Here is a 57,671-nt window from a genome sequence, read left to right as displayed (position 1 = left end):
ACGGCTCGCCGTCCCACACCTCGCCCAACAATACGGCGTCCGGATGTTTCGCCTTCACCGCTTTGCGCAAATCTTCCCAGAACCAGCGTTCGACCCCACGGGCATAATCGGCGCGCAGGCCGTCCACGCCTAAATCGAGCCAAAACTCCGCTGCGCCGATCAGGTAGGCGTTCACCTCGCGATTGCTGTGATTCCACTCCGGCAAGTCGGCGACGCCGTAGAACGAATCGTACGAGAGATTGTTGGCGTCCTTGAACAGAAACCATCGGGTGTAGGGCGATCGGGGGTTGCCGTAAGCATCCTGAAAGAACGGATGACCCTTCGAGGCGTGGTTGGCGACGAAGTCCACGATCAGATGCATGCCGCGTCGCTTGATCTCGCCGACCAGCGCTTTGAAATCGTCGAGCGTGCCGAACTGGGGGTTGACCGCCCTGTAGTCGGTAACGTCGTAGCCGTGATAGGTGCGTGAGGGATAGTGCGGGTTCAACCAGATCGTGTTGACGCCCAGCGACTGGATGTAGTCGAGCTTTTGCTGCAGTCCCCGCAGATCGCCAACGCCATCGCCATCGGCATCGTAGAAGCTGCGCACGAAGACCTGATACAGCGTCGCGTCGTTAAACCAAGCCGGCGATGCAATCACCGGCCGGCGATCGGGGGTGGGCGTCGGCCGAGCCGCGCGGGGCGTGGCGGTCGGCGCGTCGGTCACCCGCGGTGTGAGCGTCGCTGCAGGCGCGGGCGCCGTCGGTGACGCAACAGGGACGGCGGGCGGCGCCGCGCAGGCACATAGCGCCGTTGTGCACAGCACAAAAGCAATCCGGATTCGTCCTCCGGGTCTCATGTCATGCTCTCCTCAACGCAAAGATGGCTGGTCGCAGCCCGCCCAAGTTTACGCGGAACGTCAAATCGCGCAGCCACGGCGATGGCGTTTGCGCGAGCGCGCTTTCCATTAAGCGCACTTCGGCCGTGATGAAAACGCAGCGCGCTCCGGGTTTGGCCACGCGCGCGGCCTCGCGCAGCAGCGCTGGGTAGAGCGCCATGTTGTCATCGTGCGATCCGACGCGATGGCCGAAAGGAAGATCGGCGGTGATTGCATCCACGCTGGCGTCCGGCAAAGGCAAGCAGCGCATATCCCATTCGCGCAATTCGAACGGATGGCGCTCGCCTTTCGCGCCCGCTTGGTAAGCCGCGATGTTTGCCTGCGCGCAAGTCAGGGCGTGCGGGTCGGTATCGCAGCCGATCAGCCGACGCGCCGGGCCGGCCGCCGCGCGCTCGATCAGCAATGTGCCCGAGCCGCATCCCAAGTTGAGATAGACGTCGTCCGGCGTCGGCCGGGTTAACCACGCCATCGCATGCGCAACGGTTGCTTGCAGCGAGCCGGGGATGTTGCAGACGCGCCAGGCGCGCGTGGCCAGCGGCTTGGGCGAGAGGCGCACAAGCACGTCCCAGCCGGACGCCGATCGGCTGCTGGCTGTGGCCTCTTGGGGGGCCTCGCCGCCTTGAGCGTCAGGAAAGGGGCCGCGGCTGGGCCGGATGCGAATTAACAGGTCGCCTTCCTCGTGCGCCTCGCGCAGGCCGGTGTGCTGTGCGATGGCCGACTTCAGGCGAGTCATCACTGTCGAGCCGGCGCCGGCTGCGCCGAGCATGAAGGTGCGGTATGCGCCGTGTGGCGCCAGGCCAAGCGCGGCGTCCACCTGCGTAAACAGGGCGCGCAGATGTTGATCGCCAAGCAGCGCCTTGGGTCGCGCTACCGCGTAGCGCCGCAGCAGGTATACCGACAGCGCCATGTGCAGGCCGAGCAACGGGCGCAGAGCGCGCGCAGAGAACTGGATCACCCGCGGCTGCACCACATGCGCGTGGCGCACGCCGAGCGCTGCAAGCTCCTGGCTGACGAACGGCTCTAGCCCGGCGATGACGTCGGCCTCGCAGCAGTGTGGCCCCACGACGTCACTGTATCACGCCGCTCGGTGGCGTATCGCCGACTTGCGCGCCGCGCGCCGTCGCGCCCCACGAGCCGGTGACTGGTCTTCCGGCGCAACGCGCACGGGCAGGCCGGCGTAGAACTGGCGCAAGGTGGGCAGATAGGGGCTGATTTCATAGCCTTGCCACCGATTGTGGTCGCTGGCTTGGAATATGGCGCCGCCGATGATCGGCGACGGATACGACTTGCCGTCCACCACCAGCGGCGCGCTTTGTAGCCGGATGTATTTGTCGCACCAGTCGCGGAACTTCTCCTGGCTATAGGCGTGCGCCCTAAAGCCGCCCACGCTGCTTTGGTCGAGACCGCACTCGGAGCAGTAAATGGCGCGCACGGTGGGATCGAAGCCGCAGCGGGTGAAGAGGAATTCCCAACGCCGCTCGAACCATTTCCACTCGTCCGGTTGATTGATGTGCTGCGGGTGGGGCGAATAGAGATGCATGTCGAAGGCAATCAAGCCGTTGTTGTAGGCCGGGGCGTAGAGTTCGCGGATAATCTGGCAAGTCTCCGGGTTGGTGAAATCGGGACATCCCATCGAGAAGGTGCCGGCGGCGTAGGTGGCGCCGCTGCCCTGCTTGATGCGTCGCGCCACTTCGAGGTCAATCTGCGCGCGCCGGCGCAGGTCGTTGCCGTCCTGGCCGAGCTGATCCGCCTCGTTCAAGCCGATATAGATCAGATGCTTATCGGTTGCGCCGCCTAGGCCGTTGATGATCTGTTCGACGCTGGGCACCACGCCATGCTCGAAGAACCGACGCACCATGACCACAGCATCGGGATGAGCGCGCTTGAGCTGGCTGGCGCCGGCGAAGTTGTCCATGCACAGAAAGAACTTGCAGCCTCGGCGAGCCTCCTCGAACGCCACTTCGCTGTTGGTCATGGCATGAATGCCGAGCTTGAACGTCGTGTGCGTCGGATGGTCAGGCTCGGGCAGCGGTTCGCTCTCGAACTCCAACCAGGTCGTGGACACGAAGACGCTGACGGGCTGATCGCTCTGGTTCGGGCCGAAGCGCAGGTCTACGCCGCTGACCTGCAACGGCACCGCAGCCCAGCCATCCTTCACCGATAGCACGTCAACGACGGCGCCCTGCGGCAGCAACCCAATCACCGTGCCTTCCAGGCTGGGCTTCAGGCGCACGTTCAGTAGACTGGCAGTGACGGTCGCTTTCATAGTGATCTCCCTGGTTTAACGGCCGGCGTTTCAGCCCGCCGGCATGATACACCCACGCCCGCCAGCCGCAAAATTTGCGCCGCGCGCCCACATCTTCACGCCGAAGGCGGTCGGCCCGCGTTAGTTGGAAATAAACCGCTTGCTCCCGCCGCCGGCTACTCCAAGGGCAGAGGCATAAAACCAACTCCCGCCGTCCGCAACCGGAACAGCGGGAGTTTAAACATCTGCAGCTCAAGCGGGCAACGGGACTCGAACCCGTGATCTTCTGCTTGGAAGGCAGACGCTGTGCCAACTCAGCTATACCCGCTTGGCTTAAATTATACCGCTCGGCGGCCTCGTGATGCTTTCGGCCGACTCGGCGTAAGCAAAGAACGCGGCGACCGGCCGACGTTTAGGGCGTCAACGTCAACGTCTCCCGCGCGTTGCGTTCCACAACCTGGCGCGACCAGGGCAGCGGGAGATTCTCGCCTTTCAACCAGAGCGGGATCATGTCGTCGTAATGGGGATGATAGGCATGGCCGCTCTGGCCGGTGGTGTGAATTCCCAGCGACCGATCCCAGTTGCTCACGTCGTAGATCGCCCGCCAAGAAGGCCCGGAGCGCACGGTGAAGTGCTGTGGGTCGCCGCTGACGGCGTTAACCAATCCCATGCTCCCCGGCGCGGCAAACGGGCCACGGTTGAAGATGCCCTCGATGAGCGCAATGCCGCTCCGACCCAGTGTCTGATTAGCGAACGTGACGCGGTGTAAGTCCCCCCAACGCCAGCGCGCGCGATCGCGTCCTAGCCGCGCTTCCAAAATGCGAACGGCGCGCGCCAGGGCGCGCGCGACAACTTGCTCGCGCGTCTCGCGTTCGGGCGTGGTCACGTCATCCCACCAGGCTGCATCAGGATCGGCCAGGATGTTGCGCAGGGCGATCTGCGCGTGTGTGCCGTCGGCGAGCACATCACCCGCAAGCGATTCACCCACGTCGTCGGCGAATACGGCGCGCGACAGCTCGCGCCAGAACACCTCGAAGACCGCGCAGCCGGTGGACTCGACGTTGCACGCGCGATCCCATTGCGCCATCATAGATCGCGCTTCGGATGGCCCTGCGTCAAGCGCGAGCGTCATGCCCTCGAGCGCCGCCAGCACTTCATCGGCGAATAGCGAATAGGCGTCGAAGTGCATGGCGCGCATGTCTTCCACGCTGAGCTTGTCCTTGGCCAGGATCATCTGCTCGATGCGCTTGGCGCGGTAGCCGTAATCCCAATCGCGGGCGATCCAGTAGGGGTAGTGACGCGCATCCACGATGGCATTGTTCGCGGTGACAATGTAGCCCTCCGAGGGGTTGAAGACCGACGGAAGTTCATCGAAGGGGATGCTGCCGACCCATTCGTGCTCGCCGGTCCAGCCAGGGACGGGCGCGCGGCCATCGCCTTTGCGGCGAACCGGGATGTTGCCCGGCAGTTGGTAGCCGATGTTGCCGTCCACGTCGGCGTAGACGAAGTTCTGCGCCGGCGTGTCCCAATAGCGCAACGCCTGGCGGAATTGCGCCCAGTTCTGAGCGCGGTTGATCAACAACACGGCCTTGAACAATTGCCCCGGCCTCAGGGCAGCCCACTGCAGGGCCAGCAGCTCGCGCCCTTTGAGTTCGTCCAGCACGTCGTTGAGGATGGGGCCGTGGCGCGTTTCGCGCACCCGCAGCACCACCGGCTCGGCCTGACCGGAGACGACGATGCGTTCTTCGCGGATGCGCGCCGGCTCGAACTTGCCCTGGAACTCGAACTCGTCCGGGTTGTCGGGGTTGGGGCGCTCGATGAAGAGGTCTTGCGTATCCGGCTCGGCGTTGGTGACGCCCCAGGCGATACGCGCGTTGTGGCCGAGCACGACCCCCGGCACGCCGGGGAAGGTGACGCCGACCACGTCATATGGGCAGGCATCGTTCACCACGCGGCAGTGCAGCCCGTTGATGTACCAGATCGAGGGCATTTGGATGCCGAGATGCGGATCGTTGGCCAGCAGCGGACGGCCGGTCGTGGTGCGCGCGCCGGCCACTACCCAGTTATTGCTGCCGATGCCAGGGTCGTGTGCTAGGCCGATGGCGCGCTGAACCGCTTTGTGGATGCGATACAGCTCGTCGGCCGCGCTCGATGGGCGTGCGCCGGCGGCGGGGAAAGGCGGCGTCGCGTCTTGTGACGCACCGCGCGCAGATCGGACGATCACCGGCATATCCTCGGGGTAGGACGGGATGACCGCTTCGGCTAAGGCCTCGCCGCCGCGCTCGATCAGCCTCAGGCGCGCTAGTTCCTGATCCATGTTGCCGCCCAGGTTGTAGCTCATCGCCTTCCCCCAAGTGACGGTGTTCACCGGCGTCCACGGCTCCGGCGACCAGCGACGGCCGATCAGGCCCAGCACACTGAATTCGGCGCCAAGCCGATCGGCGTTGGGCAGGATGTAAGCATTCACGCCATCGGCGTAACTCTGGAGCACGCGCCGCACATCTGGATCGAGCATCTGCACTTCTGCCTCGGCGACGCGGTACCAGCCGAGCGTGCGGATGAATTTGTCCTGCTCCAGCGCGCCTGCGCCGAACAGCTCGGCCAAACGGCCCTGGCCGATGCGCCGCCAGAACTCCATCTGAAAGAAGCGATCCTGCGCATGCACGAAGCCTTGCGCGCGGAAGAGGTCGTCGGGCGTATCGGCGTAGATGTGCGGCACACCCCATGCGTCGCGGATCACCTCGACGTTGCTCGTCAGTCCGGGCAAGCGTAGGCTGCCGGAAGTTTGCGGGAAGGGTCGGCGAGTCGTGTAGAAGAAGCTCGCAGCGCCGATCCCACTCGCGATAAGGACGAGGGCGAGCAGCGCCGCGAGCGCTTTACCAAGCAGTTTCATGGTTCTGATGCAGGGAATTCGATTGGCGCTCTAACCGGTGGATACCGGTGAATAATATTGTAAATGCGCGCGCCAGAAGCTGCCCTGTGGCGCTTGGCCCCAGGTCGTGATAGCCGCGCAGGTGTGCAATGGGCCTTTTATCGGCGCCGAATGCAATGGCTAGAATATCGGCATGGACTACCTGACGTTCCCCGACATCCTGCGTCGCGCGGCGTGGCGCACCCCCGACCAAACTTTCGTGCATTGGAGTGATCGCCGGCGGAGCATCACGTATGCCGAAGGAGAGCGCTTGAGCGATCACGTCGCCGGCGGGCTGGCCGATTTAGGCGTGCGTAAGGGCGATCGCGTCGCCATCATTGCCCACAACGGCCTCGACTACGTGCTGGCCATGTTCGGCATCTGGAAGTTGGGCGCGATTTCGGCGCATATCAGCGTGCTCCAGATGAAAAACCTGGCCTGGTTTTTGAATGATGCCGAGCCGCGCGTGGTGATCTACACCGGCGATCTGCACGCGCAAGTGATGGCCGCGCTGCCGGCGGCGCCCGAGATCGAACATGCCGTCTGCTTCGACGGCGCGCGCGAAGGCGCGCATGACTGGGGCGCGCTGCTCGCCGCTCAACACAAGCCGCCGGCCGTCGCCGTCTCCTCGATGGACGCGGCGCACCTGTCTTACACCTCCGGCTCGTCGGGGACGCCTAAGGGCGCGGTGCTGGCCCATGGCTACACCGCGCGCGCCACGCACTGCATCGCCGAGCGCCTGCAACTTTCGCGCCACGATGTCTCGCTGGGGCCGACGTCGCTGGCCAGCTCGTATCACCTGGTGGCGAACCTGTTGCCGGCGATGCACCGCTGCGCCCAGGTCGGCGTGCGCAAGCAATGGCAAGCCGAGGAAGTGCTGCGCGAGATCGCCGAGCGGCGCGTCACCTATCTGGCTGCCAATCCGCTGTTGCTCAGCGACTTGCTGGACGCCATCCGCCGCAGCGGATCGAAGCCGGAAACGCTGCGCTTCGTGCTGTGTGGCGGCGCATCGGCGCCCGTGGCGCTGAAGCGCGCCTATCGCGATGAGCTGGGCGTGCCGCTGATCGAGGCCTACGGCCAATCCGAGCTGGGCGGATTCGTCGCCATGGGTTACCCGCGCCTGGAGGACGACGCGCATATCGGCGCGATCGGCCCAGAGTTGCCCGATCGCGAAGTGCGCATCGCCGACGCGCATGACGCGCCTGTGCCGTGCGGGGAGCCGGGCGAAGTACTGATCCGCGGGGGCGTGATGCTGGGCTATCATAACCTGCCGGAAAAGACCGCCGAGGCGTTGCGCAACGGCTGGCTACATACCGGCGACGTCGGCGTGATGGACGCCGACGGCTATGTGACGCTCCTGGGCCGCGTGAGCGAGCGCATCATAATGAACGGTCAGGCGATCTTCCCCCGCCCGCTGGAGGAGGCGCTGTTGCGTCATCCGGCCGTGCGCTATGCCTGCGTCATCGGTCGTCCGGATCCGCAGGCCGGCCAGGTGCCCAAGGCGATTGTCGAGTGCTTCGCCGGCGCAAACGTGACCGCCGATGCCTTGTTGGCGCACTGTAGCGCGTTGCTCGGCGAGCGCAGCACGCTGCGCGAGGTGGAGATCATCGCCCAGATGCCCATGACGCCCACGGGCAAGATCGCGCGCGCCGAGCTGCAGGCGCGGGAGAATGCGCGCCGAAGTTAACGGCGCGTCAGGCTATACTCCCCGTTTGCACTATGAGCGTCGAGCCGATCACTGCCAAAGCAACATCCGATTTCATCCGCACCGCGGTGCGAGAAGACCTGGCGTCCGGCCGCTTCGCCTACGTGCGCACGCGCTTCCCGCCGGAGCCGAACGGCTATCTGCACATCGGCCATGCGAAGGCGATGGCCGTGGACTTCGAGATCGCCCGCGAATTCGGCGGCGCGTGCAACCTGCGCTTCGACGACACCAATCCGACCAAAGAAGAGCAGGAGTATGTGGATGCCATCATCGAGGATGTGCGCTGGCTGGGTTACCAATGGGATCGTTTGTGCTTCGCCAGCGACTACTTCGAGCAACTGTACGAGTACGCCGTTAAGCTGATCAAGAAGGGCAAGGCATACGTTTGCGACCTTTCGCCGGACGAGATTCGTGAGTACCGTGGCACGCTGACCCAGCCGGGCCGCGAAAGCCCCTGGCGCAACCGGAGCGTGGAAGAGAACCTCGACCTGTTCGCCCGCATGCGCGCCGGCGAGTTCCCCGAAGGCAGCCGCACGCTGCGCGCCAAGATTGACATGGCCTCCGGCAACCTCAACATGCGCGACCCGGTGCTGTATCGCATCATCCATGCCCGCCACTATCGCACGGGGAATCGGTGGTGCATCTACCCGACGTACGACTTCGCCCACGGCCAAAGCGACAGCATCGAAGGCATCACCCACTCGCTGTGCTCGCTGGAGTATGAAGATCATCGCCCGCTCTACGATTGGTTCCTGCGCGAGCTGGAGATCTTCGCGCCACGACAGATCGAGTTCGCCCGGCTGAACCTGAGCTATACCGTGCTGAGCAAGCGCAAGCTGCTGCAGTTGGTGAAGGAGGGCTACGTGCGCGGCTGGGATGACCCGCGCATGCCCACGTTGCGCGGCCTGCGCCGGCGCGGCTACACGCCTTCGGCCATCCGCGACTTCTGCGCCCGCATCGGCGTCGCCAAAGCCGATAGTGTGGTGGATATCGCCATGCTGGAGCACAGCTTGCGCGATGAGCTGAACAAGACCGCCCTGCGCGTGATGGCCGTGCTGCGCCCCCTGCGCGTGGTGATCGAGAACTACCCCGCCGAGCAGACCGAAATGTTGGAGGCGATCAACAATCCTGAGGATCCCTCCGCCGGCACACGGCAAGTGCCTTTTGGTCGCGTGCTCTACATCGAGCAAGATGACTTCATGGAGAACCCGCCGCCAAAGTTCTACCGGCTCGCGCCCGGCCGCGAGGTGCGTCTGCGCTATGGCTACTTCATCAAGTGCGAGGGCGTCGTGAAAGACGCCGCCGGCAACGTGGTGGAGTTGCGCTGCACCTACGACCCGGCGACGCGCGGCGGCAATGCCCCCGACGGGCGCAAGGTGAAGGCGACCATCCACTGGGTGAGCGCGGCCCACGCCCTGCCCATCGAAGCGCGGCTATACGACCATCTGTTCACTCGCCCAGACCCCGATAACATCAACGCCGAAGAAGGCGAAAACTTCTTGTCTTATCTCAATCCGAAGTCGCTGGAAGTGGTGCAGGGCTTCGCCGAACCGAGCGTGGCCGGCTCGCCCGTCGGCAAGCACTATCAGTTCGAGCGGCTCGGTTACTTCGTCGTTGATCCCGACTCGACGCCGGAGCGGCCGGTCTTCAATCGCGCAGTTGGCTTGAAGGATAGTTGGGCGAAGGTGGCGGGGCAAGGGTGATGACGCACTTCTGATTGTTGACCCTCGGGCGAGCGATAAAAGTCTGACGTTTGAAGCGGCTGGCCGACGCCGGCGCAATCCACAACACGCCGAGGCGTTGCGGCGCTGCATGGGACAGCAAGCATCTCGCCGCATTCGTCAGCGCGATGTTCGGCGAGGATATGCAGCGATAGCCCGCGATACGAAGAAGGCGAGCCACGGGCCCGCCTTCACTCGCTGCTTTTCATGCCAACGCGATACACTCGATCTCTACCAGCGCATTCCTCGGCAACCTGGCGACCTCAACCGTCGAGCGGGCGGGGGGATTGTCCGGGAAGTAGGTGGCGTAGACGGCGTTCATCGCGGCAAAGTCGCCCATGTGCTGCAGGAAGACGGTGGTCTTCAGCACGCGGTCGAGACCGGAGCCGGCCGCTTCCAGGACGGCCTTCAGATTGCACAGCGAACGGTGCGTCTGCTCCTCGATGCCCCCCGGCACCAGTTCACCAGTGGCCGGATCAATGGGCACCTGGCCGGAGCAGAACACGAGCCCGCCGGCAACGATGGCTTGCGAATACGGCCCGATGGCCTTGGGCGCAGCGTCGGTGTGGATGACGGTTCGGTTAGACATTGCTGATCAGCAGGTCAGGAGAGTAGGAGATGAGAGATAGGTCAGCGCGGTGGGACAAACACCACCGATGCCACCATGCTGATGATCACGGTGGTAACGATGAGCAAGCTGAGGAGGGAGATCAGCCTCCGCTGGCGCTCGCGGTCTTGTCTTCTCACACGTATGATTCTAACCGATGCGCACTGTGATTGACTGTGGCGCGTTGGTGCTATACGACCGGATCGAGCACAACTGGCGGGTGCTGATTGAGGATGGCGTGATTCGCGCCATCGCAGCCCACCTGGATGCGCCGGCGGATGCGACGGTGATTGATGCGCGTGCGCGCATCGTGCTGCCGGGCTTCATCGACATCCACGTCCATGGCGCAATGGACGCCGACGCGATGGACGCCACCCCCGAGGCGTTGCAGGTCATGGCGCGCTTCTTTGCCGCTCATGGCGTCACCGGCTTCCTGCCGACGACCATGACCGCCCCGCGCGAAAAGATCGAAGCTGCGCTTGAGAACGTGCGGCGAGCGATGACTAGCCCGCCGGCGCCGGACGCAGCGCGCATCCTCGGTGCACACGTCGAGGGGCCCTTCATCAACCCGAAGCAATGCGGCGCACAACCGACCGAGTTCATCCGTCCAGCAGATCCGCGCGAATACCGCCCCTGGTTCGAGCGCGGCGTGGTCAAGTTGATCACCGTTGCGCCGGAAGTGGATGGGGCGCTGCGTCTCATCGAGGACGCCCGACGCTTTGGCGTCGCGGTCGCCATCGGTCACACCGACGCGACATATGCCCAGGCGCAGGCTGCGTTCGCCGCAGGGGCGAACCAAGCCACACACACCTTCAACGCCATGCGCGGCTTGCATCACCGGGAGCCGGGGGCGCTTGGGGCGGCCATGGCCAACGACGCCGTATATGCGCAACTCATCTGCGACAACGTGCATGTGCACCCCGCAGCGATGAACGTGCTCTACAAATGCAAAGGCGCCGACCGGCTGGCGGTCATCACCGACGCCATGGAGGCAACCGGCCTGAGCGACGGCGCATTTGTCCTCGGCGCCCGGCGCGTCCTCGTGCAGGGCGGCATCGCACGGCTGGCGGACGGTACGCTGGCCGGCTCGACGCTGACGATGGACGCGGCCTTTCGCAATATCATCGCTGCGACCGGCTGCTCATTGGTCGAGGCATCGCGGATGTGTTCGGCGTCGCCGGCGCGCGCAGTCGGCCTGGACGGTCGCAAGGGACGCATTGCACCGGGTTACGATGCTGACATCGTCATTCTCGATGCTGAGCTGCGCGTCGTGAGGACGATCGTGGGCGGGCTATGTACGACCGGCTAGCCGGCCAATGCAGGAACACGCTCTGCCTGCGTCCAACACCGGCAGGGCGGCGCCCATCACGTTCGTCCGGCAGCGGCCCCCATCACTCGATGCTCAATGTGCCGCTGTAGCCGAACATGCGCCCGAAGACCGGGTGGCTGACCACGACTTCGGTGTGGATCGTGCGCTCGTCAACGGCGCGTTCGACGGCGATGCTGCGGATGTGAAAGAGGCCGGGCAGCGCCGCATAGCGCCCATTGCGGATCGCGAACTGCGGGCCGACGGTCGTTTGGCGCAGCGATCGCCCATCCGGGCTGACCTCTAAAGCCAACGTAATCCCGATGTTGGGCGGCTGGTTGAACGTATCGAGCACGCGCGCCGGCAGCCTATCGCGCGCAGGGCGGGTGAGCGTATAGCTGACGACGGTGCCGCTCGGATAGCGGAATTCGCGATGCCATTCGTAGCACACTTCGTCGCGATCCACCAAGCCGCGGTTACGCACGTAGACCGGCACCTGGTCCGCCGGAATGGGCATGAACGGCGCCAACGCGCGCGCCCAGGCGAAGCGATTCCACGCGCGCATCGGCCCCTGAAGGACCGCTTGCTGACCGGGAGCAAGATCATAGTGGCGCTGCAGCGCCGGAGCCAGCCGGTCAAACGCTTCACCGAGCGCCAGTCGAAAGAGGGAGGGCTGTGTCACCGTCATCCTCGCGCGCCAAAGATCGCCCGACCGATGCGCACCATCGTTGCGCCCTCGGCAATGGCTGCTTCGAAGTCGTCGGTCATCCCCATCGAGAGGTGATCGAGCGATAGCGCGGACATGCGTTCCGACAACGCATCGCGCAGCGCGCGCAGGCTGGCGAAGACCGGCCGCGCCTCGTCAGGCTGTTCGACGATCGGCGCCATGGTCATCAGGCCGCATACGCGCAGGTTCAGCAACCCGGCGATCTGGGCAACCTGGTCGGCGAATGCGTCCAGGAGCGCCCGATTGCGCTCCCATCCGTGGAGTTGGAAGCCGTTCTTGGTGTCTTCGCCGCTCACGTTGCACTCCAGCAAGATCGGCTGGACGACGCCCTGCGCTGCACAGCGTGCGTTCAGCTTGCCGGCGAGCTTGAGCGAGTCCACCGAGTGAATCAGGTGGAACCGCCCCGCTGCATCGCGCGCCTTGCGCGATTGAAGATGGCCGACCACATGCCATCGCAGATCGGTGCCCAGGCCCCAGGCGGCCAACCGCGCCTTGACTTCCTCTATCTTGGGCAGCGCCTCCTCGACGCGGTTTTCGCCGAAGTCGCGCTGGCCGGCGGCTGCGGCCTCGGCGATGGCTTCTGCAGGGAAGGTCTTCGACACCGCAACAAGCGTAACGCTATCCGGCGCCCGCCCAGCGCGCAAGCACGCCTCGGCGATGCGCTCGCGCACCTGCGCCAGCGCGCGTTGCACGTCAGCCATGGTCCTCAATCCCGGTGATCACGGCATGTGTCAGGAGATGCCGGGGATCGGTTGGCGATAGACTGTCGTGGGTGTGGACTGCCCAACCGCCATCATCACGATGAAGTTGATGTTGACATGCGGCGGGCGCGTGGCGCAGAACACGATTGCGTCGGCGACATCCTCCGGCGTCATCGGCTTCACCCCCTCGTAGACCTTCTTGGCGCGTTCCACATCGCCGTGGAAGCGCACAACGCTGAACTCGGTCTCCACCAGGCCGGGGTCCACGGATGAAACGCGGATGGGCGTGCCGAGCAAGTCCTGCTTCAGGCTCTCGGTGAGCGACTTGATCGCTGCCTTAGATAAGCAATACACGGCGCCGTTCTGATAGGCGTAATGGCCGGCCACCGATCCCAGATTAATGATGTGACCACGCTGTCGCTCGATCATCCCCGGCAAAATGGCGCGCGTGACGTAGAGCACGCCCTTGATGTTGGTGTTGATCATCTCCTCCCAGTCGTCAATCGCCCCTTCTTGAAGCTTATTGAGGCCGCGGCTGAGCCCCGCGTTATTGATCAAGATGTCCACCTCGCGGAATCCATCGGGAAGCGCGGCCACAGCGGCCTCCACGGCTGAGCGGTCGGTCACGTCGAGCTTGAAGATATGCGTCGGAACAGGAAGCGACTCGGCCAGCTTTTGCAGCCGTTCGTAGCGCCGCGCGCACAACACCAGCTTCGCGCCTTGCGCGGCGAAGGCGCGCGCGCATGCCTCGCCGATGCCGCTGCTCGCGCCGGTGATGAAGACGATGCGATCTTGAAGTGAAATGCTGCTCATAGCAGCGCAAGTGTAAATTGAGAATCGAGAATTGAGAATACAGGTCGGCCGTCCGAGCGGGTTGCGCACGCGCCCTGCGCCGACGCCGTGACCTTGCGTAGGCGAAGCAACAGCGATGGCCAAGACCGAGACGCTGAGGAGGCGCGCCGTCCCGTCATGTCTTGCGGATCACGCACATGACTTTACCCTGGATCAGGGCGTGGTGCGCGTCTACGTAGAACGGCTTCATGGTCGGGTTCTCCGGCTTGAGCTTTAGGCGTTTGCCGTCTTTCTCGCGGTAGACGCGCTTGAGCGTGGATTCGTTGCGGTCGGTGAGGTAGATCGCTACCAAATCGCCGTTCTTGATCTCATCGGTGCGGCGCATAATGACGATGTCGCCGTCGTTGATCAGCGCGTCAATCATGGAGTCCCCCTGCACTTCGAGCGCGTAGAGGCCATCGGCGCTGCCTACCAAGCTGCGGGCGATCTGAATGGTGTTCTCGACGTCGGCCAGGGCGTCAGGATCGGGCGTCGGCGATGGCTCGCTGGCGACGATGCGCCCCACGATCGGCACGGAGACGATATCGCGCGGGCTGATGCGATGCGCTTGGGTCAACACCACGCCGCGCGAACGTCGCTCGTAGCGGTTGAGGAGATTCGCCCGCTCCAGCGCCTTTAAGTGATAGCTCACCATCGAGGTGGAGCTGATGCCCGCGCCCTTTTGGATCTCACGGATGGTGGGCGGCACGTCGTGCTCTTCCATGTAGCGGCTGATGAAAGATAGAATGCGCTGTTGCGGCTCGGTCAAATGTTCAATCGCCGAGTGAGACACTGCTTCCTCCCGTTCGCAACTGCACGCGAACTTTTGTTCTATTTGCGGCGGATGATAAGCGAACAAGCGTTCTATGTCAAGGTGGGCGGGAGGGCGGCGGCCATCAACACGCGAACGGGGCATGGCCGAATGGCCGCATGGGCGCAGGTGTTCACACTCCCCTCAGCATCGCCGGGTGAGCGCTCCCTCTGCAGCTGGTTCACCGGCAGCCTTAAAATTCAGATGCGTTCGCGCCAGACAGTCGTTCCACGGCTTGTTCTACGATAGTAAACCGATGACGCCGATGCCGCTCGACCGCTCTTCAACGTCCGGTTGCTCGCCGCTGACTCCTGCACAACCCGCCGAGTGGCTGCCGGCGCGGGTCGTGCTGATGTGCGAGCCGGGCATTGAGACGCTGTTTGCGATCCTACAGCCTGGCGCAGCCAACTTTTTATTCCCGTTCTCTCTGGCGCAGGGGCGCGAGGAACACCGCGCCTACCGACGCGCGTTGGAAGGCCACGGCGTGCGCGTGATTGACTACCGCGAGGCATTGGCGCAGGCGACGCGCAGCCGGCTGACGCAGTGGGCGCGCGAGGCGGTGACGTTCGAATACGACGCAGCGCTCACTGCTGACGAGCGCGACGAGGCCGCGCGCCAGCTCGACGTCGCGCTGGCTGCGCTCGACGCCGGCAGCCTGGTGGAGGTGATCTTGCTCCGGCCGACGATCCGCGTCGCGCGCAGCGCCGCCGGCCTGGACCCCACGACCCGTTTCGAGGCGCAGTTCACACTCGAACCGCCCAGCCCATACTACACGCGCGACCCGCTCATCACCACGCGCGAGGGCGTGGTGATCACGCGTCTGAAGCTGAAGCAGCGCGCGCCGGAGAACGACATCGCCGCGCATGTGCTCGAGTCACTCGGCATCGCGCCGCGATACCGCGTCCAGCCCCCCGGCACGCTAGAGGGTGGCGACTTCATCCCTTGCGGCGACTTCGTGCTGCAAGGTCAGGGGTTGCTGACCAATGAGGACGGCGTGCGCCAGTGCCTTGAGCATCGCGTTTACGGCTATGTCGAGGTGGCGGTGATCGAAGACCCGCGTATGGACATGGACGAGATGCACCTCGACACTTACTTCGCCATGCTCGACCGCGACCTGGCGCTTTGTGTCGAGTCGCGGCTCAGCGGCGATGAGGAGCCGGCGGTCAAGGTGTATGTTCCACAGGGCGCGCCGGACCGCTACGCCTACGTCCTCACCCGCACCACGCTGTTCTCCCGCTATCTGCAAGAGAAGGGCATCCGCGTCATCCCGTTCAGCAAGGCCGAACAACTGGACTTCGCCGCAAACGGTTTGTTGGTCGGCCCCAGGCGGTTAATGTGTGCGCGGCGCGCCGGCGAGCCGTTCTTGCAGCGGCTGCGTGCGGCCGGCGTAGATGTGCAGGCCATTGCGTTTGATGCCCTTGCGGGGGGATACGGTGGGCCGCACTGTTCGACGCAGGTATTGGTGCGCGGCTGATGTGTGCTGGGGAGAGCGCGGCCAGCGCATCGCGCGGGGCCTAGATGCGCTGGCCAACATGGGAGCGACAAGACTCGAACTTGTGACCTTTGCGATGTCAACGCAACGCTCTAACCAACTGAGCTACGCCCCCGCGGCCCCCATATTATAAACCAGCGCGCCATGCGTGGGCGCTACAAAAAAAGCGAAGAGCAGCGCGCTACGCCAGCTTCGCCAACTGGCTCACGGCTGCGTTGAAGTCCTTGGCATACGGCGCGAGCAAGTCGAGCGCCTCGCCCGTGACCGGATGCGTGAGCTTCAGCCGGCGTGCGTGCAGAGCCGTCCGCCCAATCAGGGGGATCTCCTCGGCGCTGTTCCAGCGATAGTCGGGCTTCAGTTGCGACAGGAAGACCGGTTTGCCGTCGCCATATAAGTCGTCCGCGGCGATCGGATGGCCGAGCAGCGCAGCGTGCACCCGAATCTGATGCGCGCGGCCGGTCTCCGGCATGGCTTCGACCAGGACATAGCGCTTCAGGCGCTGCAATACGCGGAAGTGCGTCACCGATGGCTTGCCGCGCGCAATATCTACGACCGTGCGGTGGCGACGATCCCCATCTACGCGCAGCGGTGCGTCGGCGGTGCGTTCCGTCCATGAGGGATTGCCCACGAGGAGCGCATGGTAGAGCTTCGTCACCGCGCGCCCTTCGAACTGCTCACTGAGCGCGCGATGGGCTGGCTCGTTTCGCGCAAAGATGATGACGCCGCTGGTGTCGCGGTCGAGGCGATGCACCAGCCATAATCGGCCAAAACGCGCCTCCAGCAGCGCGCGCAAATCCGGCTCGTCGGGTCGTGCAGCATCGTGCGCAGTGGTGACGCCGGCGGGTTTGTTGACGGCGACCAGATGATCGTCGGCGCATAGCACCTGTATCCGGTGAGGGCGAAGCGATCTCATTGTTGCGCGGTGGGCGAACCAGACTGCGACGGCTGAGGACGCTTGAACCACGACACGCGCTTCTCGGTGCCCGCGCGCAAGCGTTCGATGTTCGGGCGGAGGGCGATCAGGATCAGCCCAAGCACCCCCCAGCCGTAGGCCGCATAGGACCAATGCGTGGCGCCCAGCATCGCGCCGACGGTGTTCCCGACAGCAACGGTCAATCCGGCCAGCATTGAAGCGATCGAAGCATAGCCGCCGACGAACAGCATGAGCGAACCGATGGCGAATGCCGGTGCGCCGCCCCACGGCCAGATCGCGATGCTGGTGCCGACGGCGGTCGCGCCGCCTGCGCCGCCACGAAAGTTGAGGAAGCACGACGCGTTGTGACCGAGCACCACGCCAAAGCCGGCCAGCGCCTCGGCCCAGCCCGCCGTATCCACAACGAAGTGGCGCACGATCAGCACGGCGATCACGCCCTTCAACACGTCGAGGATGGCCGTCACCAAGCCCGGCACGAGGCCTGCCGCGCGAAATACGTTCGTGCCGCCGGTGCGGCCGCTCCCGAACTCGCGCACGTCTATGCCTTTGACCAGTTTGACGATAATCCAGCCGAACGGGATTGAGCCGATCACGTAGCCGGCTACGCCGCATGCGGCGCTGATCCAGAATGCGCTCATCACTCCTGATTTCATGATATGGTAACACCAATGCGCGCAATGCGGCGCGCCGGCCCATACGGTTTAGTGCACGCCAGACATAGAATAAGTGATGCTCTCCGAATCCGCCCAGGACTATCTGAAAGCGATTTATAGCCTGCGCCATGAGAATGCGCGCGCCACGACGAATGCGCTCGCGGCCCGGCTGAACGTGACGGCTGCTTCCGTCACCGGTATGCTCAAGAAGCTGGCCGAGCTGAAGCTGGTGTTCTATGAGCCATACCAGGGGGCCACGCTGACGCCTGCGGGTGAGAAGATCGCGCTGGAGGTGATTCGTCACCATCGGCTGATCGAGCTGTATCTGACCGAAGCGATGGGCTATTCGTGGGACCAAGTGCACGCCGAAGCAGATCGCTTGGAACATGCTATTAGTGAGGAGTTCGAGGATCGCATCTCAACGCTGCTCGGCCATCCGACTGTGGATCCGCATGGCGACCCCATCCCGACCAAAGACGGCGAAATCGCAGCCAGCTCGCGAGACACACTGGACACCAGCGCAGAGGGCAGCCGGGTGCGCATTGAGCGTGTGCGCGACGAAGACCCCGCGCTCTTGCGCCAAGTGGCCGACCTGGGGCTCCTGCCACAGACTGTCATCACCATCGGCAGCCGGCCGGATGGCGCCTCGCTCACCGTGTATCTCGCCGATGGCCAACCTCGCTGCATCAGCACCCGGATCGCTCAAAACATTTTCATCGTAGATGCCCCTTGAGTCTCCTGCGCGGCCGCATCCGAATTGACAAATTCGCTGCGATAGATACGATGCGCCCCAATACGCCTGGCAAGCATCGCGGGCTGCGCGGCTGAAAATGAGCAGGCTGCTGTCGAAATAAACGTCCAAATCAGAGAGGAGGGCAGGAAATTGAAGACGTTGCTTCGTGTCGCATCATTCATTGACTCGATCACTGAGCGTCTGAGCGGGCTGATCGGCATCATCGTCGTTCTGGCCGTCGTGGCCGGCTTTCTGAACGCCACTTTGCGCTACCTCGGCCAAGCGCTGCAACGCACGTTGATCTCCAACGAATTGATCCAGTTGCAGTGGTATCTCTTCTCGCTGCTCTTTCTGATCGGCTTTCCCTACCTGCTCAAACACAACGTCAATGTGCGCGTGGACTTCTTCTACTCGCGCTGGGGTCCGCGCCAACGCGCGCTCGTGGACTTCTTGGGCACGTTGCTCTTCCTCATCCCGTTCTGCTCGCTAGCGATCTATGTGAGCATCGGCCCGGTGCTGACGTCGTGGGGGCGCCTGCCGGATGGGAGCTGGGGGCCTTGGGAGGTGTCGAGCGATGCCGGTGGGTTGCCACTTGCGCCGCTGAAGTCGCTGATCATCGTCGGTTTCTTCGGCCTGCTGGTGCAGGCCATCTCGCAACTGATTAAGTACGTTGCCGTCCTCCTCGGCTACCATGAAGCCGATCAAGCGGTGATGGTGGCCGAAACCGACCAGATGATGGCCGACCAAATGGTGCGCGAGATGCGCAAAGAGCTGGAGCACGAGGCTATAGCGCGCTGATAGCACAGGAGAAAGACCGATGGAAGGATTCAACCCACAATGGCTTGGCATCCTGATGTTCGTCGGCTTCTTCTTCTTGTTGCTGACGGGCTACCCGGTAGCCTTCTCTTTTGCCGGCGTCTCGATCGTCTTTGGATTGATCGGCCTGGCGATGGGCGCGTTCGACTTCAATTTGCTGCTGTCGCTGCCGAATAGCTGGTTCGGCATCATGAGCGATAGCACACTGCTGGCGATCCCCTTTTTCATCTTCATGGGTGCCATCCTGGAAAAGTCGGGACTGGCGGAGGAGCTGCTCGAAACGGTCGGCCAGTTGATGGGACCGCTGAAGGGCGGCATCGCGCTGGCGGTGGTGGTAGTGGGGACGTTGCTGGCGGCGACCACCGGCGTCGTGGCGGCCACCATCATCGCCATGGGGCTGATCTCGTTGCCCACCATGCTGAAGTACGGCTACAACAAAGAGCTGGCCACCGGCGTGATTGTCGCCTCCGGCACCATGGCGCAAATGATCCCGCCCAGCATTGTGCTGGTGCTGCTCAGCGACCAGTTCGGGCTGTCCATCGGTGATTTGTTCGCCGGGGCGCTGGTGCCCGGCCTGCTATTGGCTGCGTCTTACGCCATCTACGCGTTGGTAGTCGCCTACACCCGTCCGGGCAGTGCGCCGGCCTTGCCACCGGAGGCGCGCACGCTCAGCAGCCGTACCCTGCTCCTGCGCACGCTCCGCGCGTTCGTCCCGCCGGTGGTGCTCATTCTGGCAGTGCTCGGCACCATCTTTGCCGGCCTGGCCACCCCCAGCGAGGCCGGGGCGTTCGGCGCCATCGGCGCCTCCATCTTGGCTGTGGCCAATCGCCGGATGAGCCGCAAGGTCATCGCCGACGCCGCCCTCTCCACTGCCAAAACCACCGGCCTGGTCCTGATGATCCTCTTTGCCTCCACCCTGTTCACCAAGGTGCTGTTCGCCCTGGGCAGCGACCTGTTGATCGAAGAATGGTTGACCAACCTGCCGGGCGGGTTCTGGACGTTCATCATCGTCGCGAACATCGCCATTTTCCTGCTGGGCATCTTCCTCGAGTTCACCGAGATCACCTACATCGCCATGCCGCTGCTGGTGCCGGCAGCCGAGCGAGTGTTGGATGTGTTTAACCCAACAGGCGCCTTCTCCAACGAAGGCTACACCATGGTGTGGTTTGCCATTGTAGTCGCCATCAACCTGCAAACCGCCTTCATCTCGCCGCCGGTCGGCTTTTCGCTGTTCTACATGCAGAGCGTGGCGCCGAAGGAGGTGAGCACCGTCGAGATTCACCGCAGCGCGATCCCCTTCATGATTATTCAACTCGTGGTGCTGGCCATCGTGATCGCCTTCCCGGAGACGGTCAACGCGCTGGTGCGATTGTCGTTTAGATAGCTGCGGGGTCTAAAACGCCGACAGGCAGGATTCATCCCCTGCCCGTCGGCGTTTTCTTGTGGACACACGTGGCGCTTACGATGCGCCAAAGAGGAAGCCCTCGATGGCGTATTCGTTCAGCCCAAACCACTTGTCCGTTTCGGCTTTGAACTTCTTCCAACTTTCATAAACGCGCTTGAAATCGGCGTCCTTGCTGGCATATTCGTCGTACAGCCCCAAGGCTGCTTTCTGGGCCGCAGCCAGGATTTCGTTGCTAAATCGTTTGACCTGCACCCCTTGAGCGGTGAGCTTAGCCAGCGCAGCGGCGTTGCGCGCATCGTAACGCGCGACCATGTTTTGATTAGCCTCGGCCGCAGCGCTCTTGATTGCCTCCTGATAAGCTTTAGGCAACTTATTCCATTCGTTGAGATTCACTTCGATCTCCAGCGAGGGCGCCGGCTCCCACCAGCCGGGATAGTAATAGAATTTAGCCACCTTGAAGAACCCCAACTTTTCATCGTCATAGGGGCCAACCCACTCCGCGGCGTCTACCGTGCCGGTCTGCAGCGCCTGGAAGATCTCGCCGCCCGGCAACGTCTGCACGGTCACTCCCAGCCGTTTCATCACCTCGCCGCCCAGGCCGGGGATGCGCATCTTCAACCCTTGCAGGTCCTTGACCGTCTTGACCTCCTTGCGGAACCAACCGCCCATCTGGGCGCCGGTGTTGCCGGCCGGCCACTGAATCACGTTGAAGCGCTTGGCATACACCTCTTGGAGCAGCTTGAGGCCCCCACCTTCATAAAGCCAGGCGTTCTGCTGCCGTAAGGTCATGCCGAATGGCACGGCAGCGCCAAACGCCGTGACCGGGCTCTTGCCGATGTAGTAGTACGATGCCGTGTGCCCGATGGGCACCGCACCCTGCGAGACCACGTCAAGAATGTCGGTGCCACGCGAAAGCTTGCCGGCCGGGTTAGGCGTAATCTGAAAGCGCCCGTCTGTCAGAGCTGCGACGCGTTCGGCAAAATATTCTGCTGCGCCGTAGATGGTGTCGAGCGACACCGGCCAACTGGTGGCCATCTGCCAGCGTATCCTCTGCGTCTGAGCATGCACAATCGTCGGTACGGCAAAAGCAGTTGAGGCCGCGCCGACAGCGGCGCCTTTGGCGGCCACGGACAGGAATTTGCGACGCTTCATAGCTTGTTTTACCTCCTTTAGTCAAAAAACTAAACTGTAGAGCTGTTTTAGCACTTGCCGGCGGAGTTTGTCAAGTTGAATACATCTGGTTCTGGTCTGGATGCATTTGTCGCCGGCATCGCTGCGCCCTGGCCGGCGGAGCCGCGACGCCTCCCTTGATTTCAGCGGCCCTCCTGGCTGTCGGGTTATCGTCGAGACCTTGGCGATGACACGGCGCGCGGCCTTGCGAGAGCAACGCGCTGCGTGCGTTAGGACAAATATAGAATGCGCGGGTGTACAGGTCGTTGACTTCGCCGTTTGCACTGCTGAGCCTGGGATTGCTCCCCGCTTGGCTGGGCGCAGCATCGCTGGCGTTACAACGCAGCGAACCGCTGCCGCTGCTGGCGCCGGCTGCGCTGAGCGCGCTTGCCATCGTCGCGCATGGGTGGCTGGCGCGCGTTGCGCCGGCGCGCGACCCTTTCATCCTGCCGGTCGCCGTGATGCTCACCGGTCTCGGTTTGCTGTCCATCGCGCGCACGGCCCCCAACTTTTTGCAGCGGCAAACCCTGGCGCTGGTCGTCGCATTCGCAGCCATGCTTGCCGTCTGTAGCCGGCGCGACCGCCTGCGTTGGCTGCGCCGATTCAAATACACCTGGCTGATTGCGGCGCTGGCGCTGTTGCTGGCCTCCCTGGCCTTCGGCGTGAATCCCTCCGGCGCAGGCGCGCGCTTGTGGCTAAACATCGGCCGCTTCTTTGTGCAACCCTCGGAGCTGCTGCGGCTGCTCATGATCGCCTTCCTGGCCGCCTACTTTGCCCAACGCGCGATGCACAGCGGGGAGCTGTTGCCGGAGGCGCGGCCATCTGCTTCTTTCAATCGCCGATCCCTCGCCCCCACCATCGCAATGGGCGTCATCGCGATGGCGATGCTCGTCATCCAGCAAGACCTCGGCGCGGCGTCGTTGCTGGTGATCACGTTTGCCTTCATGCTCTACCTGGCAACGGGCGACGCGCGCTTGCCGCTGGGGCTGGCCATCGGGCTGGGCCTCGCGGCCGTCGCCGGCTACTTCCTCTCCGCGCGCGTGGCACAGCGACTGAGCATCTGGTTGAACCCCTGGGGCGACCCACAAGGCGGCGCGTTTCAAATCGTGCAGTCGTTGATCGCCCTGGCCAGCGGCGGCTTGCTGGGTCAGGGCATTAATCAGGGCCGACCGGGGTATGTGCCGGCCGTTCACACCGACTTCCCGTTCGTGATGATCGGCGAAGAGCTAGGGCTGGCCGGCGCGCTGGCCGTGTTGGCCGGCTTCGCGGCGCTCATCCTACGCGCCTGGCGCGTCGGCCTGCGATCCGGCGATCGCTACGGGTCGCTGCTGGCCGGCGGCATCGCTGCGGCGCTGGCCACGCAGGTGTTCATCATCATCGGCGGCAACATCGGGCTGTTGCCGCTCACCGGCGTGACGCTCCCGTTCATCAGCTACGGCGGCACATCGCTGGTGGTGAGCTACTTCATGATCGGTCTGCTCATTCGCCTATCGGCCGATGCCGCCGAAGGCAGACCGATGAGCGCCGCGCGCGCCGTTGACCCGCTGGCCCAACGGACCGAGCTGGCTGCCGGTCGGGCGATGCGCCTCAGCGCGGCCTGGTTGGCCGCGTTGGCGCTGGGGACGGGCTACTGGAGCATCGTGCGCGGGCCGGAGTTGGTTGTCCGCTTGGATAACCCGCGCCGGCTAGAGGCGGAGCTGGCGACCTTTCGCGGCGCCATCTACGCTCGCGATGGCGTCCTGCTGGCCTATTCGTCGTGCGCCGGCGCGCCGCAGCCGCTCACCCCGTGCGCCGCGCGCCGTGGCAGCCAATCGGCGACGCCGCGATACGAACGACGGTATCCGCTGCCGGAAGCCGCGCCGGCCTTCGGCTACTACAGCCAGCGCTACGGCGTAAGCGGGCTGGAGGCGTTCGCCGATGCCACCCTGCGCGGCAGCCGGACATGGCTGGACGACTTCCTGCACCGCCCGCGCCGCGGCAGCGCGATCACTGCGACGCTCGACGCGAACTGGCAGCGCCGCGCCGTCGCTGCCCTGCGCGCCAGCCCAACGCTGACCAACCCGCGCGGGGCGGTCGTCGTGATGAACTGGCATACCGGCGAGGTGCTGGCGCTGGCCAGCGCGCCCACGTTCGACCCGAACCGGTTGGAGCAAGACTGGGAACGCCTGCGCACCGACCCCGACGCCCCGCTGATCAACCGTGCTACCCAGGGCTTATATCAACCCGGCCTGTTGCTGCGCTGGCTGGTCGAAGCGCACGCACCAATGGCCCATCGCGCCGTCCTCAATCAGCCGGACGATTTCATGGCGCATCTTGCACCGCTGAACCTGCACCGGCCTGTGCCGTTCGAGCTGCCGAACGAAGCCACACCGCTGCCGGCGACGGCGACTTACAGCGAAACCCTCGGCCAGGGAAAATTGCGCGTCACCCCCCTGCGGGTCGCCGTCACCTTGGCCGAGTTGGCCGCAGGCCGGCCGGTGACGCCGACGCTGCTTTCAAGCGCACCGGCAACGCAAGTCGGCCCACCGGTGGTCGAACGCAGCGCGCTGCGCCCGTTCAGCGGCTTTGCTCAAATCGCGGATAATCAGTTCGTCGGCTGGCACGCTCGCATCGCCGGCGATCTCGTGTTCGTGCTGGCCATCGAAATGCCCACGCACGATGAACCAACGTTGGTCCGCGCCATCGCCGCGTTGGAAGGCGCATAGCAGATCTGCGCGCTACATACTGCGTTGACCGATGCGGGACGTCGAATGCCGAATCTCGAGATGATGCATCCACCTCTGGCACGATTCAAAGATCAAGTCGTGGTGATCACCGGCGGCGCGCAAGGGCTGGGCGAGGCGTTCGCGCAACGCTTCGCCGGCGAGGGCGCCCGGGTGGTGATTATTGACCTGCAGTGTGAGAAATGCGAACAGCTTGCGGCGCGGCTTGGACGCACCTACAACGTGGAAACGCTGGCAATCAGCGCCAACGTCGCCGACCATGACGCGATGCAGCAGGTGGTGTCCGATATCTGCCGCGCATTTGGCCGCGTGGATGTCTGGGTGAACAACGCCGGCATTTATCGCGGCACGCCGCTCGAACAACTTGACATGAACGAATGGAACCTGATGATCGAGGTGAACTACACCGGCGTCTTCGTGTGCACGAAAGCTGTCGCGCCGGTGATGAAGCAGCAGCGCTACGGCCGCATCATCAATATGAGCAGCATTGCTGGCCGCACCGGCTTCAAGAACAGCGTCGCCTATTGCAGCAACAAAGCCGCCGTGATCGGCCTGACCCGCGCAGCAGCGATGGACTTGGCCCCATTCGGCGTGACGGTGAACGCGGTGTGCCCAGGCTCCATCCTCACCGACATGCTGCGCAAGGTGGACGCCGAGATCTGTCGCAACGAAGGCTGGCCGATTGGCACACACATCGCCCGCAAGGCCGAGCAAATCCCCATGGGCCGGCTGGGCACACCCGACGAGGTGGCCAGCGTGGTGGCCTTCCTCGCTTCGAGCGACGCCAGCTATGTCACCGGCCAGTCCATCGAAGTAGATGGCGGCGAGATCGTGGTTTGAAACACCGTGACCGCGACGCAGACCCTCAAACCGCGCAGCCGCAATCTGCCGTTGGCATTGCTCGCGCTGATCGTCGTCGGGCTGGTGCTGGGCCTGTTCACCCGCAGCCTCCGCTTCGACGATCCGTTCATTACCTACCGCTTCGCCGACAACCTGGCGCGCGGCCTGGGATTCACGTTCAATCCCGGCGCCATCGAGAACGCGCTCATCACGACCGCGCCGCTCTATGCGTTGGTGTTGGCCTTGCCGGCGGTGCTGAGGTTGGATATTCCGGCGGTCAGCCACGCACTTGGTGCCGGCGGATTGATCGCCGCGGCGTGTGCGTTGTGCGTGATGGGCTGGCGACGCGGCCAGGACTCCCCCGGCTTCATTGCCGGCCTGGTGTGCCTCATCTCGCCGTTGCTCTGGTTAACGGTGGGATTCGAGACGCCGTTGTTCATGGCGGCTGCCCTGTGGGCGTTTGTGTGCGTGGATGCCCGCAAGCCGGCGCTGGCCGGGCTGCTGGCCGGCCTCGGCGTGGGGCTGCGCGGCGACGGCGCGATCGTCGTCGGCTTGTGCGCGCTGTTCGCGCTGGACTTCGACGCGCGCCGGGAGAGCGGCCGGCGCGCGCTGCTCGCGGTCATCCGCCCGGCCGTGAGATTGCTCGCCGTTGCGGCGCTGATCTATGCGCCGCTGGCCATCTTCTTGATTACCCAATTCGGCTCACCCATTCCCACCACGTTGCAGGCGAAATCGGCCCAAGCCGCTTCGGGGTTGACGGGCTTCTATCCCGGCACGACTTTCCCCGAAGGCGCTTTGCTGCTGATCCAAGCGTATCTGCAACAGTCGGCGCTGTTCATCTTCATACCCATCGTCGCCGGCCTGGGCGCCTATCGCGCTGCCTGGCTGAGCGTCGAGTCGGCGCGCAAGCAGGGATGGCAGTGGCTGCATCGCGCGCCGTTCATCATGCCGATCGCCTGGGCGGCCTTGCACTTCGCCGGCTATTCCGTGTTGGGCGTCGCGCCGTATGTGTGGTACTACGCGCCGATCGTCCCCGGCCTGGCCGGGTTGATCGCCATCGGCATAGATTGGGTGGCTTCGACCACGACGCATCCACGTTGGACGATGCAACTGCTGACGACGCTGGCCGTCATCCCGCTGCTGATCGGCAATCTGAACATCATCCGCGTGCTACAGGGCGCGACCCCACCCGACCCGGCCGAGGTGGCCTCCAAGGCGCTGCCGGAGACGAAGGTGGACATCTACGAGCGCGTCGGACGATGGCTGAACACCAATACACCGCCCGGCGCGACGATCGGCATGACCGAGTTGGGCGTGATGAGCTATTACGCCCGGCGGCCGGCCAACGACTTTCTGGGGCTGGTGCAGCCGTCGCGATCGAGCGCCATCCGGCGCGGCGATTTCGTCGGCGGCCTGATTCGCACCCAGCCCGACTACTTGGCGCTGACGAACTTCAACTCGCTCTACGACGCCAACCCACAGGAAGACGACTGGTTTCGCGCCATCTACACGCCGGTCGCCACCTTCACCGATGTGCGCTTCTGGGGCTCGCCGATGACGGTGTGGCAGCGCGTCGCGCCGCCGATCACGCCGGCGCTCACGCTCGATGCGAGCGTGCACGACCTCGGCCAAGGTTGGCAGGTGACCGGCATCGCCGTCAGCGCACGCGAGGTGGTGACGACGACGCCGCTCATCGTAAGTGTGCGCTTGAAGGCCGGCGAGCCGATGGGTAACCGCGAGCTGCGCGTGCAGCCCATCGTAGTGCAGCGCGGCGATGGCTTGCCGGTGCGCTCGCGCGTGATCCACACCGACCTGTTCCAGACGGGCGAAGAAGCCTGGTACGACTTCCCGATCATGCCCTACCCGGATGCGCGCAAGGGCGCCTACGACATCAGCGTGCGCTGGCTGGACGGCGACCGCGAAGTGATCGCCGGGCGGATCAAAGTGCCGCTCGGCGAAGTGCCGGCCAAGCATGCGCAAGTCGCGCCGCTGAGTGGCGGCCTCGGCATCGAGTTGCTCCGGCAACCGATCGAAGGGTGCATCGGCGCAACGGCAACCGTCACGATCTACTGGCGCGGCGGCCAGGCGCTCACGACGGACTACAGCGCCTTCGTCCACCTGCGTGACGCCGCCGGCAACGTCATCGCGCAGCATGATGGCCAACCGCGTAACGGCAGCTATCCGACATCGGTCTGGTCGCCCGGCGAAGTGATCCCCGACGGTCACGCGATCACCATCCCGGCCGGGATCGTGCCCGGCGCATATGCTGTCGTCGTCGGCCTGTACGACCCGCACACGGGCGCGCGCCTACCGGTGGATGAATCGCCGACGCGCACACCGGACGGCGGGGTGAGGATCGGCGAGATTGCGCTGAGACGCTGTTCGCGATAGATCAACCGTAGGTTTGTCCTCTGTTTGCCCGCGCCCTAAACTTGCCGTCGTCCCAACGCTGTGCTCTACACCGGCTACGCCGACTTCTGGTTCCTTGACTCACCGCTGCCCGAGCGCGCAGCGCGGTTCGCCGCGCTGGGCATCCGTCACCTCGACGTGTGGGCGTGGCGCAGCAAAGGCGCGCTGATGGATGAGTTGGCCGCAGCCTGTCGCGCGTGTGGCTGCGTGATCAACTCCACTTTCGACGAAGCCGGCGGCTCGCTCACCGATGCGCATGACCTGCCCCTGTGCCTGGACGCCTGGGCCGAGTCGCTCGAACGCGCGCAGCGCTGGGGCGTCCGGCATCTGTTCATGTTCAGCGAGCAGATCAACCCGGCGTCCGACGCCCGGCTGCCGCACATCCAGGGCCGGGTGAAGCCGCCCTCGCGCGACTACACCCCCCAGCAGAAGTATGCCAACCTGCTGGACGGCGCGGCGCGGGTGATGGCGCTGGTCGAGAAGACGCCCATCGTGGTGTGGTTCGAGGCGCTGAACACGTATCACCTGCACGGCGGCGTCACCGTCAGCACGCACGAGCTGGCCGCCGACGTGGTACGGCGCATTGCCCATCCCCAGCTTCGTCTGGCGTTCGACTGCTACCACCAGCAGCGCAGCGCCGGCAACTTGATCCAGGGGCTGCGCGACTATTGGGGGCTTTACGACAGCGTGCACATCGGCGACGTGCCCACACGCCAGGAGCCGGGCACCGGCGAGATCAACTTCGCCGGCATCGCGCGCGAGCTGCGCCGGCTTGGCTTCGACGGCAAGATCGGCCTGGAGTTTTACCCCTCCACGAGCGAGGCCGAGGCGCTGGCGACGGTGCGCGCGCTCTTCGGGTGAGGCCACGGCGCGCCGCAGCGACGCCCGACGGGAGCGGCGGCGAACGCTCATCCATCTTTCAGCGATGTGAGGATAATCCGCGCCGATGTTCGCTCCGCGCTGGCGCAAGGTGATGCGCGACCTATGGCTGAACAAGACGCGCACGCTGCTCGTCATCTTGTCCATCGCCGTCGGCGTATTTGCGGTCGGCGCAGTGATCGGCGCGCGGACGATCCTGGCCCGCGACCTACAGGCGCAGTACGCCGCCACGAACGAAGCCAGCATGAGCATCGCGGCCTCGGGCCTGGACGAACAATTCGTGCGCTCTATTGCGCGCATGCCGGAGGTGGCCGATGCGCAGGGCCGCGCGGTTTACGTCTTGCGTGTGCGGCTAGGCGAGTCGCGCAGCAACCTGATCCTGTACGCGCACTGGGACTTCGACGACATCCGGCTGGATCGCTTTCGGCACGAGCAAGGCCCGCGCACGCCGCCGCGTCGCGAGATGCTGCTGGAGCGCAGCGCGCTGCGGTTGTTCCACAAGCAGATCGGCGATACGCTGACCGTGGAGCTGCCCGATGGTAAGACCCGCGAGATCCGCATCGCCGGCACGGTGTTTGATGTGAACGCGCCGCCGGTGACGTTCGCCAACTTCGGCAGCGCCTACATCACGCCGGATACGCTGGAGTGGCTGGGCTTTCCGCGCGCCTATACCGAGATGCGCGTGCGCGTAGCAGCAAACCCGACCGACCGTGCGCACATCCAGCGCGTCGCCGACGCAATCAAGAAGCGGGTGGAAGATAGCGGGCGCATTTTCTTCAGCGCGAACATCCCGCAAACGCCCGGCCAACACTACGCGCACGACCAGATTCAATCCCTCTCTCTCATCCTGGTTGCGCTCGGCGCGCTGGCGCTCTTCCTCAGCGCCTTCCTGGTCATCAACACGACCACCGCGATCCTCGCGCAGCAGATCAAACAGATCGGCATCATGAAGTCTATCGGTGCGCGCACGCCGCAACTCGTCGGCATGTATCTCACCAACGTCGCGGCGTTCGGGTGGGTCTCCCTCGTCGTCGCTGTGCCGCTAGGCGTCTTGGGCGCAGTCGGGCTGGTGAGCTTCGTCGCCAACCTGCTGAACTTCGATGTGCTGACAGTCATCCCGCCGCTGCCTGTGGTGCTGATCCAAATCGCCGTCGGCTTGGCGCTGCCGCTGCTGGCCTCGCTGGCACCCATCCTCGCCGGCGTGCGGATGACCGTGCGCGAAGCGATCACCTCCACCGGCATCAGCGACGACACGCCCGGCCATCACAACCCGCGCATAGATGCGCTGAAGCAACGGCTGGCCGGCGTCGTCTTCATCGAGCGCTGGCTATCGCGCCCGTTCCTGCTTTCGATCCGCAACACCTTTCGGCGCAAGAGCCGGCTGGCGCTCACGCTGGGCACGCTCACCCTGGCCAGCGCCATCTTCGTCTCGGTGTTCACGGTGCGCGACTCGCTCAACCGCACGCTGGCCACCTCGCTGCGCTACTGGCAATATGACATCGAGGTGAATCTGCGCCGCTTCCACGGCGAGGACAAGGTTTTGAGCCAGATGCGCCAGGTGTCCGGCGTAGCCTACGCCGAAGCGTGGGGCACGGGCAGCGCGCGTCGCATACGCGAGGACGGCAGCGAAAGCCGCAGCATCAGCGTGATCGCGCCGCCCGCCGACAGCCGGCTGATTCAGCCGGTGATGATCCAGGGGCGCTGGCTGTCGCCCGACGATACCCACGCCGTCGTGATCAACGCGGACACGCTGGCCGACGAGCCGGACATCCGCATCGGCGACACGATCACCCTCAAGTTCGGTGCGCGCCGCGTGCCGGTGCAGGTGGTCGGCGTAACGCAGAGCACCCTCACCGGCCAAATTCGTAACCCACGCGCCTTGTATATGAACCTGACTGGCTATCGCAACGCGTTCACCATCGGCCGGCAAGTGCGCAACGTGGTCGTGGTCACCACGGAGCACGACGCGGCCTCGCAATCGGCGGTCGCCAGGGCAATTGAGGCGCACTTTCGCGCTGTTGATATGCCAGTGGATACCACCGAGACGCTGAGTGAGCGGCGCGAGCAAATCACCTTCCAGTTCGACATCCTGATCGTCTTCCTGCTGATCATGGCGGCGTTGTTGGCCGCCGTGGGTGGGCTGGGGCTGGCCGGCACGATGAGCATCAACGTGCTGGAGCGCACCCGCGAGATCGGCGTGATGCGCGCCATTGGCGCGAGCGACAGCGCTATCCGGCGCATCATTATCGGCGAAGGCGTGGTCATCGGCGCGCTGAGCTGGGCGTTCGGCGCTTTGTTGGCGCTGCCGATCAGCAAGCTGCTGTGCGACGCAGTGGGCATGGCCTTTCTACGCCGGACGCTGGATTTTGCCTATTCGCTGGAGGGCGTGGGCGTCTGGTTCGTTGCGGTGCTGGCCGTAGCCGCAGCGTCTAGCTTTCTGCCGGCATGGCGCGCCTCGCGGCTGACCGTGCGCGAGGTGCTGGCCTATGAGTAAGACCCACTACCGGATCACCCTGTGGCGTCGGCGGGACATCGGTTAGCCTCAGCACGCCCGTTGCAATTTGCCGGCGAACCGGAGGACGAGCGAGTCGGACAGGGGCAACGACGCACCACGCCGGGCCCATGCGCCGGCGTGCGCTCCCATGGGCTCATGAGTTTTGATCGGCGCGCTGCGTTTCACCTCGGTGACTTGGAAGACCAACGGGTGAGGGGAGGGGCGCGCGGGGCGCTCGCGCGTTGAGGTGACGATGCGCGCGTGGTAAATTCGACCGGCATCGTGGTCGAAGAACTCACGCCGCCGGCTGCTTCCCCGCGCGCGCTGCAGCATGCCCGCTTCGGCGCCGCGCTTTCGTCGCTCTCCGTCGTCGCATTGGGGCTGACGATCGCCATCTTTGCCGGCTATTTCGTCATTTACCTGGTCTACGCCCGCGCGCTGTTTGCCTTCCCGTTCGATTACGACCAGGGCGAAGGCTTTGAACTCTACGACGCCATCCGCCTGGCGCGCGGGGAGGGCATCTACCTGGACAACGCGGAGTTCCCCTTCTATGCCTCGAATTACCCGCCGGTCTATCGGCTGGTGCTCGCGCCGCTGGTGGCGTGGTTTGGGCCGCACCTGTGGGTGGGGCGCGCCCTAGCCTTTGCCGCATCACTGGTCACCGGCGCGCTGATCTTTCTCGCGGCGCGCCGGCTGTGGCAAGCGGAGGGATTGGCAGGCGATGAGCGCCAGTCGCGCCGCGCGCTGCGCGCTTCTCTCTTCCCCATTCTGCGCCTCTGCGTCCCGCTGTTAGCTGCGCTGGCGTTCTTTGCGGCGAACTACGTCTACCAAGTCGGGCCGCTGGCGCGCGCACATGTGCCGATGGTGATGTTTGCCTTCGCCGGGATCAGTTGCCTGGACATCGGCCTGGACCCGCGCCGCGCGTCGCCGGAGGCTGCGCGGGCGAGATACAGCGCGCTCGGCGTCGTCCTGCTTCTGATCGCGGGCTGGACCAAGCTGCAAGCGGTGGATGCGCTGGTTGCCGGTTTCACGTATCTGCTGATCCGGCGGCCAAAGTGGTTTGCGCTGGCGCTTGCCGCCAGCGCGCTGGTCACCGGCGCGCTGGTGCTGGCGATGAATGCGGCGACAAACGGCCAGTTCTGGTTGAACGTGGTGCTGGCCAACGTGAATGCATATGACATCGCCGTCACTTGGCAAACCTACGGCCAGTGGTTCCGGCTCCAGGGCGTCTTGATCGTTTGCAGCGTGCTCTACGTCGCGTGGGATGTCGCGCGAGCTGCGCGCGCCCGTTCGTTCGGGCCGATCACCATCTGGTCGCTCTACTTTGTCGCCGGCAGCGCGATGGGCATGTTGACCGGCAAGTGGGGCGCCGGGCCGGCCTACTTGATCGCCGCTATTGCAGCCTCGTGTGTGTGCGCGGCCGGCTTGCTTGTGCGCATCACGCATCGCTGGGCGCGCCGCCTGAGGGATGAGGCGCAGGGCGCGCGCGATGCGGCGCGCTCAACATCGGATGCGACGAGCGATGCGTCGGGCGCTGAGCGCCGCGCGCCCTATCTGCCGGCGCTCGCCACAGCGCTCGCCGCCTTGATCTTCTTCCTCCAGGCCGCGCTCAACGTGCATTTGCCGACGAGCGGGCGCATCTTCGGCGCGATCGCGCGGTTGATCGGCGTCGCCGATACGTCGTCGTATCCGCCCTATCCTTACTATGATTCTGCCGGTTTCACGCAGCTCGGCCATTTGCTCGACCCTGCGGATGCCGCCAACGGCTGGGCGATGGTGGAGATGATCCGCAGCGTGCCGGGGCCGGTGTGGAGCGAGGAGGCGATGCTCACGCTGCTGGCCGGCAAAGACGTAGTGACCAACCCGACGCAGTTGCTCAACTTATCCAAGAATGGAATGCTCGACACCTCGCGCATGATCGCTATGATTGAGCAGCGCGCGTTCGGCGCAGTGGTCTTCCGCGCCTTGTTCTATCCCGATGAGGTCAAGGAGGCGATCTTCCGCAACTACTACTGGGCGCGCCACTTCAGGATGAACGGCTTCGATTACTGGGTGCTGTTGCCCGCGGAACAACGCGCCAACGGGGATCCGCAGTGAGATGTGGAGAATTGGGCGATGACCGAGATGCAACATACACGCTTAAGCGGTGGTGAGGTCGTTCAGGGCGCAGCAGGGCCGGCCAGCCCCCCACCATTCTCGATCCACCTGCCGGTCTATGAAGGCCCACTCGACGTGCTCCTGCGGCTGATCGAAGAGCGCCAGTTGGAGATCACCGAGGTCTCGCTGGCTATGGTGACCGATCAGTTCATCGCCTACATGGCCGGGATGCCTCGGCGCGACCCGCGCACCATTGCACACTTCCTCTCGGTCGCCGCCCGCCTCATCGTGATCAAGAGTCGCGCGTTGTTGCCGCAGGTTGCCGTCGCGCTCGAAGCGCAGGAGGAGACCGATGACCTGGTGAGCCAACTGCAGGCTTACCAGCTCTACAAGCACGCCGCAAGGATGCTGAGGGCGCGCGAGCAGCAGCAGTTGCGCGCCTATCCGGTGCATCCGCCGCCTATTCCCCGCCCGCCATCGAAGAAACTGCCCCTGGATAACGTCACGCTGGAGGCGCTGGCCAGCGCAATGCAGCGCGTCGTGAATCGTTGGCTGCCGCCGCCGGTCGCCGACGAGGTGATCGCTCGGCTGCCGTTCACCGTGAACGACTGTATGGACCGCATCCTGTCTGCCGTTAACACCCACCGGCGGGTGGCCTTCACTGACATGCTGGAGGGCGTGCACACGCGGGTTGAGATCGTGGTGACGTTGCTGGCGTTGCTGGAGCTGCTCAAGCGCTATGTCGTGCGGTGTTACCAGGGGACGTTGTTCGGCGAGATCATCATCGAGCATTTCCCCGAGGAGGAGCGGCCGCCCGCCGATGAGCGTCCTACGGCCAGGGAAGAAGCGGCGTTCGACGGATGACCGCTGTTTAGCGCGGGATCAGCCGGTCGAATGCGTCGTCGTCCAGCTCGGACAACGACGCGACGACCACGTCGGCGTCCAGGTGAGCGTGGGTGGATGTGACGCCGACGCAGCGCATGCCGGCGCGGCGCGCGCCTTCTAATCCGGCCGGCGCATCCTCCACCACCACGCAACGCGCCGGCAGGGCGCCGACGCGTTGGGCCGAGACGAGGTAGACCTGCGGATCGGGTTTGCCGCAGGTCACGTCTTCGCCCGAAGTGATCGCGTCGAAGTAATGCCCGATGCCCACGGCGGCAAGGATAGCGTCTATGTTGGCGCGCGGCGCAGCCGAGGCGACCGCTTGACGCCAGCCGGCGGTGCGCAGCGCTTGCAACCAGCGCAGGACGCCGGGCAACGGCGCGATGCCGTGCTCGCGCACGAGTTGGCGATAGCGCGCTTCCTTCGCGTTCGCGATGCGGTTCACTTCAGCAGCGGCCAGGTCTGGCCCGAAGATGCCGCGCAGGATGGTGTCGTTGCGTTGGCCGAAGGTGGCGCGGAACGCTTCGTAGCTGAGGTCGTAGTGCTCGCGCGCCAGCGCTTCGCGCCAGGCTGCATAGTGGTAGTCGGCCGAGTCCACCAGCACGCCGTCCATGTCCCACAGCACGGCGCGTCGCGCGTCGGTTGGCGGGATGGATGTTGCGTCGTTGGCGGAGCGTTCGCGCGCCATGGCGGGTTACGCTTTGTTGCCGCGCAGGAAGCTGGCCGCAATCAACACAATCACGCCCACGACGATGGCGCTGTCGGCGATGTTGAACACCGGCCAGTCAAAGCCGATTTCGGGGATCTGGAAGTGGATGAAGTCGGTGACGTAGCCCTGGCGCAGGCGATCGAGCAAGTTGCCTATAGCGCCGCCAAGCTGTAGACCCAGCGCCACCCGCGAGAGCCAATCGCCGGCCGGAAGCCGAGGCGCGTAATACAGGATCACTGCTGACACGATCAGTGCGACGACGATGAAGAATGCGCCGCCGTTTTGGAACAGGCTGAACGCTGCGCCCGTGTTCTGAGTGTGCGTCCAGCTCAGATAGGGGCCAATGACCGGGATGGATGTGTAGAGCGGAATCTGCGCCTCGACGATGCGTTTGGTGATAATGTCCGCAGCCAGGGCGATGCTCGTCACCAGCAATAGCAAACCGTAGCGCTGGAAGAACAGGGCAGCAACTGGCCGGCCCGGGCTTTCCGCCGATGGGTTCGATTCTGCGATGCGCGCTTCCTCACTCATGGTCGAGAGCGCCTGCGTGGTGACTACGCGCGGCGTGGGATGGGTCGGTCAGGATGGCAACGGCCAGCATCACTGCGCCGACCAACAGCGCGAGATGGGCCAGGTTAAACACCGGCAAGTTGGTGATGTGCAGGTAGTTCATCGCTGCGCCATACGTGGCGCGGTCAAACAGATGGGCGGTCAACCCGCCGGCGATCAGCCCATATGCTTTGGCGCGCCTGCCGTCAACGCGCCGGCCCGCGAAGGCTGCGATCAGGGCGCACAACGCTAGGCCGACCAGCGTGACGCCGATGGTTAAACCGATCTCCACCAGGTTGGCTTCCGGGGGGGGCTGCAGCCCAATCAGCCCACCAAGCACCGGCGCGCCGCTGTGGAGCGCCTCGACGGATTGGACGGCCAGCTTGATCGAGCGATCCATGATGAACACGCCGGCCGCCACCGTAATCGGCGTCCAGATCGGCGCAGACGATACTGGAGATGGGGGACGTTCATGTGGGCGGGGCCGGTTGAGCGCGATGAGCTTAATGCCGCCTCCTACAAGGGGAGCTGTGAGTGGTTTTGTTTGCTGCACCGTCGCTTGGTCGCCGGTCTGCACCAGGCGCAGCGCAGTGGCTAGGTGGCGTGTCTCAACGCCGATGAAGCTCGGCGCAGTGGCGAACAGCCGGGCCAGGCGCGGGTCGCGCTCCAGCGCCTCGGCCCACTCGTCGTGGTCGCTGCGGGCTGAACCCTGCAGACGCGCGCGTCGTTCGAGCGTGGTCAGCGCCGGCGCATCCAGGCGGATGGCGTCGAACAGCCCCGGTGAAAGCACGCGCAACGCGCACAACTTGGCGATCATCGCGCCGGATACATCGGTGCGGTAGCCCTCGGCGTGGCGCTTGGCCAGCGCGCGCATGGCCGCGCGCCAGTGTTCGGCGGCGCGCTCGATCGCATAGTGGTCGCTCCCCAGGATGTCGGTGAAGAGTTGAACGCAAAGTGGCGGGAGGTCTGAAGCGATCGGGCGAGGCGGCGTCGGCGGTAGCTGGGGTGGGGCGGCGATGGCCGCCTCACGTTGTGCGGGATGCGCGCTCACGCGCAATTCGACTTGGTCGGTGAGCCAGGCGCGCAACATCGCCGCATCGCCGAGCTTCTGGATAAGCGCCGGTTGGTCGGCGCAGATCAACGTGGCACAATGTTGGGCGTTGAGGAAGTATTTCGAGGCTTCCAGGAGTTGGGCGATGCTTTCCGGCGTCGCTTTGTCGAGATGATCAATGGCCACGACGAACGTCGCGTTCGAGAGCGTGATGGCGCTGTGGATCATGCCGGCAAAAGCGGCGCGCATATGGTGGGCAAATGCAGCGGCGGCGAGCGTGGCGCTTGCGTCGTCGGCCGCCTCGTGTTGTACCACCTCTTCCAGTTCGGCGCGGAGTTCCTGGACGGTCGCGGGCGCGCCGGGCTGTTGAGCCAGCTTATCGAGCACGCCAAAGATCAGGCGTTGCCAGGGGGCCAGGTCGGTCGGCAGATTGGCGGCGTTGATCAGCGCGCATACGACCTTGCGATGCTGGGGCGTGCGCCGGGCGGATGCGCCATCCCTGCACAGCGCGCTCAGCAGCGTGGTTTTGCCGCTGCCGCGGGGGCCGAATAGGCCGATCGCGCGGCGCATCCCCGGCTGGTCCAGCGCGGCCAACACGGCGTCGAGCGCCTGGTGTTGCCCAACGCTCAGTCCGATGCCGGGCAGTGCGGCGATGGCCGGCGGCGTCTGTCCTCGAGGTCGCTGTAACGTGTCTTGAATCATGGGGCTGCGTTTGAAGCGCCAGGCATCTCGGACGTGCCTGCTGACTTACTCATCGGACGCTTTTTTGATCGAGATCGTGAGCTGCTCGCCGTCGAAGGTATCGCTTGCGCGGATGCCGTCTGCCAGTTGCCCCTCGCTCAGCGCGGCGCTCAGCGTTTCGCCAGCGATGTAGTCGGCGAATTGGGTGATCGCGCGTCGTAGGCGGTCGCTGGCGCTGTAGGCCAAATGGATGCGGTCGGAGACGTTCAGCCCGGCTGCCTTGCGCAGGTCGTTGACGCGGCGCACCACCTCGCGCGCTAACCCCTCGGCGATCAACGCCTCGTCAAGCGTGGTATCGAGGCCGACGACGATGCCGTTCTCGCCGGCGACGATCAACCCCTCGCGTGGGATGGCTTGTATGATGATCTCATCCGGCTGGAGCGAGACGCCATTCACAGCGACGGGTCGGCCGGCCTTGACCGCAGCGACAACCGACGCTGGGTCGAGCTGTCCCAAGCCTGCGCGCACCTTCGGCAAGTCGGCGCCCAGCTTTTTGCCCAGTTTCTTCAGGTCTGGCAACACGCGGTAGCTGACCAGTTCGACTTCGCGCTCGACAAACTCGAGCGCCTTGACGTTCAGCTCATCGGTGATGACGTCGTAGTGAGCCAGGATCGCCCGGCGCGCTTCGTCGTCGGCGACGATCATCGCCTTGCGCAGCGGCTGGCGCACCTTCACCTTCGATTGGGCGCGGGTGCTGTGGCCAAGCGCGACCACCGTGCGGGCCAGCGCGACCTGGCGCAGCAGGTGGTGCTCTTCTTCCGTCAACTCGCGCGGCTGTGGATAGGGCTGGTGATGCACGGAGAACGCGCGTCGCGAATCGCGCAGTCGGCGGTTGTCCTCCGGGTTCTGGATGCGGAAATCTGCGTTCCGCAAGTTCTGCCACATTGCTTCGCTAATGAAGGGGACGATAGGGGCGATAAGCCGAGCGAGCGTCGTGAGCACCTCGTAGAGCGTGGCGTAGGCGGCTTCTTTGTCTGCCGTCATCTGGCGGCCCCAGAAGCGCTCGCGCGAGCGCCGGACGTACCAGTTCGATAGATCGTCCACGAACTTCTCGATGGCCAGTACTGCCGGCCGTGCATCGTAGGCGTCGAGCGCGGCGTTGACCATGTTCGTCGTCTCGGCCAACCGAGCCAGCACCCACTTATCCAGGGCGCTGAGCGTCGTCGGCTGTTCCTGCGCCTCCGGCGACTTGGGCGACCAACCGTCGGCGTTGGCGTAGGTGACGAAGAAAGCGTAGACGTTCCACAGCGGGATGATGACTTGGCGACGGGCCTCGTTGAGCGCGTTGTAGCCGAACAGCAGGTTGTCGTCGTAGCGCTGGCGCGCGTACAGCCAACGCATCACGTCGGCGCCGGCCTGATCCGCAGCCTCGTTGAACTCGATGGCGTTGCCTTTGCTCTTGTGCATCGGCTCGCCTTTTTCGTCGAGCAAGGTCGCGTAGCCGAGGATGGTGCGTGTGGGCATGCGCCCTTCCAGCACCGTGCTCATCGCGATCAGCGAGTAGAACCAGTTGCGGAACTGGCCGGGGAAGCTCTCGGTGATGAAGTCGGCCGGGAACCATCGCTGCCAGTATGCCCGGTCGGTGCGATAGCGCAGGGTGGAGTAGGCGACGATGCCGGCGTCCAGCCACGGATTCCCCACGTCGGGCACACGTGTGCCGATGAGGCCGGTGACGGGGTGCTTGATCTTGACCTTGTCAATGTGCGGCCGATGCGGCGTGTGGCCGTCGAATTGCTCCCAGCCCTCGACGGCGCGGGCCTTCAGCTCTTCGTAGCTGCCGATGACCTCAAATGTGCCGTCGGGGTATTCCCAGATCGGCAGCGCGAGCCCCCAGTAGCGCTTCTTGCTGATCATCCAGTCGTGCATGTTGCGCAACCAGTCCAGTTCGCGCTCTTTGCCGAACGAGGGGATCCAGCGAATCTGCTCCGACACGGCCATCATTTCGTGGCGCAGCTCGTCCATGCTGATGTACCACTCGTCTACCATGCGATAGACCAGCGGCGTGCCGCAGCGCCAGCAGTGGGCGTAGCGGTGCACATACTTGTCGCGCCGATAGAAATAGCCCTTGGCCTTGAGGAGCGCTTCGACCAGGTCGGGCACATCGTGGGCGTGCTTGCCGGTCAGTTCGCCGAAGCCGTCCAGGAAGCGGCCGTCCTCGTTCAGCGGGGCGATCTTTGGCATGCTGTGCTGCTTGCCGAGTTGGTAGTCCTCCGGGCCGGCGCCGGGCGCATTGTGCACGATGCCGGTGCCTTCGTCCTCGCCCACGCCGTCCCAGGTGATGACGACGTGCGCGAAGGCGCGGCCGTCGTGCTTGTCCTGCCAGCGCTTGTGCGCGTCAATGAACGCCGGCAAGTCATCGAATAGCCCTTCGTACGTCCAGCCGGCCATGTGTTCGCCCCGAATCTCCCCCAGCACCTCGTATTCGCCGCGCAGGATGTGCAGCGTCTTCTTGCTGAGGAAATACACGGCCAGTTCGCCGTCTTTGTGCAATTGCCGGACGATGGCGTAGGTCAGCTTGGGGCCGACCGAGGCCATGATGTTGGCCGGCAGCGTCCAGGGCGTTGTGGTCCAGGCCAGAAGGAACTTGCCCGACGCGTGGTCGAACTTGGCGCGCGCTTGCGGGCTCACCCAGGTCGCCTGGCTCACGTCGAACGACCTGAGCTTCATGCGCACGGTGATGGCGGGATCCTCGCGATCCTTGTAACCTTCGGTGTCAATCTCGTGCTGGCTGATGCCGGTCGCGCAACGCGGGCACCATGGGATCACATCTTCGCCGCGATAAATCCAGCCCCTTTCGTGGCACTTCTTCAGGAAGCTCCAAATCTGATAGTTGTTCTCGTCGCTGAAGGTGAAGTATGAGCCGCCCAATTCCGGCAGGCCGAGACGGCCGACGATTTGCTCGACGGTGCCGGTGATCTTTTGCCCGTTGCGTTCGAGGGTGATGACTTGCTGTGGGTCTTCGACGATCTTCTGGGCGAGCCAGCGCAGCTCTTCCGGGTCGTTCCAGTCCATCCAGTAGCCCAGCCGGATGGATTGCTCGGTCTGCATGGCAGCGCTGTTCAGCACGCGCTGCTTGCACAGGCCGATGAAGCGCTCCACGCCGAAGGTCTCAATGTCGCGCTTCGACTTGAAGCCCATGTCTTTCTCGACGTTGACTTCGACCCACAGCCCTTGGCAGTCGAAGCCATTTTGCCAGCGCTGGTTGTAGCCCTTCATGGCAAAGTAGCGCTGCCACAAGTCCTTGTAGGTGCGGCCCCAAGCGTGATGCACACCCATGGGGTTGTTGGCGGTGATCGGGCCGTCTATGAACGAGAAGCGTTTATCGGAGTCGGCGCGCAACTCGCGCAGGCGGTCGAAGGCCCGGGTGCGCGCCCAAAACGCGAGTACGTCGCGTTCTTGAGCCGGGAAGTCAATCTGGGTCGCAACTGGTTGAAACATCGTCAATCTACAATAACGTCATCGTACGATGATACTACAATGTGAACGGCATGCAGGATGTCCCCGACAACGCGCCGCGCCGAAATCGCGTTGCTTACAGTGTGCTCATCGGCATTATTCTCCTAACCATCCCGTGCTATTTGCTTGGCTTTGCCGCGCTGGTCATTCTGCAGCGGCCGGATCAGGATCTGCTCGCTGCACCGACTGCATCGCCGGCTCAGCCGCTTGCCGAGACGCGCCCGGCCACGCCCACGTTGGCCGACTTGCCCACCCAGTTCGCGCCGCCGACGATCACGCCGATCAGTATGCCGTCGCCGACGCGCGTCTTGCCTATACCGACTCACACGCCGCTGCCGACCGAAACACCCACCGCTACGCCGACCGAAACACCCACCGCCACGCCCACTGCTACGCCGACTCACACTCCCACGGCCACGGCCACGGCCACGCTTGTGCCGCCGACCGATACCCCTCTGCCTACAGATACGCCTATACCGACGCTCATCCCTACGCCAACGGATACGCCTACGCCGAATTCGGAGCCGGCCATCACGCCGATGCCCTGATCGGCGCGCACCGCGCGATGTTCACGGCGCGGGCGTCACGCGAATTTGTGCTCCGGTCGCTTCTAGCTTCACGTCGCCGGCGATGTTGGCCGTGTTCGGACAGGAGTCGTAATCTTCGCCCAGGATGACGCGCGCTGCCGATGGGCTGCTTGGATCCGGCTGGCCGATCACGTTGCGCGGTTGCACGCGGAAGATCTCTTGCAGCCGGGCAATCGGCGACCCCTTGCGCGTTGTGCTGTAATCCACAATCTGTGTCTGCGGGAAGCGATCCCCCTCAACCTGTCCCAGGGCAACCACTTGAAAGCCTTCCCACGCCAGCCGTTCTGCGGCCACCAGCTCCATGTCCGGCCGCGAAGAGCCGTTGTAGATCTCCACTGCAGGTCGGATTTGCGCCTGATTGCCGGCCGGCGGCGCCAACGCCTCGGCAATGAACGGGATGGTCTTGTCGGTTGGAATCAACACCGCGGCGCCATCCGCGCGCTGATAGGAGCGCACGATGGGCCAGGTGATCACGCGACTCTTGATGTCGTCGTTGCTGAGCCGCCGAGCGATGTCCACCAAAGGAACAAGGTCGGATGGGCCGAGGTCGGTCTCGATGCTGTTGCGGAGCTCGCTGTAGAGCCCGAGCGCGTTCTGTAGCAGGTTGCTATCGCGCGCCTTGCGGAACAGCGCGCGCAGCACCTTTTGCTGGCGTCGCGCGCGGTCGAAGTCGGTGGTGCTCCAACGCGAGCGGGCATACCATAGCGCCTGCTTGCCGTTCAAGGTCACCTTGCCCGGATAGAGGTCAAGATCGGTTTTGCCGAGCGGCGAGTCTTTGTCGGGGAAGGTGTCGTGCAGCTCGCACTCGATCAGGACCTCTATGCCGCCCAGCGTATCCACGGCTTTGATCAGCCCGGCGAAATCCACGCGCACGAAGTGGTTGATCTGGATGCCGAAGTTCTTGCGCAGGACCAGGGCGAGATAGGCCGGCCCACCGCCGGGATAGTTGCTGAGGTAGCCACGCTGCATGACCGTGTTGATGCGATCCTGCACGCCGTCTGACATACGCACTTGAAGGTCGCGCGGGAACGAGAGCAGGCTGACCGAAGGATGGCGCGGGTCAATGCTGGCAACGATGATGGTGTCGGTGCGCGCATAGTGGCTATCGGCCGAAGCGTCGCTGCCGAGCAGCAAAATGTTGACTGTACCCGGGGCCTGCGGCAACAGCGGGGCGTCCTCAGCGCCGAGCGCGCGCTCATCCACCTGCAAGTTCACGGCCACAGGCGTGGCGACCTCGGGCGCGTTGATGCGGCCGGGCGTCGAGGTGACCTCCGGCATGGTTGGGGCAGGCGTCGCGCCGACGACCGGCGCAAGGCCGGCACCCGACAGCACCGTGTCGGGCGCGAGCGTCGGCGCGAAGAAAGCGTCGCTGGAGCGCATCGCCGATTGCTGGCTTGGCAACTGCGGCGCTTCCGACGCAGGGGGGGGCTGAAAATGGCCCGTCCAAGTGACCCCCAAACCTACAGAGACGAGCACAAGCACGACGAGCAGTGATTCGAATATGCGCGCTATGTTCCTTCCCATGGCTTCACGCACGCCTGCGACGGAAATTTAGAAAGCCATCTCGCCCTGCCTGAAGCGCCGCATGCCCAAACAAGCGAGGCAACCTTCACGGGGAGTATAGTCGAGCTGTTTGCTCAGGCGGCAATTTCTTCCTGGACTATAAACTTGGCCGAGCGAGCACGGCTTGCTCGAACAGCTCGCAAAAGCCGCGATTGTGCGCGCCTTTAAGGCCGAGCTAATCTCAGCTAGCGTCAAGGAAGCAAGACATGTCATCTATCGAAGCCATCATGATCGGTGCGGGCAACCGCGCAACCTGGTCGTATGGGCCCTATGCCCTGCAACACCCGGACGAAATTCGATTCATCGCTGTGGCCGAGCCCGACGCCGAACGGCGCGCGCGTTTCGCGTCGTATCACGATATTCCGGCCGAGCGGCAGTTCGCCTCGTGGGAGGACGTGGTGGCGCGGCCGCAGTTGGCGCGCGCGGCGGTGAACTGCACGCAGGACCGTATGCACCATGCCAGCACGCTGGCGCTATTGCGCGCCGGCTACGACGTGCTGTTGGAGAAGCCCATCGCGCCCACCCGCGAGGAATGCGTTGCGCTGGTGGAAGCTGCCGAACGCCTGGGGCGCGTGTTGCAGATTTGCCATGTGCTGCGCTATACCCCTTTCTTCACGGCGCTCTACGACATCGTGAATAGTGGCCGCTTGGGTCGCATTGTCACCATAGATCACCGCGAGAACGTGAGCTACTGGCACATGAGCCACAGCTTTGTGCGCGGCAACTGGCGCAACGAAGCGCTCTCTGCGCCGATGATCCTCGCCAAATGCTGCCACGATCTGGACATCCTCATCTGGGTCATGGGTCAGCGCGTCAGGCGGCTGTCGTCGTTCGGCTCGCTGTTGCACTACCGCGCCGAGCGCGCAGCCGAGCTTGCGCCTGAGCCGATCCCCGAGCGTTGCACCGATGGCTGCCCGATCGAAGCCGCCTGCCCCTGGTATGCGCCGCGCCTGTACGACGCCGACATTCATCGGCGCTCGGCGCTGGAACGGTTCGAGGCGCGCGGCTTCATGCTCACCGCCGCCGACATGTTCAATGCCCTGCCGGAGGAGCGCTGGGAAAGGCTGAAGACCAGCCCCTACGGCCGCTGCGTGTATCGCTGCGACAACGACGTGGTGGACCACCAAACGCTCAATCTGGAATTCGAGGGCGGCGCGACCTGCACCTTCACCATGCACGGCCACAGCGACCGCGAAGGCCGGACGATGCGCTGGGACGGCACGCGCGCGACGCTCTACGGCGACTTCAGCGAAGGCCGGCCGTTTACGCTCCGCATCGTCGATCACGGCAGCCTGAGAGAAGAAGCGATCCACCCACCTGGCGATGGCAGCGGTCACGGCGGAGGCGATTTCGGGCTCATGCGCGACTTCGTCAAAGCGCTGAACGGCGAGCGCACCAGACATCAAACAACTGCCCGCGTGTCGCTAGAAAGCCACCTGCTCGCCTTTGCGGCGGAGGATGCGCGCCGAGAGGGTCGGGTGATCCACTGGTCGTGAGTCAACGAACGCTACGGCGCCCGCGCCATTGCCTGCGCAAACGGACCCGCAATAACGCCCGGCGCAGGGCGCTGCGCGCTTTGGGCCAGGCCGATAGCGCTGCTACAGCATCGTCCCGACTGTGAGCTTCCCTCGGCGGTGCGAAGCGCTTGCGCACATACAGATCGGTGATTTGTTGTACGGCGGATGCTGCCTGCGGCGCGTACTGCGCCAGCGCCTCAGCTTGCTCGTAGGGCGTGAACTGGCGCTGCCTGCCGACGCCGAGCCAGCCGGCGTAGCGCGTGATGAGGGCATACGCCCGCTCGACCGCCGGCAGCCGGCCCACCCCTGCGCTTTCGAGATAATGCAACACGCCCAATCCCACAGCCATCAGGAGCGGAATCAGCAGCAGGTAAGGCAACCCGCTGTTGCGCAGGCGTTGAAGCATCTCGGATCGTCCGTCGGTTTCGGGGGGCGTCGCGCGCGGCGGATCAGCCGGCGCATCGGGCTGTAAAGGCTGCGGCTCCGGCGTGGGCGTAGCGGCTTGCACCGATTCCGTCGCCTGGGGCTGGGGCGTGGGTGTGGGCGGCGACGTTGGCGTAAGGGTCGGCGTCGCTCCGGCCTGTGGTTCGAAGCGCTCGATCGGCGGCTGGCCGGCGGTCGGCTCGAACTCCACCCAGCCGTAGCCTGTGAAGAACACCTCCACCCACATGTGGCTGTCGTCGCCCTGGACGCGGTAGAGTGCGCGATCGGGGATGTTGGGGTCGAGCGCCACGTCGCCCTGAGCGTAGCCGACGGCCACACGCGCAGGGATGCCGAGCGAGCGCAGCATGACTACCATCGCTGTCGCGTAATAGTTGCAATAGGCGCGCCGAATTTCGAAGAGGACGTAGTCGCTAGCCTCGATGCTCGGCGGCGGTGCGGGCAACTGCTCGTCGTAGGTGATGTTATCCCGCAGCCAGCGCTCGATGGCAGCCGCCTTGTCGAACGCCGTCGGCGCGCGCGCCGTGATGTTGCGCGCCAAGTCGAAGACGCGCGCGGGTACTTGCGGCGGCAACTGTAGGTATCGCGCGGTCCAGGCCGGGTAATCCGGCGGCGCCGCGCGCAACTGCGCGACGTTCGCAATGCTCACCGAGCCCAGGGCTGTGTAGCGGTTCCCGTCTAGCAAGGGCACGGGCAATTTGAGCTGAACCAGGTCCACGGTGGTGTTGCCCACCCGCTCGAAGATGGCCTGTGCGCCGACGCTGGCGCGCAATGGCTGCGACGGCGCATAGATGCTGTCGGTGCCGCGATAGAGGACGAAGTCGGCCTGCGTTGGCATGCGCGCGGCGTAGCTGGCCAGCGGGATGTTGACATCGAACGGCTGAGCGTTGGTCGTGGTCTCGATGGTGTTCCGCCAGGTCAATCCGTCGTAGTGGTCGTAGCTGGCGGCGCGCCAGTAATAACGCGCCGGTGGCGCCATCACATCCATAATCGGCTCGGCGGTGAGGCTGCGCGGGCCGCTGAGCGTGACGGACGAGGCGTAGCTATCCACCTCGCGCGAAATGTTGTTGTTCAGGTTAGCGAACAGGCGATTCCAGCGCGCGAGCAACTCTTGGTAAGGCGCGTTGAGCTGTTCGAGGAAGTTGCGACCGGCGGCCGAGGTTGTCGCTTCGCTGAGCCGCCAACCGAACAGGCCGGCCAGTGTGGCCATGGCCAGGCCGCCGACGACGAACCATCGCCCCAACGCGGGCGAGAAGCGCACGTGGCTTTGTAACCAGCCGGCCTCGCGCTCCGCCAGGTGCGAGCGCGCCAGCAGCGTCACGGCGCACAGTAGGTAGATCAGCAGGAACGGCGCCATCGGGTTCTGGCCGGCGTAGTAGTAGTCGTTGGAGAACATCGCGACGCCGGTCGGCAGGATCACGTGCCAGATGCGCTGATAGCGGAAGGAGTACCAGGCAGCCGTGTAACCCAGCGCCCAGAATAGCCCACTCAGCAGCAGGATGAAGATCACCGGCTCACTACTGGCGCCGTTGTTCAACGCCTCCTCGATCCAGGCGACGATTTTCTGGAGGAGCAGCATGGTGCGCGCGCGCCAGTGGTCCGCCTCCCCGGCGATGCTGGGATGCGTTCCGCCGATCACGCCCAGCGTAAACAGCCCGTAGATCAGACTGGTCAGATGCGCCGTCCAAGCGGGGAAGCTGCTGTAAGCCAGCGCTGTCCCCGCCAGCAGGCCCAGCGCAGCCGCCCAGGCGACGACACCCACCCCCGGCATCCACTCCGCCGCGACGATGCTGCCCAGCGCAGCGAATAGCATGGCGAAGAGCACGAGGAGGGTGATCAGGTCGCTTCTTCTCATCCGGAGCGATGTGAGCTGCGCGCTGTGGGCCGAGAGCTGTAGGCCTGCGAATCCCCGATGGGCTTAAAGCTCAACGCTGGAAGCCCCAAGCTCAAATGTGAATCGGCAATCCGCCGATGCCCTCGGCAGCTTCCATCAACGATTCGCTCAATGTCGGATGCGCATGCACGGCGCGGGCGATTTCCTCCGGCGTCAGCTCGGCGTTTTTGGCCAATACGAACTCCGGCAGCAGCTCGGTCACATCCGGCCCGATGCAGTGCACGCCGAGGATCTCGCCGTACTTCGCGTCGGCTACGATCTTGACGAAGCCCTCAGTGTTGTTCAGCGCCAGGGATTTGCCGTTGGCGCGCAGCGGGAACTTGCTGACCTTGACCTCATAGCCTTTCTCCTTGGCTTGCGCCTCCGAGAGGCCCATGCTTGCCACTTGCGGGATGGTGTAGGTGCAGCGCGGCATGGCATCGTAGTCGAGCTTGGGGAGATGGTCGTGGTATTTGCCCAGCTTGGCGGCGATGGACTCCGCAGCCACCACGCCTTGCGCCTGGGCCACGTGCGCCAGCCGCAATTTGCCGGTCACGTCGCCGATGGCGTAAATGCTCGGCACGTTCGTCGCCATGTGGTCATCCACCTCGATGTAGCCGGCCTGATTCATCTTCACGCCGACCTTATCCAGCCCAATGCCTGCGGTGTTTGGCGTCACACTCACGGCGACCAGCACCCACTCCGACTTGATGGATTGCTGGCCCTTGTCGGTCTCGAAGAACACCTCGGCACCCTCTGCGCCCACCTTAGCGTCGGTCACTTTCGCGCCGGCAATCGTTTTGATGCCCCTGCGGTTGAAGGCCCGCGCGATCTCGGCGCTGACCTCCTCGTCTTCCAGCGGCATGATGCGTGGCAGCGCTTCCAGCACGGTCACCTCTGAACCGTAGGCGTGGAAGATGTAGGCGAACTCCATGCCGATCGCGCCGGAGCCAATCACGACCATGCTCTTCGGCGCGCGCTGCACTTCTAGGAGCTGCCGGTAGGTAAACACCCGCGTGCCGTCCGGCTTGAGGAAAGGTAGCGTCAGCGGCTTTGCGCCGGTCGCGATGATCAGGTGGTGAGCCGTGATCGTGCGCTCTTCGCTGCGATGCTCGACGAGGATCGCGTTCGGGGCGACAAGCGTCCCCTCGCCGATGAACACCCTGATGTCGTTCTTCTTCATGAGGAACTCGACACCCTTCACCAGACGGTTGCTTACCTCGCGGCTGCGCTTGTATGCCCTCGCGTAGTCCACGCGCAGGTTTTCGTAGCTGATGCCATACGCCTCGCCGTCCTTGACCAACTCGACGATCTCGGCGTTGCGCAACAACACTTTGGTGGGGATGCATCCCCAGTTCAAACAGATGCCACCCAGTTGATCGCGCTCGATCAGGGCGACCTTCAATCCCAGTTGTGCGGCGCGAATGGCGGCGACGTATCCGCCGGGGCCCGCGCCGAGCACTGCCACATCGAACATTAGGGCGCCGTTGGAAGACGCAACAGAAACCGTTGTCATATGCGCGATTATCCCACCTTATGGCGTTGCCCGTACAATGGGTCAGCATGGACCTCGATCTGCGCGAGCGATTGCGGCGGCTGGGCGTGCGCAAACATGCTGCACCTCTCAAGCCGGCGCTACAATCGAATCGCGACGTCGCGCCATTGCGCGCTCAACTCGAGCTGATGAGCACGCCATGCGGACCTGCCTATGTGAGCCGGTCGGCATACCCGCTGGCGCATCGTCATGGCGATCGCGCTTTGGATGCCGTGCTGCGCCACTCACCCGAACTGCTCGCCCGGCTCATCGTAGGGCGCACCATCACCGAGATAGACCTGCGCCGGGCGATTTTCCTCGACACCGAGACGACGGGTCTGAACAGCGGGGTGGGTACGCTCGCCTTTCTGGTCGGCCTGGGATACTTCGAAGGTGAGCGCTTTGTCATCGAGCAATTCTTCTTGCGCGATCCGATCGAGGAAATCGCGATGTTGAGCGCGGTGAGCCGGCGCGCGCATGACCGTCAGCCCATTATCACGTTCAACGGGCGGGCCTTTGATGTGCCGCTGCTCGAGTCGCGCTTTGTCTTGTCGCGCATGGCGTCCCCTTTTGCCGACAAGCATCACTTCGATCTGTTGTTGTCGGCGCGTCGCGCCTGGCGCGGCAGCCTGGGCTCGTGCGGCCTCGGCTCGCTTGAGTTTCACCTGTTGGGGGTGCGGCGCGGGCAGCGCGATATACCCGGCGCGGTCATCCCGCTTCTGTATCGCGAATATCTGGCTGCCGGCGGGGGCGAACCGAACGAGGACATGCAGCGTGTGATGTATCACAACGCCAATGACATCCTCTCCATGGTCACGCTCATAGCATGCCTGGCCGACGCGCTCACGCAGCCGCAGGATGTGGCGGAGCACTTCAACGCGGCGCGGTTCTATGAGTGCGCGGGCGACTACGATGCCGCCGAGCGCAGCTATCTCGCTGCAGTTGGAGCACTACAGGCCGGGCGTTGGCGCGATCTTCGCGCTCTCATCCCCTCTGCACAATCCTCGAACTCCGCCCCCCCACGCCAGTCTCTTCGGCGCGCCGCGCGATTCTTGAAGCGTCGCGGGCATCCGGAGGAAGCATTGGCTCTCTGGCAGCGTTTGGCGGAGGCGGGCGATGTCGAAGCCTTGATCGAGGTCGCCAAGCACTACGAGTGGCGCATGGGCGACCTCGATCGCGCGCTGACCTACGCGTGGCGGGCGCTCGGCGCCAACTCACAGCCGGCGCTGCACAGGGCGATTGCTCGACGGATTGCGCGGCTAGAGCGCAAGGCGCTGCAATCCAAAGCCTAGAAGAATCTGTTAAGCTGAGAGGAGCGGACATCGGGGGGCGCAATCGCTCCGCGGTGCCCGCAGGTGTGTGAATGCGCGTCTGCCCAGCTTTTCATATAATTCGCCCGCAGCGCAGTTCCCCGTAGAGTTGTCCGATCATTCGGATTCAGAATTACTCGAAATCGAAGGAGGAAAAGCAAATGATACGCCCACGAAAGGTTCTCGGCCTGCTCATGGCAGTTCCAATGGTGCTCGCAGCGTGCGCTGCCCCTCCGGCGGCAGCCCCCGCTGCTCCGGCAGCGCCGGTCGAGGTCACGCGCATCGTCGAGGTGACGCGCGTTGTCGAGGTGACCGCCGCGCCTGCCGCTACCGTTGCGGCTGCTCCCACACCTGCCCCCGCTGCGCCTGTGGCGTCTTCGGGCTTCGGCGAGACGCTCAAGGCGATCAAAGCGCGCGGCAAGTTGATCTGCGGCGTCAATAGCCAGGTCCCGGGCTTCGGCTTCGTGGATTCCGCCGGCGCATTCAGCGGCTTCGACATTGACTACTGCAAGGCCCTGGCGGCGGCCATTTTCAACGACGTGAATAAGGTTGAGTACCGCCCGCTGACGGCTGAGCAACGCTTCGCTGCGCTGCAGAGCGGCGAAATTGACGTGCTCATCCGCAACACCACTTGGACGCTGACCCGCGACACCGACAACGGCGCAAACTTCGTCGCCACCACCTTTTACGACGGTCAAGGCATCATGGTGCCGAAGGATTCCAACATCACCAAGTTGGAAGAGCTAGACGGCGCGACGATCTGCGTGCAGAAGGGCACCACCACCGAGTTGAACCTGGCCGATCAGATGGCGGCGCGCAATTTGCAATACACGCCAGCCGTGTTCGAGGATGCCAACGGCACGTTCGGCGCCTATGCCGAAGGGCGCTGCGACGCGGTGACTACCGACAAGTCCGGCCTGGTGTCTCGCCGCTCAGTGTTGCCCAACCCCGACGACCATGTCATCCTGGACGTGACGCTGTCCAAGGAGCCGTTGGGCCCGATGGTACGCCACGGCGACGACCAGTGGTTCGACATCGTGCAGTGGACGGTGTTCGCCACCTTTGCCGCCGAGGAATTCGGCATCACCTCTGAGAACGTGGACAGCGTAGCGGCGAACGATACGCGCCCCGAAGTGCGGCGTTTGCTCGGCGCGGATGAGAAGGTGGACCTGGGCGCCAAGCTGGGCCTGAGCAAGGACTGGGCCGTGAATGTGATCAAGGCTGTCGGCAACTATGGCGAGATCTACGATCGCAACCTCGGCCCGAATACCAAGACGGCTATCCCGCGCGGCATCAACAATCTATACACGCAGGGCGGACTGCTCTACTCGCCGCCGTTCCGATAGCCCCGCGGACTCGTCCGCAACTACGCATGAGGCGCCAGGCTTCTTCCGCAAGAAGCCTGGCTTGTTTTTGTGATGCGATCGCAGTCGCGATGAAGCATCGCGTTGGGATTACCCGTTGCCCTTGCGCCAAGCTATAGCGCGCTCTCGAGGTCGGTCGGGATATCCTGAGGGGCCTCGATGCCGACCGACAACCGCAGTAGGCCATCGCTGATGCCACGCTCGGCGCGCTGGGTCTCGTTCGGTTCGCGATGCGATGAAATCGGCGGGTATGTGATCGACGAATAGATGTCGCCCAGGCTGGTCGCAGGCAAGATCAGCTTCAGCCGGTTCATGAAGCAGGGGGCTCATGGCGATGCGGGGAGAACGTAGTCGGAGAGGACGACAACGTCGTCCGGCGCAGGAACACCGTTCTGCGTCGCCGGCCAACGGCGGAGCGTGGCCGCCGTGTATATGCCGGCGCGCAGGTGGTAGACGCCCGGTTGCAGCGCAGCGCCGGTGCGGATGGTGTGTACTTGGCGCACCCATTGACCGGGGCGCAACGATTGTGTGCGGCGGGCGCCGTTGAACGGCGGTCCATCGTCCTGGCCGATGAAGTTGCCGGCGGCGTCGAAAAGATGTACGAATAGACGGCCATCCTCTTGTGGACGCGCTTCCACGCGCCAGAACGTTTCAACCACCAGCACGCCTGCCTCCGGCTGCACCTCGGTGATGCTGTAGCCCTGGAGTGTTAGCGGACCGACATGGGCCGCTGTCACGGTGATGGCGTAGTTTGGCGTTACCTCGATGGGGGATGCTGGGACGATGGTGACCCGACCCAGCGTATGGCGCTGGGCGGCTTGACCTTCGCGCTCCAGATAAAGCGTCAACCAGTAACGGCCCTCGCTCAGCGAGGCGGAGGGCACGAGGTATTGATCGCGCACCGCTTCGCCCAGGGGCCAGTGCGCCGGCGGCCAGGGGTGAGCGGCCAGCGGACGCTCGACCTGCGCTTCGCCGCTGCCGGACAACGCCAGCCGAATGCGCCAGCCGTCGGCAAGCGGTTGCCGTGCTGACCAGGTGAGCACAACGGGCATGTCCTCGCCCTCGCTCAGCGAGGGGAGATATTCTGCCTGCAGCAGGCTGAGCGCCGGGGATTCCCACAGCGAGGCTGTGGCAAGGCGCGGCCAGCGAACCCAGCGTTCGACCTCCGTCACGTCTAACGTCCACGTTTCCCGCTGGAGCACATCGCCTTGAGCGTCGGTGAGGGTGAGGGTCAGCACATACGGGAGGGGGGGAAGCCCAGGCCACAACGGCAGGGTGTAGCGCATGGCTGATAGGGGAGCAGGACGCTGCTTTGATTGCTCCTCATTCTGGACCAGGGGCAGATAAATGCGATGGGACAAAGGTGCCCCCGGCTGTGCAGCCGGCTGCCCGAGCAGCGTCTCGATGCGAAAGTCGTACCATACCGCGTTGTCGTGACTCAAGCGCACGGAGAGATAGGCCGGAGCGCGCTGTGACCGTCGCCAGTAAGCGATCAGCCCGAGGGCCGGGCGTTCGTAGCGCAAATCCGGCGCAATAAACGACAGGCCGGCCAGCGCGCCGTCTGAGGTTGCGGCAACGTGTGCCTCGGGGGGCAACTGATCCAGCCACGCAGATCGATCATAGAGGCGCACGCGCAGCGACGTGGTGCGCGCGGGAAAGGCGACTTCTTGCCTATAGGTGAAGCCTTGCTCTGCAATTTGCACCACGAAGCGGTTCCAATAGTCTTCCAAGTCGCCGGCCAGCACAACCCATAGCCGCCCATATCGCTGCGCCAGAAGGTCGCCGGCCGTATTGGCCGAAGTGTCTCGCCATTGGCCGGCGGTCTCGAAGAAATCCATCGGTTGCCCTAGGTAGTAGCGCAGGCTGGCTTCGCTGGCGTGAAGGCCGAGCAGGACGCCATCATCGCGGCGTAGGTTCTGGCGCAGAAACGTCGCTAGGCCGCGCCAGTCATCCTGCCACACGTCCGTGCGCACATGGGTCATCCAAGCGCCGAAAGCAGGGGGAACCAACGAAAGGACGAGCAAAGGGAAGCCGACGAGCGCCTTTGAACGGGGCAACGCGGCGAACCCACTGCCGACGGCGCTGGCTATCGCAGCATGGAACAACGGGAAGGTGTACACCACGTAGCGAAAAGAGGGACGGTTTTCAAGGCGTGAGCTTGCAATGAGCCAGCCAAGCAAGGGCGCTACCGCGAGGATGATCCAGAGATAGGTGTGGCGTCGCCGCTGTCGGAGCGTTGTCAGCCAGCCGAAGAGGATCAACGCGACGGTGGCCCAAAGCAATGAGCCGCCGGTGGGATCGGCGGCATTTAGGCCAAAGGTCAAAGCGTTCACGCTGTCGGCGATGAACTCCCGGCCGACTTCGAGTAAGGGGACGGGCTGCTTAGTGGAAGACAGGGCCCCGCCGCTGTAGCCGATGATGAAATCAAGCGTGGGGCGCCCCAGGATTGCGATCAGCATCAGGCCGATCAACGCCACCATTGAAAGTAGGAGTTGATGATGGCCGCGGCGCAGGCGCACGCACGCTAGGATACGGGGGCTGAGGAATGCCAACTGAAGGGTGAGAGGGAGGAGCAAGCTGTAATGGGTGAGGAAGCTGCCTATGCATAGCGCCGACCAACCGATGAGCCAGCGGATCGAGGCGAAACGATGGCTGAGGACGCGCAGGGCAGCGTAGCTGCTTAATGCGCCCAAGAGGGTGGTAAGCGCATACATGCGCACCTCGGCAGCTTGCCACAGGTATGTCGGCGCGAGCATGGCCAGCGACGCCGCCATAAAGGCAGCGCTGCGCCGTCTGACCAACCGTTGCGTCAGGACCGCGGTGGCGGGGATGATCAGAGTAGAACAAAACGCTGAAAAGCTCCGCCACCCGAACACCGTGTGGCCGGCCAACTCGCCCCATGCCTTGGCCAGCGCAAAGTAGAGCGGCGGGTGTAAGTCAACTGTAGGAATGGTCTGATGGAAAATCTGGTTGGCAAGGATGTCTGACCAGCTCGACCAGATGCGCAGCAAGCTAAACCCCTCGTCGAGCCACAGGCTGCGCGCGTCCAGCTCGATCAACCTGAGCGCAAAGCCAACCGCGCACAGCGCAAGCAGGCCAAGTTGACATGTCCGAAGGTGCCGAGATCGCATACTCCGTGGGGCACGATATGGCTCGCCTCAACAGCGCGCAACGGTGGAGGCGCAGGAACAAGCTAAGCGTCGCTGTGCGCACCGCAGCCAACGGCGAGCAGCAGGCGCATTGAGGCCTGGCTGGACGGCGTCGGCGAGAAATCGCATGACGAAATTATCTCATGCGCAAGTCATGCGTAAGACATGGGTGCACTCGACAAAAAGGCGCATCTGCGCGCGGCGGTGGACTTTGTCCCTCGCCACGCTGAGCTGATACGATGCCATCCGCGCCAAGTTCTTTCGCGCAGGCGCTGATGGATACCTCGAAATGACGACGCACTGCCCTGGCCGTGATAGTGGTGGCGTTGCTGATGAGCGCTGCTCTTCAGTTTGCTACGCGAGGGCGGGTCAGCCTTTAAGCAAATCGCCGCTGTGCTCCTGATGGACCCTGGCGAGGCAGGCGCAGTGGTGAAGCGCGCGGTGCACGGCGACGCGATTGTCGTTGAGGTCAACGGCCGAGAACATCGCGTGAGTTACACCGGCGTGGATGCGCCGGAGAGCGCCGCGCGCAGGAGTGCCACGGTGAGCAAGCGGTACGCCATAACCAATCCCTGGTCGAGGGAAAGTCGTCCGGCCGGAGCGCGATGTCAACGACGCCAATGATGTTATGGAGCTGGGGCGGACCGAGCGTTTCAGGGGCATCGTGTTCAGCATGAACACTGCGCGTTAACGCCCGGCGAGCATGCGTGACGCCGTTACCACTGCCAACAGGTGCTGCCCCCGGTGTTCGCCCTGGCCGATGCACTCAAGTGATGCAGCGCCCTCGCCGAGGCGCCGTGGTAAGCCCGGTGCCCCTCACAGTCCCCTGAACGGCGCGAGGAGGCTGTGCGATGCAATCGTGCCTCAGCCCACTGCGCACGAGAGCGCTGCCTTTTCGTATGCGCTTTGCTTTTGCTGAGAAAGGGATGGGGGTCGTGGAGATGTTGTCAGGCATGGGGCCGACTCTGCGGGGCACCCAACCGATTGGTCGGCCCCTGCATCCCTGCGGTCTTACTTCTCAATCGGCAAACCGACGCTGTTGCCCCACTCCGTCCAGCTCCCATCGTAGTTTTTCACGCGCGGATAGCCCAGCAGGTAGGTGAGCACGAACCAGGTGTGGCTGCTGCGCTCACCAATGCGGCAGTAAGCGATGATGTCTCGATCGGGTGTGATGCCCTGGCTGCGGTAGAGGGCCTCGAGTTCTTCGCGCGATTTGAACGTGCCGTCTTCGCGCACGGCTTGTGCCCAGGGGATGTTCTTCGCGCCGGGGATGTGGCCGCCACGCAGTGCTCCCTCGTTAGGATATTCGGGCATGTGCAGACGTTCACCGGTGTATTCTGCCGGGCTGCGCACATCCACCAGCACCCCCTTGTTTTGTACGTGGCGCAACACCTCATCGCGGAAAGCACGAATGGTCGAGTCATCGCGCGGCGGCGCTTTGTAGTCGGTGCGCGGATACGACGGCACGTCGCGCGTCAGCGGGCGGCCTTCGTCAATCCACTTCTTGCGTCCACCGTTGAGGATGGCGGCTTTGGTGTGCCCGAACAATTGGAATACCCAGAAGGCGTAGGTCGCCCACCAGTTGTTCTTGTCGCCGTAGAACACGACGAACGAGTCGTTGGCGATGCCCTTGCTGCTCATCAGCTCCGCGAAACGTGCTGAGTCCAGATAGTCGCGCTTCAGCGGATCGTTGAGGTCGGTCGTCCAGTCAATTTTGATCGCACCGGGGATGTGGCCGGTGTCGTACAGCAGTGGATCTTCGTTCGATTCCACGATGCGAACGTTCGGGTCGTTTAGATGTTCGGCCAGCCAGTCGGTGCTGACCAAGGCTTCGGGATGGGCATATGCAGATGTGCTCATAGCTTTACTTTCCTCCTTAAACCAAACAAGAAGATGGGGCTCATTCTGTCACACCCTCAAACGCCAAAGGGTATGCCGTTGGGCAAGTCCGCGGATTCCAGGGCGTGAACGACGTCGAGCGCTTCGAGCAAATGCGCGCGCAGACGCAGTAGCTCTGGGTCGCGCCGGTCGCGCGGGCGGGGCGCTTTGACCGCCAGCACCTCGCGCACCGACGCCGGCCGGCTGCTCATGACGACGACGCGATCGCTGAGGTAGAGCGACTCGTCCAAGTCATGCGTCACCAGCACCATCGTCACCTGGGTGCGCTGCCAAACTTCGAGCAGCAGCTCTTGCAGCCGCATGCGCGTGAGCGCATCCACAGCGCTGAACGGTTCATCGAGCAGCAACACGCCCGGCTCCGTCGCGAGCGAGCGCGCCAACGCTGCGCGCTGCGCCATGCCACCGGAGAACTGACGAGGCAAATGGCTGGCAGCGTGATCGAGCTTCACCTGGCGCAGCCAGGTGTCCATGCGTTCGCTTGTGGCCGGCGATGCTGCGCCGTTCTCTTGGCGCAGGCCGAAGCGCACGTTGTCGCGCACGTTCAGCCAGGGCATCAGTCGTGGCTCCTGAAACATCAGTCCGACGGCGCGGCTCGGTCCGGTCACTGGCTGATCGTCAATCAGCAGGCGGCCGTCGTAGTCGCGCTCCAGGCCGGAGAGTAGGCGCAGCAGCGTGCTCTTGCCGCAGCCGCTCGGACCGATCAGGCTGACGATCTCCGATGGCCTCACGTCCAACGACAACTCATTCAACACCAGGTTGCCGTCGAACCGCTTCGTCACACGTTCGATCTTGATGGAACTACTCATCTCAGCGATCTTTCATTGGGTCATCTTACGCTCCTACGCGTGCAACTCAAACGCAAGACGCGAGACGCAAGACGAAAAGACGTCCACCCTTCACCTGCCTTGAAAGACATCCGCCCAGTGCAGCGCCCACCATTCGACGGCGCGGAGCGCGCTGTTGCTCAGCTTGCCCAGCAGCGCCAGGGTGAGGATGCTGACCAACATGATGTCGGGACGCGCGCTGTTCTGGCCGTCAATCAGCATGAAGCCCAGGCCACGTGTGCTGGCGATCAGCTCAGCAGCTACTAGGAACAGCCAAGCTTGGCCGAAGCCGATGCGCAGGCCCGCGAGCAGATACGGCGATGCCGACGGCAGCACGATCCGGCGCACCAGCTCGAAGCTGCGGAATCCGAACACGTAGCCTACCTCGACCAGCTTGCGGTCGGCCTGGCGAATGCCGCTGACCAGGTTGAGATAGACGGGGAAGAACGCGCCGATGGCGATCAGCGTGATCTTCGGCGCTTCGTCAATCCCCAACCACAACAGCAGGAACGGCACCCACGCCAGCGAGGGGATATTGCGCAGCGCCTGTAGCGTTGGATCAACCACCGCTTCGACGCTGCGCGATAACCCGACCAGCGCGCCGGCGATCAGGGCGATGGCCGCGCCGATGGAAAAGCCGAGCAGCACATGTCCGACGCTGGCGCCGATGTGGCGGAACAAGTCGCCGCTGGCGATCATGTCGAGCGCTGTGCGCAGCGTCTGTCCGGGCGAGGGCAACTGATTAGGCGAGAAGATGCGCAAGACGTCGGTTGCCAAGAACCAGGCAAGTAATAGCCCGGCCGGCACGAGGAGGGCGAGCCAGCGGCGCACAACAAGGCGCGTGCCGGCTCTCTTCGCCTCCGGCGATGCCCCTGCTAGAACGCGCGAGTTAGCCAGCGTCATGTCACCGATTGATCGCCGCGAGCGCCAAATTCGCGTCCAGAAGTTCGGCGAGCGCGGCCTTGGGATCAGCATCGGATTGCACCAGCTTTTCGTCCACCAAGATCGGCGCGACGGCTTCCAGCGCGGCGCGCAACTTGTCGTTCGGCGCGCCCACATCCTTGTCGAGCACCGTGTGCTCGGTCAGTTGTTTCTTGGCGATCGCCAGATCGAGCTTAGCCTCGCGCGCCAGGAT

Annotated in this window: 42 protein-coding genes, 2 tRNA genes and 1 pseudogene (1 of these 45 running past the window's edge); 18 read left to right on the top strand and 27 right to left on the bottom strand. The window is 64.3% G+C overall.

Annotation, left to right across the window (positions count from 1 at the left end):
• From GXH28_RS06570 to GXH28_RS06550, 5 genes are all read right to left on the bottom strand, one after another.
• Window positions 1-706, bottom strand: the start of a protein-coding gene (locus GXH28_RS06570; RefSeq protein ID WP_169238224.1) for an alpha-amylase family glycosyl hydrolase. The gene continues 800 nt to the left of window position 1, outside the view; 706 of the gene's 1,506 nt are visible here — the first part of the coding sequence; it begins with the start codon at window positions 704-706; its stop codon lies off the left edge, out of view.
• 133 nt (window positions 707-839) lie between these two features.
• Window positions 840-1,940 (bottom strand): methyltransferase domain-containing protein, encoded by a 1,101-nt coding sequence (locus tag GXH28_RS16260; RefSeq protein WP_169238223.1) that lies wholly within the window; start codon window positions 1,938-1,940, stop codon window positions 840-842.
• Window positions 1,941-1,952: 12 nt separating this feature from the next.
• Entirely contained in the window at window positions 1,953-3,143 is a 1,191-nt protein-coding gene (locus GXH28_RS06560; protein WP_169238222.1) for an SH3 domain-containing protein, read from the bottom strand.
• A gap of 234 nt (window positions 3,144-3,377) precedes the next feature.
• Window positions 3,378-3,450 (bottom strand) — tRNA-Gly (locus tag GXH28_RS06555).
• A gap of 84 nt (window positions 3,451-3,534) precedes the next feature.
• A complete protein-coding gene (locus tag GXH28_RS06550) occupies window positions 3,535-6,015 on the bottom strand; it encodes a penicillin acylase family protein (protein ID WP_169238221.1) in 2,481 nt (826 codons plus the stop codon).
• 172 nt (window positions 6,016-6,187) lie between these two features.
• On the opposite strand from GXH28_RS06550, the gene GXH28_RS06545 reads away from it, so the two are divergent.
• Window positions 6,188-7,720, top strand: a complete 1,533-nt coding sequence (locus tag GXH28_RS06545) for a class I adenylate-forming enzyme family protein (RefSeq protein ID WP_169238220.1) — start codon at window positions 6,188-6,190, stop codon at window positions 7,718-7,720.
• A 32-nt stretch (window positions 7,721-7,752) separates the two neighbouring features.
• Window positions 7,753-9,441 carry a glutamine--tRNA ligase/YqeY domain fusion protein gene (locus GXH28_RS06540; RefSeq protein WP_169238219.1) on the top strand — a complete coding sequence of 563 codons (1,689 nt, stop codon included), beginning with the start codon at window positions 7,753-7,755 and terminating at the stop codon, window positions 9,439-9,441.
• Between the two features lie 223 nt (window positions 9,442-9,664).
• Here GXH28_RS06540 and GXH28_RS06535 read toward each other — a convergent pair whose 3' ends face one another.
• Window positions 9,665-10,048: a RidA family protein gene (locus GXH28_RS06535; RefSeq protein ID WP_169238218.1), complete on the bottom strand. Its 384-nt coding sequence runs from the start codon at window positions 10,046-10,048 to the stop codon at window positions 9,665-9,667.
• Between the two features lie 175 nt (window positions 10,049-10,223).
• Here GXH28_RS06535 and nagA point away from each other — a divergent pair, with 175 nt between their 5' ends.
• Entirely contained in the window at window positions 10,224-11,375 is a 1,152-nt protein-coding gene (gene nagA, locus GXH28_RS06530) for an N-acetylglucosamine-6-phosphate deacetylase (RefSeq protein WP_169238217.1), read from the top strand.
• An 82-nt stretch (window positions 11,376-11,457) separates the two neighbouring features.
• On the opposite strand, the gene GXH28_RS06525 is transcribed toward nagA, so the two are convergent.
• The 4 genes from GXH28_RS06525 to lexA all read right to left on the bottom strand — a co-directional run bounded on the left by GXH28_RS06525 (window position 11,458) and on the right by lexA (window position 14,400).
• Window positions 11,458-12,054: a DUF4166 domain-containing protein gene (locus GXH28_RS06525; RefSeq protein WP_169238216.1), complete on the bottom strand. Its 597-nt coding sequence runs from the start codon at window positions 12,052-12,054 to the stop codon at window positions 11,458-11,460.
• Between the two features lie 2 nt (window positions 12,055-12,056).
• Window positions 12,057-12,800: a YggS family pyridoxal phosphate-dependent enzyme gene (locus tag GXH28_RS06520; protein ID WP_169238215.1), complete on the bottom strand. Its 744-nt coding sequence runs from the start codon at window positions 12,798-12,800 to the stop codon at window positions 12,057-12,059.
• Window positions 12,801-12,830: 30 nt separating this feature from the next.
• Entirely contained in the window at window positions 12,831-13,613 is a 783-nt protein-coding gene (locus tag GXH28_RS06515; RefSeq protein ID WP_169238214.1) for an SDR family oxidoreductase, read from the bottom strand.
• Window positions 13,614-13,767: 154 nt separating this feature from the next.
• The gene (lexA, locus tag GXH28_RS06510) at window positions 13,768-14,400 is read right to left on the bottom strand and encodes a transcriptional repressor LexA (protein WP_169238213.1); all 633 of its coding nucleotides are present in this window, start codon (window positions 14,398-14,400) and stop codon (window positions 13,768-13,770) included.
• A gap of 298 nt (window positions 14,401-14,698) precedes the next feature.
• On the opposite strand from lexA, the gene GXH28_RS06505 reads away from it, so the two are divergent.
• Entirely contained in the window at window positions 14,699-15,916 is a 1,218-nt protein-coding gene (locus tag GXH28_RS06505) for a dimethylarginine dimethylaminohydrolase family protein (RefSeq protein WP_169238212.1), read from the top strand.
• A 59-nt stretch (window positions 15,917-15,975) separates the two neighbouring features.
• Here GXH28_RS06505 and GXH28_RS06500 read toward each other — a convergent pair.
• From GXH28_RS06500 to GXH28_RS06490, 3 genes are all read right to left on the bottom strand, one after another.
• A tRNA-Val gene (locus GXH28_RS06500) sits at window positions 15,976-16,049 on the bottom strand.
• Between the two features lie 66 nt (window positions 16,050-16,115).
• On the bottom strand, window positions 16,116-16,847 hold the full coding sequence (locus tag GXH28_RS06495) for an RluA family pseudouridine synthase (RefSeq protein ID WP_240550235.1): 732 nt from the start codon (window positions 16,845-16,847) through the stop codon (window positions 16,116-16,118).
• A complete protein-coding gene (locus GXH28_RS06490) occupies window positions 16,844-17,521 on the bottom strand; it encodes a glycerol-3-phosphate acyltransferase (protein ID WP_169238210.1) in 678 nt (225 codons plus the stop codon). The genes GXH28_RS06495 and GXH28_RS06490 overlap by 4 nt, the downstream gene beginning before the upstream one ends.
• 76 nt (window positions 17,522-17,597) lie before the next feature.
• Between GXH28_RS06490 and GXH28_RS06485 the strand changes: the two genes are divergently transcribed.
• The 3 genes from GXH28_RS06485 (at window position 17,598) to GXH28_RS06475 (ending at window position 20,454) form a co-directional block, all read left to right on the top strand.
• Window positions 17,598-18,254, top strand: a complete 657-nt coding sequence (locus GXH28_RS06485; protein ID WP_169238209.1) for a metal-dependent transcriptional regulator — start codon at window positions 17,598-17,600, stop codon at window positions 18,252-18,254.
• Between the two features lie 150 nt (window positions 18,255-18,404).
• A complete protein-coding gene (locus GXH28_RS06480; protein WP_169238208.1) occupies window positions 18,405-19,052 on the top strand; it encodes a TRAP transporter small permease subunit in 648 nt (215 codons plus the stop codon).
• Window positions 19,053-19,071: 19 nt separating this feature from the next.
• On the top strand, window positions 19,072-20,454 hold the full coding sequence (locus tag GXH28_RS06475) for a TRAP transporter large permease (protein ID WP_169238207.1): 1,383 nt from the start codon (window positions 19,072-19,074) through the stop codon (window positions 20,452-20,454).
• A 75-nt stretch (window positions 20,455-20,529) separates the two neighbouring features.
• On the opposite strand, the gene GXH28_RS06470 is transcribed toward GXH28_RS06475, so the two are convergent.
• On the bottom strand, window positions 20,530-21,627 hold the full coding sequence (locus GXH28_RS06470) for a TRAP transporter substrate-binding protein (RefSeq protein ID WP_169238206.1): 1,098 nt from the start codon (window positions 21,625-21,627) through the stop codon (window positions 20,530-20,532).
• Window positions 21,628-21,899: 272 nt separating this feature from the next.
• Between GXH28_RS06470 and GXH28_RS06465 the strand changes: the two genes are divergently transcribed.
• From GXH28_RS06465 to GXH28_RS06435, 7 genes are all read left to right on the top strand, one after another.
• The gene (locus GXH28_RS06465) at window positions 21,900-24,350 is read left to right on the top strand and encodes an FtsW/RodA/SpoVE family cell cycle protein (RefSeq protein ID WP_169238205.1); all 2,451 of its coding nucleotides are present in this window, start codon (window positions 21,900-21,902) and stop codon (window positions 24,348-24,350) included.
• Between the two features lie 60 nt (window positions 24,351-24,410).
• Complete coding sequence (locus tag GXH28_RS06460) at window positions 24,411-25,208, top strand: SDR family NAD(P)-dependent oxidoreductase (protein ID WP_169238204.1); 798 nt, start codon at window positions 24,411-24,413, stop codon at window positions 25,206-25,208.
• 6 nt (window positions 25,209-25,214) lie between these two features.
• Complete coding sequence (locus GXH28_RS06455; RefSeq protein ID WP_169238203.1) at window positions 25,215-27,599, top strand: hypothetical protein; 2,385 nt, start codon at window positions 25,215-25,217, stop codon at window positions 27,597-27,599.
• A 60-nt stretch (window positions 27,600-27,659) separates the two neighbouring features.
• Complete coding sequence (locus GXH28_RS06450) at window positions 27,660-28,478, top strand: TIM barrel protein (RefSeq protein WP_169238202.1); 819 nt, start codon at window positions 27,660-27,662, stop codon at window positions 28,476-28,478.
• 85 nt (window positions 28,479-28,563) lie between these two features.
• Window positions 28,564-30,990 (top strand): ABC transporter permease, encoded by a 2,427-nt coding sequence (locus GXH28_RS06445; RefSeq protein WP_169238201.1) that lies wholly within the window; start codon window positions 28,564-28,566, stop codon window positions 30,988-30,990.
• Between the two features lie 261 nt (window positions 30,991-31,251).
• Window positions 31,252-33,087: a hypothetical protein gene (locus GXH28_RS06440; protein ID WP_169238200.1), complete on the top strand. Its 1,836-nt coding sequence runs from the start codon at window positions 31,252-31,254 to the stop codon at window positions 33,085-33,087.
• An 18-nt stretch (window positions 33,088-33,105) separates the two neighbouring features.
• Complete coding sequence (locus GXH28_RS06435; RefSeq protein WP_169238199.1) at window positions 33,106-33,951, top strand: segregation and condensation protein A; 846 nt, start codon at window positions 33,106-33,108, stop codon at window positions 33,949-33,951.
• Window positions 33,952-33,958: 7 nt separating this feature from the next.
• Here the strand turns inward: GXH28_RS06435 and GXH28_RS06430 are convergent, their stop codons facing one another.
• From GXH28_RS06430 to GXH28_RS06415, 4 genes are read right to left on the bottom strand one after another with little or no spacing between them, the layout of a single operon-like run.
• Window positions 33,959-34,657, bottom strand: a complete 699-nt coding sequence (locus tag GXH28_RS06430) for an HAD family hydrolase (RefSeq protein WP_169238198.1) — start codon at window positions 34,655-34,657, stop codon at window positions 33,959-33,961.
• A gap of 6 nt (window positions 34,658-34,663) precedes the next feature.
• Window positions 34,664-35,209, bottom strand: coding sequence for a signal peptidase II (gene lspA / locus GXH28_RS06425; protein ID WP_169238197.1), 546 nt, complete (start codon window positions 35,207-35,209; stop codon window positions 34,664-34,666).
• Window positions 35,202-36,980 (bottom strand): AAA family ATPase, encoded by a 1,779-nt coding sequence (locus tag GXH28_RS06420; protein ID WP_169238196.1) that lies wholly within the window; start codon window positions 36,978-36,980, stop codon window positions 35,202-35,204. The genes lspA and GXH28_RS06420 overlap by 8 nt, the downstream gene beginning before the upstream one ends.
• Window positions 36,981-37,025: 45 nt before the next feature.
• Entirely contained in the window at window positions 37,026-40,457 is a 3,432-nt protein-coding gene (locus tag GXH28_RS06415; RefSeq protein WP_169238195.1) for an isoleucine--tRNA ligase, read from the bottom strand.
• Window positions 40,458-40,507: 50 nt separating this feature from the next.
• Between GXH28_RS06415 and GXH28_RS16735 the strand changes: the two genes are divergently transcribed.
• Window positions 40,508-41,023 carry a hypothetical protein gene (locus GXH28_RS16735; RefSeq protein ID WP_206156739.1) on the top strand — a complete coding sequence of 172 codons (516 nt, stop codon included), beginning with the start codon at window positions 40,508-40,510 and terminating at the stop codon, window positions 41,021-41,023.
• A gap of 21 nt (window positions 41,024-41,044) precedes the next feature.
• Here GXH28_RS16735 and GXH28_RS06405 read toward each other — a convergent pair whose 3' ends face one another.
• Window positions 41,045-42,586, bottom strand: coding sequence for an LCP family protein (locus tag GXH28_RS06405; RefSeq protein WP_169238194.1), 1,542 nt, complete (start codon window positions 42,584-42,586; stop codon window positions 41,045-41,047).
• Between the two features lie 245 nt (window positions 42,587-42,831).
• Between GXH28_RS06405 and GXH28_RS06400 the strand changes: the two genes are divergently transcribed.
• Entirely contained in the window at window positions 42,832-44,121 is a 1,290-nt protein-coding gene (locus GXH28_RS06400) for a Gfo/Idh/MocA family protein (RefSeq protein WP_169238193.1), read from the top strand.
• Between the two features lies 1 nt (window position 44,122).
• Here the strand turns inward: GXH28_RS06400 and GXH28_RS06395 are convergent, their stop codons facing one another.
• Both GXH28_RS06395 and lpdA read right to left on the bottom strand, forming a co-directional pair.
• Entirely contained in the window at window positions 44,123-46,438 is a 2,316-nt protein-coding gene (locus GXH28_RS06395; RefSeq protein WP_169238192.1) for a DUF4129 domain-containing transglutaminase family protein, read from the bottom strand.
• Between the two features lie 91 nt (window positions 46,439-46,529).
• Window positions 46,530-47,972 (bottom strand): dihydrolipoyl dehydrogenase, encoded by a 1,443-nt coding sequence (gene lpdA / locus GXH28_RS06390; RefSeq protein WP_240550234.1) that lies wholly within the window; start codon window positions 47,970-47,972, stop codon window positions 46,530-46,532.
• Between the two features lie 47 nt (window positions 47,973-48,019).
• Between lpdA and GXH28_RS06385 the strand changes: the two genes are divergently transcribed.
• Both GXH28_RS06385 and GXH28_RS06380 read left to right on the top strand, forming a co-directional pair.
• Window positions 48,020-49,282: a ribonuclease H-like domain-containing protein gene (locus tag GXH28_RS06385; protein ID WP_169238191.1), complete on the top strand. Its 1,263-nt coding sequence runs from the start codon at window positions 48,020-48,022 to the stop codon at window positions 49,280-49,282.
• Window positions 49,283-49,494: 212 nt separating this feature from the next.
• Window positions 49,495-50,646 (top strand): amino acid ABC transporter substrate-binding protein, encoded by a 1,152-nt coding sequence (locus tag GXH28_RS06380; RefSeq protein ID WP_240550233.1) that lies wholly within the window; start codon window positions 49,495-49,497, stop codon window positions 50,644-50,646.
• A gap of 131 nt (window positions 50,647-50,777) precedes the next feature.
• Here GXH28_RS06380 and GXH28_RS06375 read toward each other — a convergent pair whose 3' ends face one another.
• From GXH28_RS06375 to GXH28_RS06350, 6 genes and pseudogenes are all read right to left on the bottom strand, one after another.
• Window positions 50,778-50,978 carry a PLP-dependent transferase gene (locus GXH28_RS06375; protein ID WP_169238189.1) on the bottom strand — a complete coding sequence of 67 codons (201 nt, stop codon included), beginning with the start codon at window positions 50,976-50,978 and terminating at the stop codon, window positions 50,778-50,780.
• A gap of 12 nt (window positions 50,979-50,990) precedes the next feature.
• A complete protein-coding gene (locus tag GXH28_RS06370; protein WP_169238188.1) occupies window positions 50,991-53,795 on the bottom strand; it encodes a glycosyltransferase family 39 protein in 2,805 nt (934 codons plus the stop codon).
• A 1,029-nt stretch (window positions 53,796-54,824) separates the two neighbouring features.
• Entirely contained in the window at window positions 54,825-55,673 is an 849-nt protein-coding gene (locus GXH28_RS06365; protein ID WP_169238187.1) for a sulfurtransferase, read from the bottom strand.
• A gap of 56 nt (window positions 55,674-55,729) precedes the next feature.
• Window positions 55,730-56,518: an ABC transporter ATP-binding protein gene (locus GXH28_RS06360; RefSeq protein WP_169238186.1), complete on the bottom strand. Its 789-nt coding sequence runs from the start codon at window positions 56,516-56,518 to the stop codon at window positions 55,730-55,732.
• Window positions 56,519-56,608: 90 nt separating this feature from the next.
• Complete coding sequence (locus tag GXH28_RS06355) at window positions 56,609-57,448, bottom strand: ABC transporter permease (protein WP_445082645.1); 840 nt, start codon at window positions 57,446-57,448, stop codon at window positions 56,609-56,611.
• Window positions 57,441-57,671, bottom strand: a pseudogene (locus GXH28_RS06350) (ABC transporter substrate-binding protein); the annotation flags it as partial. The pseudogene GXH28_RS06350 and the gene GXH28_RS06355, both read right to left, overlap by 8 nt.

The organism is Candidatus Roseilinea sp. NK_OTU-006 (genome assembly GCF_012931985.1).
Classification (GTDB): domain Bacteria; phylum Chloroflexota; class Anaerolineae; order J036; family Brachytrichaceae; genus JAAFGM01.
Note: the sequence above shows the minus strand (reverse complement) of the source record. Positions and strands in the feature narration are given on the sequence as shown.

Coding starts and splice junctions, on each gene's coding strand:
- GXH28_RS06560 (WP_169238222.1), bottom strand. CDS start 3,143: ATGAAAGCGACCGTCACTGCCAGTCTACTGAACGTGCGCCTGAAGCCC.
- GXH28_RS06550 (WP_169238221.1), bottom strand. CDS start 6,015: ATGAAACTGCTTGGTAAAGCGCTCGCGGCGCTGCTCGCCCTCGTCCTT.
- GXH28_RS06545 (WP_169238220.1), top strand. CDS start 6,188: ATGGACTACCTGACGTTCCCCGACATCCTGCGTCGCGCGGCGTGGCGC.
- GXH28_RS06540 (WP_169238219.1), top strand. CDS start 7,753: ATGAGCGTCGAGCCGATCACTGCCAAAGCAACATCCGATTTCATCCGC.
- GXH28_RS06535 (WP_169238218.1), bottom strand. CDS start 10,048: ATGTCTAACCGAACCGTCATCCACACCGACGCTGCGCCCAAGGCCATC.
- nagA (WP_169238217.1), top strand. CDS start 10,224: ATGCGCACTGTGATTGACTGTGGCGCGTTGGTGCTATACGACCGGATC.
- GXH28_RS06520 (WP_169238215.1), bottom strand. CDS start 12,800: ATGGCTGACGTGCAACGCGCGCTGGCGCAGGTGCGCGAGCGCATCGCC.
- GXH28_RS06515 (WP_169238214.1), bottom strand. CDS start 13,613: ATGAGCAGCATTTCACTTCAAGATCGCATCGTCTTCATCACCGGCGCG.
- GXH28_RS06505 (WP_169238212.1), top strand. CDS start 14,699: ATGACGCCGATGCCGCTCGACCGCTCTTCAACGTCCGGTTGCTCGCCG.
- GXH28_RS06495 (WP_240550235.1), bottom strand. CDS start 16,847: ATGAGATCGCTTCGCCCTCACCGGATACAGGTGCTATGCGCCGACGAT.
- GXH28_RS06490 (WP_169238210.1), bottom strand. CDS start 17,521: ATGAAATCAGGAGTGATGAGCGCATTCTGGATCAGCGCCGCATGCGGC.
- GXH28_RS06485 (WP_169238209.1), top strand. CDS start 17,598: ATGCTCTCCGAATCCGCCCAGGACTATCTGAAAGCGATTTATAGCCTG.
- GXH28_RS06475 (WP_169238207.1), top strand. CDS start 19,072: ATGGAAGGATTCAACCCACAATGGCTTGGCATCCTGATGTTCGTCGGC.
- GXH28_RS06470 (WP_169238206.1), bottom strand. CDS start 21,627: ATGAAGCGTCGCAAATTCCTGTCCGTGGCCGCCAAAGGCGCCGCTGTC.
- GXH28_RS06460 (WP_169238204.1), top strand. CDS start 24,411: ATGATGCATCCACCTCTGGCACGATTCAAAGATCAAGTCGTGGTGATC.
- GXH28_RS06445 (WP_169238201.1), top strand. CDS start 28,564: ATGTTCGCTCCGCGCTGGCGCAAGGTGATGCGCGACCTATGGCTGAAC.
- GXH28_RS06435 (WP_169238199.1), top strand. CDS start 33,106: ATGACCGAGATGCAACATACACGCTTAAGCGGTGGTGAGGTCGTTCAG.
- GXH28_RS06430 (WP_169238198.1), bottom strand. CDS start 34,657: ATGGCGCGCGAACGCTCCGCCAACGACGCAACATCCATCCCGCCAACC.
- lspA (WP_169238197.1), bottom strand. CDS start 35,209: ATGAGTGAGGAAGCGCGCATCGCAGAATCGAACCCATCGGCGGAAAGC.
- GXH28_RS06420 (WP_169238196.1), bottom strand. CDS start 36,980: ATGATTCAAGACACGTTACAGCGACCTCGAGGACAGACGCCGCCGGCC.
- GXH28_RS06415 (WP_169238195.1), bottom strand. CDS start 40,457: ATGTTTCAACCAGTTGCGACCCAGATTGACTTCCCGGCTCAAGAACGC.
- GXH28_RS16735 (WP_206156739.1), top strand. CDS start 40,508: ATGCAGGATGTCCCCGACAACGCGCCGCGCCGAAATCGCGTTGCTTAC.
- GXH28_RS06405 (WP_169238194.1), bottom strand. CDS start 42,586: ATGGGAAGGAACATAGCGCGCATATTCGAATCACTGCTCGTCGTGCTT.
- GXH28_RS06400 (WP_169238193.1), top strand. CDS start 42,832: ATGTCATCTATCGAAGCCATCATGATCGGTGCGGGCAACCGCGCAACC.
- GXH28_RS06395 (WP_169238192.1), bottom strand. CDS start 46,438: ATGAGAAGAAGCGACCTGATCACCCTCCTCGTGCTCTTCGCCATGCTA.
- lpdA (WP_240550234.1), bottom strand. CDS start 47,972: ATGACAACGGTTTCTGTTGCGTCTTCCAACGGCGCCCTAATGTTCGAT.
- GXH28_RS06385 (WP_169238191.1), top strand. CDS start 48,020: ATGGACCTCGATCTGCGCGAGCGATTGCGGCGGCTGGGCGTGCGCAAA.
- GXH28_RS06380 (WP_240550233.1), top strand. CDS start 49,495: ATGGCAGTTCCAATGGTGCTCGCAGCGTGCGCTGCCCCTCCGGCGGCA.
- GXH28_RS06375 (WP_169238189.1), bottom strand. CDS start 50,978: ATGAACCGGCTGAAGCTGATCTTGCCTGCGACCAGCCTGGGCGACATC.
- GXH28_RS06370 (WP_169238188.1), bottom strand. CDS start 53,795: ATGCGATCTCGGCACCTTCGGACATGTCAACTTGGCCTGCTTGCGCTG.
- GXH28_RS06365 (WP_169238187.1), bottom strand. CDS start 55,673: ATGAGCACATCTGCATATGCCCATCCCGAAGCCTTGGTCAGCACCGAC.
- GXH28_RS06360 (WP_169238186.1), bottom strand. CDS start 56,518: ATGAGTAGTTCCATCAAGATCGAACGTGTGACGAAGCGGTTCGACGGC.